Source organism: Peribacillus sp. RS7 (assembly GCF_041956845.1).
In the GTDB taxonomy this organism is placed as follows: domain Bacteria; phylum Bacillota; class Bacilli; order Bacillales; family DSM-1321; genus Peribacillus.
In genome coordinates, this window is sequence record NZ_CP168135.1 from 1,153,429 (window position 1) to 1,210,545 (window position 57,117).

The 57,117-nt window shown below is 34.5% G+C and carries 66 protein-coding genes (1 of these 66 only partly in view); 16 read left to right on the plus strand and 50 right to left on the minus strand.

Translation table 11 applies throughout. From position 1 onward, the window contains the following. Positions 1 to 444: 444 nt before the first annotated feature. The 6 genes from ACDZ29_RS05905 to ACDZ29_RS05930 form a co-directional block, all read right to left on the minus strand. Positions 445 to 576 (minus strand): DUF6254 family protein, encoded by a 132-nt coding sequence (locus tag ACDZ29_RS05905; protein WP_289326514.1) that lies wholly within the window; start codon positions 574 to 576, stop codon positions 445 to 447. 114 nt (positions 577 to 690) lie between these two features. Beyond that, a complete protein-coding gene (locus ACDZ29_RS05910) occupies positions 691 to 873 on the minus strand; it encodes a hypothetical protein (RefSeq protein ID WP_034310968.1) in 183 nt (60 codons plus the stop codon). Between the two features lie 515 nt (positions 874 to 1,388). After that, positions 1,389 to 1,886 (minus strand): SRPBCC domain-containing protein, encoded by a 498-nt coding sequence (locus tag ACDZ29_RS05915; protein ID WP_375090336.1) that lies wholly within the window; start codon positions 1,884 to 1,886, stop codon positions 1,389 to 1,391. Positions 1,887 to 1,899: 13 nt separating this feature from the next. Further along, positions 1,900 to 2,100: a hypothetical protein gene (locus ACDZ29_RS05920; RefSeq protein WP_375090337.1), complete on the minus strand. Its 201-nt coding sequence runs from the start codon at positions 2,098 to 2,100 to the stop codon at positions 1,900 to 1,902. A 25-nt stretch (positions 2,101 to 2,125) separates the two neighbouring features. Then, a complete protein-coding gene (locus tag ACDZ29_RS05925) occupies positions 2,126 to 2,320 on the minus strand; it encodes a DUF6366 family protein (RefSeq protein WP_375090339.1) in 195 nt (64 codons plus the stop codon). Between the two features lie 317 nt (positions 2,321 to 2,637). Then, a complete protein-coding gene (locus tag ACDZ29_RS05930; RefSeq protein ID WP_375090341.1) occupies positions 2,638 to 3,141 on the minus strand; it encodes a hypothetical protein in 504 nt (167 codons plus the stop codon). Between the two features lie 878 nt (positions 3,142 to 4,019). Here ACDZ29_RS05930 and ACDZ29_RS05935 point away from each other — a divergent pair. Next, positions 4,020 to 4,214, plus strand: a complete 195-nt coding sequence (locus tag ACDZ29_RS05935; protein ID WP_375090343.1) for a hypothetical protein — start codon at positions 4,020 to 4,022, stop codon at positions 4,212 to 4,214. A 134-nt stretch (positions 4,215 to 4,348) separates the two neighbouring features. Further along, entirely contained in the window at positions 4,349 to 4,876 is a 528-nt protein-coding gene (locus ACDZ29_RS05940) for an acyl-CoA thioesterase (protein ID WP_144553947.1), read from the plus strand. Positions 4,877 to 5,241: 365 nt separating this feature from the next. On the opposite strand, the gene ACDZ29_RS05945 is transcribed toward ACDZ29_RS05940, so the two are convergent. Together ACDZ29_RS05945 and ACDZ29_RS05950 are read right to left on the minus strand one after the other, a co-directional pair. Further along, positions 5,242 to 5,364, minus strand: a complete 123-nt coding sequence (locus ACDZ29_RS05945) for a hypothetical protein (RefSeq protein ID WP_284702828.1) — start codon at positions 5,362 to 5,364, stop codon at positions 5,242 to 5,244. Positions 5,365 to 5,536: 172 nt separating this feature from the next. Further along, positions 5,537 to 6,490 (minus strand): nucleoside hydrolase, encoded by a 954-nt coding sequence (locus ACDZ29_RS05950; protein ID WP_375090345.1) that lies wholly within the window; start codon positions 6,488 to 6,490, stop codon positions 5,537 to 5,539. A gap of 65 nt (positions 6,491 to 6,555) precedes the next feature. On the opposite strand from ACDZ29_RS05950, the gene ACDZ29_RS05955 reads away from it, so the two are divergent. After that, complete coding sequence (locus ACDZ29_RS05955; protein WP_375090346.1) at positions 6,556 to 7,230, plus strand: Crp/Fnr family transcriptional regulator; 675 nt, start codon at positions 6,556 to 6,558, stop codon at positions 7,228 to 7,230. A 369-nt stretch (positions 7,231 to 7,599) separates the two neighbouring features. Here the strand turns inward: ACDZ29_RS05955 and fosM are convergent, their stop codons facing one another. Both fosM and ACDZ29_RS05965 read right to left on the minus strand, forming a co-directional pair. After that, positions 7,600 to 8,022 (minus strand): FosM family fosfomycin resistance protein, encoded by a 423-nt coding sequence (gene fosM, locus ACDZ29_RS05960; protein ID WP_375090347.1) that lies wholly within the window; start codon positions 8,020 to 8,022, stop codon positions 7,600 to 7,602. A gap of 288 nt (positions 8,023 to 8,310) precedes the next feature. Then, positions 8,311 to 8,679 carry a helix-turn-helix domain-containing protein gene (locus tag ACDZ29_RS05965; RefSeq protein ID WP_289326523.1) on the minus strand — a complete coding sequence of 123 codons (369 nt, stop codon included), beginning with the start codon at positions 8,677 to 8,679 and terminating at the stop codon, positions 8,311 to 8,313. Positions 8,680 to 8,932: 253 nt separating this feature from the next. Here ACDZ29_RS05965 and ACDZ29_RS05970 point away from each other — a divergent pair, with 253 nt between their 5' ends. After that, positions 8,933 to 9,928 carry a zinc-dependent alcohol dehydrogenase family protein gene (locus ACDZ29_RS05970; protein WP_375090348.1) on the plus strand — a complete coding sequence of 332 codons (996 nt, stop codon included), beginning with the start codon at positions 8,933 to 8,935 and terminating at the stop codon, positions 9,926 to 9,928. A 366-nt stretch (positions 9,929 to 10,294) separates the two neighbouring features. Here ACDZ29_RS05970 and ACDZ29_RS05975 read toward each other — a convergent pair whose 3' ends face one another. The 9 genes from ACDZ29_RS05975 to ACDZ29_RS06015 form a co-directional block, all read right to left on the minus strand. After that, positions 10,295 to 10,849, minus strand: a complete 555-nt coding sequence (locus ACDZ29_RS05975; RefSeq protein WP_375090349.1) for a hypothetical protein — start codon at positions 10,847 to 10,849, stop codon at positions 10,295 to 10,297. 479 nt (positions 10,850 to 11,328) lie between these two features. Further along, positions 11,329 to 11,781: a VOC family protein gene (locus ACDZ29_RS05980; protein ID WP_053474663.1), complete on the minus strand. Its 453-nt coding sequence runs from the start codon at positions 11,779 to 11,781 to the stop codon at positions 11,329 to 11,331. Positions 11,782 to 12,581: 800 nt separating this feature from the next. Then, positions 12,582 to 13,094, minus strand: coding sequence for a hypothetical protein (locus ACDZ29_RS05985; RefSeq protein ID WP_375090350.1), 513 nt, complete (start codon positions 13,092 to 13,094; stop codon positions 12,582 to 12,584). Positions 13,095 to 13,404: 310 nt separating this feature from the next. Then, the gene (locus tag ACDZ29_RS05990) at positions 13,405 to 13,902 is read right to left on the minus strand and encodes an LURP-one-related/scramblase family protein (RefSeq protein ID WP_375090351.1); all 498 of its coding nucleotides are present in this window, start codon (positions 13,900 to 13,902) and stop codon (positions 13,405 to 13,407) included. 504 nt (positions 13,903 to 14,406) lie between these two features. Further along, positions 14,407 to 17,022 carry a phosphoenolpyruvate synthase gene (gene ppsA / locus ACDZ29_RS05995; RefSeq protein ID WP_375090352.1) on the minus strand — a complete coding sequence of 872 codons (2,616 nt, stop codon included), beginning with the start codon at positions 17,020 to 17,022 and terminating at the stop codon, positions 14,407 to 14,409. A gap of 523 nt (positions 17,023 to 17,545) precedes the next feature. Continuing rightward, the gene (locus tag ACDZ29_RS06000; RefSeq protein ID WP_375090353.1) at positions 17,546 to 18,319 is read right to left on the minus strand and encodes an SDR family oxidoreductase; all 774 of its coding nucleotides are present in this window, start codon (positions 18,317 to 18,319) and stop codon (positions 17,546 to 17,548) included. A gap of 37 nt (positions 18,320 to 18,356) precedes the next feature. Beyond that, on the minus strand, positions 18,357 to 19,226 hold the full coding sequence (locus ACDZ29_RS06005) for a hypothetical protein (RefSeq protein ID WP_370016454.1): 870 nt from the start codon (positions 19,224 to 19,226) through the stop codon (positions 18,357 to 18,359). Positions 19,227 to 19,379: 153 nt separating this feature from the next. After that, positions 19,380 to 19,790, minus strand: coding sequence for a hypothetical protein (locus ACDZ29_RS06010; protein ID WP_375090355.1), 411 nt, complete (start codon positions 19,788 to 19,790; stop codon positions 19,380 to 19,382). A 116-nt stretch (positions 19,791 to 19,906) separates the two neighbouring features. Beyond that, on the minus strand, positions 19,907 to 20,050 hold the full coding sequence (locus tag ACDZ29_RS06015; protein WP_289326542.1) for a hypothetical protein: 144 nt from the start codon (positions 20,048 to 20,050) through the stop codon (positions 19,907 to 19,909). 206 nt (positions 20,051 to 20,256) lie between these two features. Here ACDZ29_RS06015 and ACDZ29_RS06020 point away from each other — a divergent pair, with 206 nt between their 5' ends. Next, on the plus strand, positions 20,257 to 21,213 hold the full coding sequence (locus ACDZ29_RS06020) for a patatin-like phospholipase family protein (RefSeq protein WP_375090357.1): 957 nt from the start codon (positions 20,257 to 20,259) through the stop codon (positions 21,211 to 21,213). Positions 21,214 to 21,510: 297 nt separating this feature from the next. On the opposite strand, the gene ACDZ29_RS06025 is transcribed toward ACDZ29_RS06020, so the two are convergent. Further along, positions 21,511 to 21,921, minus strand: a complete 411-nt coding sequence (locus ACDZ29_RS06025; RefSeq protein WP_375090359.1) for a hypothetical protein — start codon at positions 21,919 to 21,921, stop codon at positions 21,511 to 21,513. A gap of 512 nt (positions 21,922 to 22,433) precedes the next feature. Further along, a complete protein-coding gene (locus tag ACDZ29_RS06030) occupies positions 22,434 to 23,729 on the minus strand; it encodes an IS110 family transposase (RefSeq protein ID WP_375090361.1) in 1,296 nt (431 codons plus the stop codon). 246 nt (positions 23,730 to 23,975) lie between these two features. Between ACDZ29_RS06030 and ACDZ29_RS06035 the strand changes: the two genes are divergently transcribed. Beyond that, entirely contained in the window at positions 23,976 to 24,473 is a 498-nt protein-coding gene (locus tag ACDZ29_RS06035) for a hypothetical protein (RefSeq protein WP_375090362.1), read from the plus strand. Between the two features lie 112 nt (positions 24,474 to 24,585). On the opposite strand, the gene ACDZ29_RS06040 is transcribed toward ACDZ29_RS06035, so the two are convergent. The 7 genes from ACDZ29_RS06040 to ACDZ29_RS06070 all read right to left on the minus strand — a co-directional run bounded on the left by ACDZ29_RS06040 (position 24,586) and on the right by ACDZ29_RS06070 (position 30,482). Next, on the minus strand, positions 24,586 to 25,377 hold the full coding sequence (locus ACDZ29_RS06040; protein ID WP_375090364.1) for a PhzF family phenazine biosynthesis protein: 792 nt from the start codon (positions 25,375 to 25,377) through the stop codon (positions 24,586 to 24,588). 183 nt (positions 25,378 to 25,560) lie between these two features. Continuing rightward, positions 25,561 to 25,971 carry a GNAT family N-acetyltransferase gene (locus ACDZ29_RS06045; RefSeq protein ID WP_375090365.1) on the minus strand — a complete coding sequence of 137 codons (411 nt, stop codon included), beginning with the start codon at positions 25,969 to 25,971 and terminating at the stop codon, positions 25,561 to 25,563. 444 nt (positions 25,972 to 26,415) lie between these two features. Further along, a complete protein-coding gene (locus ACDZ29_RS06050; protein ID WP_289326551.1) occupies positions 26,416 to 26,955 on the minus strand; it encodes a PadR family transcriptional regulator in 540 nt (179 codons plus the stop codon). Between the two features lie 45 nt (positions 26,956 to 27,000). Continuing rightward, entirely contained in the window at positions 27,001 to 28,194 is a 1,194-nt protein-coding gene (locus ACDZ29_RS06055; protein ID WP_375090366.1) for a YhgE/Pip domain-containing protein, read from the minus strand. Positions 28,195 to 28,593: 399 nt separating this feature from the next. Beyond that, a complete protein-coding gene (locus tag ACDZ29_RS06060; protein WP_375090367.1) occupies positions 28,594 to 29,352 on the minus strand; it encodes a carbon-nitrogen hydrolase family protein in 759 nt (252 codons plus the stop codon). A gap of 215 nt (positions 29,353 to 29,567) precedes the next feature. Next, positions 29,568 to 29,975, minus strand: coding sequence for a hypothetical protein (locus ACDZ29_RS06065; protein ID WP_144553099.1), 408 nt, complete (start codon positions 29,973 to 29,975; stop codon positions 29,568 to 29,570). Between the two features lie 207 nt (positions 29,976 to 30,182). Continuing rightward, positions 30,183 to 30,482, minus strand: a complete 300-nt coding sequence (locus tag ACDZ29_RS06070; RefSeq protein ID WP_375090368.1) for a hypothetical protein — start codon at positions 30,480 to 30,482, stop codon at positions 30,183 to 30,185. A 252-nt stretch (positions 30,483 to 30,734) separates the two neighbouring features. On the opposite strand from ACDZ29_RS06070, the gene ACDZ29_RS06075 reads away from it, so the two are divergent. Genes ACDZ29_RS06075 through ACDZ29_RS06085 form a run of 3 tightly spaced genes read left to right on the plus strand, consistent with a single transcriptional unit; the run spans position 30,735 to position 32,963 of the window. Continuing rightward, on the plus strand, positions 30,735 to 31,277 hold the full coding sequence (locus tag ACDZ29_RS06075) for a sigma-70 family RNA polymerase sigma factor (protein ID WP_290370654.1): 543 nt from the start codon (positions 30,735 to 30,737) through the stop codon (positions 31,275 to 31,277). Further along, a complete protein-coding gene (locus tag ACDZ29_RS06080) occupies positions 31,267 to 31,686 on the plus strand; it encodes a PadR family transcriptional regulator (protein ID WP_375090369.1) in 420 nt (139 codons plus the stop codon). Before ACDZ29_RS06075 ends, ACDZ29_RS06080 begins: the two co-directional genes overlap by 11 nt. After that, complete coding sequence (locus tag ACDZ29_RS06085; RefSeq protein ID WP_375090370.1) at positions 31,683 to 32,963, plus strand: FtsW/RodA/SpoVE family cell cycle protein; 1,281 nt, start codon at positions 31,683 to 31,685, stop codon at positions 32,961 to 32,963. Before ACDZ29_RS06080 ends, ACDZ29_RS06085 begins: the two co-directional genes overlap by 4 nt. 876 nt (positions 32,964 to 33,839) lie before the next feature. Here ACDZ29_RS06085 and ACDZ29_RS06090 read toward each other — a convergent pair. Continuing rightward, positions 33,840 to 33,968: a hypothetical protein gene (locus ACDZ29_RS06090; protein WP_375090372.1), complete on the minus strand. Its 129-nt coding sequence runs from the start codon at positions 33,966 to 33,968 to the stop codon at positions 33,840 to 33,842. A gap of 328 nt (positions 33,969 to 34,296) precedes the next feature. On the opposite strand from ACDZ29_RS06090, the gene ACDZ29_RS06095 reads away from it, so the two are divergent. Then, positions 34,297 to 34,554, plus strand: coding sequence for a hypothetical protein (locus ACDZ29_RS06095; RefSeq protein WP_375090374.1), 258 nt, complete (start codon positions 34,297 to 34,299; stop codon positions 34,552 to 34,554). Positions 34,555 to 34,994: 440 nt separating this feature from the next. Here the strand turns inward: ACDZ29_RS06095 and ACDZ29_RS06100 are convergent, their stop codons facing one another. The 3 genes from ACDZ29_RS06100 to ACDZ29_RS06110 all read right to left on the minus strand — a co-directional run bounded on the left by ACDZ29_RS06100 (position 34,995) and on the right by ACDZ29_RS06110 (position 36,613). Beyond that, positions 34,995 to 35,225, minus strand: coding sequence for a DUF3953 domain-containing protein (locus ACDZ29_RS06100; RefSeq protein WP_214809758.1), 231 nt, complete (start codon positions 35,223 to 35,225; stop codon positions 34,995 to 34,997). Positions 35,226 to 35,717: 492 nt separating this feature from the next. Next, positions 35,718 to 35,951: a DUF3953 domain-containing protein gene (locus tag ACDZ29_RS06105; protein ID WP_375090375.1), complete on the minus strand. Its 234-nt coding sequence runs from the start codon at positions 35,949 to 35,951 to the stop codon at positions 35,718 to 35,720. 185 nt (positions 35,952 to 36,136) lie between these two features. Next, on the minus strand, positions 36,137 to 36,613 hold the full coding sequence (locus tag ACDZ29_RS06110) for a VOC family protein (RefSeq protein WP_375090376.1): 477 nt from the start codon (positions 36,611 to 36,613) through the stop codon (positions 36,137 to 36,139). Between the two features lie 391 nt (positions 36,614 to 37,004). Here ACDZ29_RS06110 and ACDZ29_RS06115 point away from each other — a divergent pair, with 391 nt between their 5' ends. Continuing rightward, positions 37,005 to 37,673, plus strand: a complete 669-nt coding sequence (locus ACDZ29_RS06115) for a hypothetical protein (RefSeq protein ID WP_375090377.1) — start codon at positions 37,005 to 37,007, stop codon at positions 37,671 to 37,673. Between the two features lie 336 nt (positions 37,674 to 38,009). On the opposite strand, the gene ACDZ29_RS06120 is transcribed toward ACDZ29_RS06115, so the two are convergent. Further along, a complete protein-coding gene (locus ACDZ29_RS06120) occupies positions 38,010 to 38,363 on the minus strand; it encodes a DUF4181 domain-containing protein (protein WP_375090378.1) in 354 nt (117 codons plus the stop codon). An 18-nt stretch (positions 38,364 to 38,381) separates the two neighbouring features. Continuing rightward, positions 38,382 to 38,564 (minus strand): hypothetical protein, encoded by a 183-nt coding sequence (locus ACDZ29_RS06125; RefSeq protein ID WP_375090380.1) that lies wholly within the window; start codon positions 38,562 to 38,564, stop codon positions 38,382 to 38,384. Positions 38,565 to 39,514: 950 nt separating this feature from the next. Between ACDZ29_RS06125 and ACDZ29_RS06130 the strand changes: the two genes are divergently transcribed. The 5 genes from ACDZ29_RS06130 (at position 39,515) to ACDZ29_RS06150 (ending at position 43,693) form a co-directional block, all read left to right on the plus strand. Then, positions 39,515 to 41,509: a hypothetical protein gene (locus ACDZ29_RS06130; RefSeq protein WP_056520939.1), complete on the plus strand. Its 1,995-nt coding sequence runs from the start codon at positions 39,515 to 39,517 to the stop codon at positions 41,507 to 41,509. A 1-nt stretch (position 41,510) separates the two neighbouring features. After that, the gene (locus tag ACDZ29_RS06135; RefSeq protein ID WP_056520936.1) at positions 41,511 to 42,146 is read left to right on the plus strand and encodes a putative bacteriocin export ABC transporter; all 636 of its coding nucleotides are present in this window, start codon (positions 41,511 to 41,513) and stop codon (positions 42,144 to 42,146) included. Between the two features lie 429 nt (positions 42,147 to 42,575). After that, entirely contained in the window at positions 42,576 to 42,899 is a 324-nt protein-coding gene (locus tag ACDZ29_RS06140; RefSeq protein ID WP_375090381.1) for a transposase, read from the plus strand. Between the two features lie 27 nt (positions 42,900 to 42,926). Beyond that, a complete protein-coding gene (locus tag ACDZ29_RS06145) occupies positions 42,927 to 43,511 on the plus strand; it encodes a transposase (RefSeq protein WP_375090382.1) in 585 nt (194 codons plus the stop codon). A 5-nt stretch (positions 43,512 to 43,516) separates the two neighbouring features. Beyond that, on the plus strand, positions 43,517 to 43,693 hold the full coding sequence (locus ACDZ29_RS06150) for a hypothetical protein (RefSeq protein WP_375090383.1): 177 nt from the start codon (positions 43,517 to 43,519) through the stop codon (positions 43,691 to 43,693). Positions 43,694 to 43,955: 262 nt separating this feature from the next. On the opposite strand, the gene ACDZ29_RS06155 is transcribed toward ACDZ29_RS06150, so the two are convergent. From ACDZ29_RS06155 to ACDZ29_RS06230, 16 genes are all read right to left on the minus strand, one after another. After that, positions 43,956 to 44,564 carry a transglutaminase family protein gene (locus ACDZ29_RS06155; RefSeq protein ID WP_375090384.1) on the minus strand — a complete coding sequence of 203 codons (609 nt, stop codon included), beginning with the start codon at positions 44,562 to 44,564 and terminating at the stop codon, positions 43,956 to 43,958. Positions 44,565 to 44,707: 143 nt separating this feature from the next. After that, complete coding sequence (locus tag ACDZ29_RS06160) at positions 44,708 to 45,547, minus strand: tyrosine-type recombinase/integrase (RefSeq protein WP_375090386.1); 840 nt, start codon at positions 45,545 to 45,547, stop codon at positions 44,708 to 44,710. Between the two features lie 218 nt (positions 45,548 to 45,765). Beyond that, entirely contained in the window at positions 45,766 to 46,137 is a 372-nt protein-coding gene (locus tag ACDZ29_RS06165) for a DUF4181 domain-containing protein (RefSeq protein ID WP_375090388.1), read from the minus strand. Positions 46,138 to 46,218: 81 nt separating this feature from the next. Next, positions 46,219 to 46,767, minus strand: a complete 549-nt coding sequence (gene lepB / locus ACDZ29_RS06170; protein WP_054399317.1) for a signal peptidase I — start codon at positions 46,765 to 46,767, stop codon at positions 46,219 to 46,221. Positions 46,768 to 47,009: 242 nt separating this feature from the next. Next, positions 47,010 to 47,288 carry a hypothetical protein gene (locus tag ACDZ29_RS06175; protein WP_375090390.1) on the minus strand — a complete coding sequence of 93 codons (279 nt, stop codon included), beginning with the start codon at positions 47,286 to 47,288 and terminating at the stop codon, positions 47,010 to 47,012. A 263-nt stretch (positions 47,289 to 47,551) separates the two neighbouring features. Further along, on the minus strand, positions 47,552 to 47,944 hold the full coding sequence (locus ACDZ29_RS06180; protein WP_375090392.1) for a hypothetical protein: 393 nt from the start codon (positions 47,942 to 47,944) through the stop codon (positions 47,552 to 47,554). After that, complete coding sequence (locus ACDZ29_RS06185; protein ID WP_375090393.1) at positions 47,934 to 48,434, minus strand: helix-turn-helix domain-containing protein; 501 nt, start codon at positions 48,432 to 48,434, stop codon at positions 47,934 to 47,936. Before ACDZ29_RS06185 ends, ACDZ29_RS06180 begins: the two co-directional genes overlap by 11 nt. A gap of 249 nt (positions 48,435 to 48,683) precedes the next feature. Next, positions 48,684 to 48,851 carry a hypothetical protein gene (locus ACDZ29_RS06190; RefSeq protein ID WP_214926281.1) on the minus strand — a complete coding sequence of 56 codons (168 nt, stop codon included), beginning with the start codon at positions 48,849 to 48,851 and terminating at the stop codon, positions 48,684 to 48,686. A gap of 2,214 nt (positions 48,852 to 51,065) precedes the next feature. Further along, the gene (locus tag ACDZ29_RS06195; RefSeq protein ID WP_375090395.1) at positions 51,066 to 51,950 is read right to left on the minus strand and encodes an aminoglycoside phosphotransferase family protein; all 885 of its coding nucleotides are present in this window, start codon (positions 51,948 to 51,950) and stop codon (positions 51,066 to 51,068) included. Positions 51,951 to 52,395: 445 nt separating this feature from the next. Beyond that, positions 52,396 to 52,623 carry a DUF3953 domain-containing protein gene (locus ACDZ29_RS06200; RefSeq protein WP_375090397.1) on the minus strand — a complete coding sequence of 76 codons (228 nt, stop codon included), beginning with the start codon at positions 52,621 to 52,623 and terminating at the stop codon, positions 52,396 to 52,398. 171 nt (positions 52,624 to 52,794) lie between these two features. After that, the gene (locus tag ACDZ29_RS06205) at positions 52,795 to 53,154 is read right to left on the minus strand and encodes a DUF4181 domain-containing protein (RefSeq protein ID WP_201254589.1); all 360 of its coding nucleotides are present in this window, start codon (positions 53,152 to 53,154) and stop codon (positions 52,795 to 52,797) included. A gap of 196 nt (positions 53,155 to 53,350) precedes the next feature. Further along, complete coding sequence (locus tag ACDZ29_RS06210; protein ID WP_289326527.1) at positions 53,351 to 53,929, minus strand: hypothetical protein; 579 nt, start codon at positions 53,927 to 53,929, stop codon at positions 53,351 to 53,353. 146 nt (positions 53,930 to 54,075) lie between these two features. Beyond that, positions 54,076 to 54,324: a hypothetical protein gene (locus ACDZ29_RS06215; RefSeq protein ID WP_214751089.1), complete on the minus strand. Its 249-nt coding sequence runs from the start codon at positions 54,322 to 54,324 to the stop codon at positions 54,076 to 54,078. A gap of 485 nt (positions 54,325 to 54,809) precedes the next feature. Next, a complete protein-coding gene (locus ACDZ29_RS06220) occupies positions 54,810 to 56,105 on the minus strand; it encodes an IS110 family transposase (protein ID WP_375090361.1) in 1,296 nt (431 codons plus the stop codon). Between the two features lie 204 nt (positions 56,106 to 56,309). Further along, positions 56,310 to 56,729 carry a UPF0715 family protein gene (locus tag ACDZ29_RS06225; RefSeq protein WP_375090398.1) on the minus strand — a complete coding sequence of 140 codons (420 nt, stop codon included), beginning with the start codon at positions 56,727 to 56,729 and terminating at the stop codon, positions 56,310 to 56,312. A 225-nt stretch (positions 56,730 to 56,954) separates the two neighbouring features. Beyond that, positions 56,955 to 57,117, minus strand: partial view of a hypothetical protein gene (locus ACDZ29_RS06230; RefSeq protein ID WP_375090399.1) — the 3' end only. 320 nt of this gene lie beyond the right edge of the window; only the last 163 of its 483 coding nucleotides appear in the window; its start codon lies beyond the right edge, outside the window; its stop codon occupies positions 56,955 to 56,957.

Genomic DNA, 57,117 nt, shown 5'->3' on the forward strand with positions numbered 1-57,117 from the left:
ATTAATATGACAAGTCCAAAAATTATATTATATTTCATTCCCGCTCCACTTATCACATTTATGACAGGCTGGCATATTAAACTATCTCCTTTTTTTATCTCTGCCATTATTTTAACATAAAATTACATTTTCTTATGCAACAAACCTGCCACTTTAGTTAAATAAGAAAATGGGCTGGCGCATGACTGGATACCTTATAAACGAAAGGCGTAGCAAACTGATATTTCTTTACGTTTAGCAAATCCAACTCACCGGCAAAACAACCGCCAATATAAAAAATCACCTGAATATTCATCATCGCTATCGGTATCTCTGTATGAATAATTACACTCCAGATAATTATGACCTTTTAGGTAACGACAAAGAGAAGGTACCCCAAGGGAGTGACCTCACTATTATGTGGGGCTCTGACCCTTTGGGATAACCTCTCATTCTTAAACAGTTTTACTTAGTTTCTGATTCATTTTTGCCCATACCATCAGCTAATTGTTCAAATGATTTGACCTTACCATGTGGATTCTGCGATTGTTTACGATCTTTCCATTGACGTTCTTGTTGTTGCTTAGATTGAGTCATCTAAATAAGCTCCTTTACATAAAGTTCAGTAAATAGTTTGAAGCATGATAAGCCTCCACCCTTTGTACTCGGTGCAGGCATCACTTATCAAGAGTCGAGTCTGGTAAGTATTAATTAATGCATGCCTTTCCACTCACCTTGATTTTTAGATGCTTTTTCTTTTTTTGCTTTATTTTTATGTGCTTGATTAGCGTTTGCACTGCCAAATTCTTTAGAGAATTCTGAATCAGTTTTGCTTGAATCAAATCCTTGCTTGTTCTTTTGGTCTGCATCATTTTTCTTTGTTCGTTTTGCCATGGATACCCCTCCTTCTTATCTTTAGTATGAGATCAGAAAGAAGAAATATACCCCGAATTAAAACCGATAATAACATGAATCCGTCAAGTAATTCGGGTAAAAAAACAAAGTGAATAATAAGTTCCAGTTCGGTTATTTTATAAGTTATATACCAACAATGTCGCCGTTTTTACATAAGCTGTTTGAAATTAACTAAACTCCAGAATAATCGGATACATGATGTTCAAGACGTTAGCAGGAGTGGGCATATCAATATAGGAAGCCAAACTCATTTCCACTCACTCCTTGTTATTCCTTTTTGAACTACGCACCCGTTAGTTGCATAAGAAAAAGAGCTGCCAAAGCAACTCCCTTATTGAAGTAAAGCACCTGTTAGTTTAAAAATCTGTTTTAGAAAAGACTTTTCATCTTCTTTAATTCCATGACCAATTATTGAACTGTTATTACCTTTCCTTAAACGAGAACACTGCTATTAACAGTGTTCTCATTGTTCTTTTGTTCGTCATCGACCTATATCAGTTTTCTGAAATATTAGAGAGGTAATCAGCCAGTTGAACGAAGGTTCCTGAAAAGCCCTCCTGAAGCATTTCTTCCGACTCCTCGTATGTTTTCATTTCCTCCTCAGTTGGGGAAACAGGTGTCCCAATCATCGTAAGTATTGTTTTACCTTCATGCTCAGTGAATGTAAAAGTATTGAGAGTTTCCAATGGCCAGTTGTCGTTAAAAGGAGCACGTACGATGTTACCCTTTTCATCAGAAAAGAAAGAGGTGTAAACGAGTTTCTCTGGAGCATTTACTTCATGATAAACAAATTTGACCCACATTACATGACCGTCAGGAGATGTCTGGCTGTAATGGAAGACACCATCCTTGCGAAGATCGAACTTAGAAATATCAAAAGCCCATCCTTTAGGGACCCACCAGTTCTGCAGATGTTCTGATTCGGTAAATGCCTTAAATACAAGCTCACGAGGAGCATTGAAACTACTGGTGATTTCGGTTTTTGGAAACATTTTATTCCTCCAATTATTGTTTTTTATTTTGTAGCTCCTTCAGATAAAGTTCCAAGCTGTCGAGTTTTTCTTCACATATTTCACGATACTGTTCCAACCAAATGTTTAATGCCTTAAAGGGTTCTGGACAAAGCTTATAAATTCGACGATTTGCTTCCGCATAAAATTCCACCACTCCTGATTTATAAAGCACACTTAGATGTTTAGATGCCAATGGCTGGCGAATCTGAAGGCACCCGTTACTTAAAGAAGAGTGATACAAGAATAAAGCCGATTATGATTACAAGAATAAGAATTCCCGTATCTTTCCAACCTAAGCTACCAACTAAATCAGCAAGACCTCCACCGTGAACGCTGCTAGAAGGATATCTTTTTAATTCTTCTTGTCTTAATTTTTCTCTTCTTCTTTCAGGAGTTTCTTTATCTTCACTCATTGGAACACCCCCTGTAAATTAAACAACCATCCCTTTTAAATTTTACCACAAATAACCATTATCCTTATTCAACTATCCTGCTCCGATAGTTCCACAAGAAAAAGAGCTACAGAAGCAACTCCCTTATCGAAGTAAAAAACCTATTAGTTCAATAGCTACTTACAATATTTGATATTGCTTCTTAATATACTGGGTCCCTATTTTTCAGTCTTTGAATTAGAAAGACGCACCTGCGCTCCGATCTTCAGCTAACGCACCCGTTAGTTGATTAACAAAGCTTACCACTATGGTTGATGGGGCGTCTTTTTATTTTGGTTTTATTCTCCCCGTACATATTCAGGATTAAATTCGAATGGCATTATATCTGTTTCTTTGTAGGTCGCGGGTTTTTCATTTGGCATCGTTATAGTTATTTCATTTCTTTCTTTGTTCATCTCTAATGTTAGAAAAGAAGTCTTATTAGAATCCTCACTATAAATTATAGCAGTTAGCTTATTTCCCGTTGATTCCGTTAACTGTAAATGCTTTACAACTTTCTCTTTTCCCTTTTTCGGGATTTTTTGCAGTACATACTTGCCAGCACCTTTAATGTCACTGCTGCCGTGGATCATTATATAAAATTCATCATTTGTCCAACCTCCAGACATATGATACTTTGGTGAATTGAAAGAAGACTCTTTGTTCTGTTGTGTAGAATCTTGAACAACTTTTTGTTTGGGTGCCTCTTCTTTTTCATAATTTACTAGTTCTTGTTCGTTGTCACAAGCAGCAAGACTTCCTAAAGCCAAGAGTCCTACGGTGAATTTTTTAAAATTGAACAAAGGTATGTCCTCCTAAAAGATGAATGTAAATTTCGAACCATTAAATTATCCACCCTAACATTGAGTGTTGAAGACAATAACCTAAATGTAATACCATAATAATCCAATTACTTATATAACTAACCTGTCCCGATAGTTACATAAAGAAAAAGCTGCCTTAAAGACAGCTCTGATCTTAAGCTAACCCACCCGTTAGTTCATTAACTCCCTATGTTATCAACTGTATACGTGAGCTACTCACATGTTAGAATAAGATCTCTTGATTTAGCGTCATAAATCTTATAACTTACTTCAAACTCATGATCCTTTGTGACGGTGACCTCACAATAATAGGGAACTGCCCTTCCATAGTCAGCCCCCTGTTTTCGTCTCCTTTTTATATTACCATAAAAAACCATTACCCTTATTTAACTAACCTGCCGCATAGTTGCATAAGAAAATGCTGCCCAGCAACTCCCTAATTGAAGTAAAGCACCCGCTAGCTGATATAAAAACTAAACTGCAAAATTTATTTAAGTAACTTTATTAAAGTAAATTGGGTGGAATAGACAAAGTTTAATCTTTTTTGTGAAAGTGGCAGATGGGTGCAAAAATATTTTGCAATCGACACATAATAATTATTCATGCAAAAAAATTTGGCAGTCTATAGACGCTTAAACTCTTTTAATTCTGCGAGTTACAAGTTGGCGCGATACTTGCATTGTAGATTGATAAAGATTTATAAACTTAGGAGGTACACAAAATATGTCCTTAATCCTAAAATAATGAACCATTTATAGACTAAGTCATAAAGTCGATGTGCGTATAGCGGCTTATTGTTTGGAATAAGAAAGATCGCTGAATCTTTTCGTTTCCGGTGCTGGTTTTAAAAACATCTAATGGAAAAACAGATTTTAAAAACTTTTTATTGGAGGCCTTTTATGTGGGTAATCACTGTTCATTCAAAGAACAACTTTAAAATTTATGAGTTTGACTCTGAAAAAGAAGCTAAAGATGCTTTCAGGAGGATGCAGGGTTGTAAATTCCTAACAGAAGTCATTTATTTTAATGATCATGAATTAGTTAAAATATAAGAATTCAGAATTTTTCGCTAATTATTACTTTTAGCATTCCCTCTTTTTAACTAGTCAGGAAGAAAGATAGATGTACTAGAACCTTTATAGGGATGAATATAAAGAGGTTTATAAATTAAAGGAGAGATATGTTTATGGAAACTAAATACTGTAAAGAATCAAGAGTTATAAGAACTAGCCGCATTTTCCCAAATGATGTAAATAACCATAATACTTTGTTCGGGGGTCGTTTGATGAGTCACCTGGATCAGGTATCCTCAACTTCTGCAGCGCGTCATAGCCGCAGGGAATGTGTGACTGCCTCGACAGATTCAGTTGATTTTTTACATCCAGTTCGAACAACAGATTCAGTCTCGTTTGAATCTTATGTGACATGGACAGGTACCTCGTCGATGGAGGTTTTTGTGAAAATCATTGCAGAAGACTTAAAAAGCGGTAATCGTAAAATCGCAGCAACGGCACTATTGACTTTTGTAGCACTTGATCAACATAACCGGCCAACACCTGTTCCACAAGTCATTCCAGAAACAGAAGAAGAGCGAAAATTACACGAAACCGCACCTGATCGAGCAAGAATTCGCAAGGAAAGGAAACAAAAAAGTAAGGAATTGGCTGCCTTTTTAACTGCAAATTATCCCTGGGAACAATATAGTTCTTGCTAAGCTTTATGGACGTAGTTGAATGGGATAATTAGATAAGGACCAATAAGTTAGTTTCCTGAGGGGAATGGTAGTCCTAGTGACTCTTACATTCAGGATGCAGCGAGAGGATATTGTGTCAGTACTATAGAGATAAGCGTTTCTACGAAAGATAAAAATGATAGATTCTTGCCTTTACTCCCGTGGAGCAAAGGCTTTTTTTGACGAGTTTCTTCTATTGATAACGATGAACATTATATTCTTTAATAATAAGTTCTAACACAGAGGTATACAAGAGATATAGGTAAGCAAATGTGACGATAATTTTTGTATCCCCCAAAAAACATCAATTCAAATTTTTTGAGGGACAGTTTGAAAGTCAGATATGTTTACTTTTTTTGGCGTTCCTGGTCTTTTAATGCTATTTTTTCAAGTCCATTATGCGCAAATTCTACATCTTTTCTAGGTAAAGCATCATTATTCTTCAATTGCTTATTTTTATTTTTAGACATTTTTCCACCCCCCTGTAGTTTGAGTTAGTGATACAACGTGGATGCCAATAAATACACGATTTAAAGTTACTGTGTAATATTTTTTCTTTTTCGTTATCGGCAACCAGTATTTTTAGTTTGCGTTCTTTTTTGCAGGCTATGCTATTTGAGATTCTTCTTCAACCTCGTGATTTTAACTGACCAATAATTCTAATAACCGATTTTTGAATAACTGATTGTCAATGTTCTTACAGATAGTCGCATTAGGAGGATTGCTGCCAAAACCATCTGAAATAGCGAGTTTACTCCCATCATTTATGATAACTTGGCCATAGGTCGCTTCTTCTGTAGTACACACATAGCAGTAGCAAAACTTGTCTTCAAGAACGATATCATCCCATAATGCGACACCCATTGCGACTGCATCTGGTAAATCAACAAAGTGCCCTCCGCTTGCCTGTAGGTTGTATTCTAGAAGAGAAGAATTACATTGAACGGCAAACATCGCTTCTTCCTTTTGGCTCGCCATTAAAAATTTCATATCTTCTCTATTCCAAGCTGCTTCACCTAAGCAAACATCAAAGCCGATAATACTAATAGGAATTCCTGATTTCATCATGATGCTATATGCTTCTGCATCTACATATACATTAAATTCGGCTACAGGTGTAGTGTTTCCGGCGCCAAATCCAGCAGTGCCCATCGAATAAATACGCTTAACTTTGTTCATCGTTTCTGGTGCTTTTAATATTGCAAGTGCTATATTTGTAACAGGACCTATTGTAACAATTTCTATTTCTCCTGGATTTTTTTCTACCAAGTCCAAGATCACATCAACTGCATGTCCAGGTTCAGGATTAATGGTAGGATGAATTAAGTCATCATCTCCCATACCATCTTCACCATGTACATTAACTGCTGTTACGAGGTCTCTCATTAGTGGCTTGGCTGCGCCTGCATGAATGGGTGGCTGTTGCGAATTTGTTACTTCTACAGTCATTAAAGCATTTTTAGTTGCGAGTTCTAGGGGTACGTTCCCACAAACAGTCGTAATCGCCAGAACTTCCACTTCCGTTGACTTTAGTGCCATCATTAACGCAACTGCATCATCACTTCCCGTATCTGTATCAATAATTAATTTTCTCATTTTCATTCCTCCATAAATAGGTTTGAAATCAGTATAAATTGCGACTTATTATAAAAATAGGTCATTTGACCAAAACCCAAGATCAAAAAGAAATGGTTGGTGAGGAAATGAACCTTGAAATGATTATTAACAAGGCCCCAGATAATATAAAAAAAGAATTTATTTATCGTAAATATCCAAAAGGCAGCTTTATTATTCACCCTTTTGAAGATAACAATTATCTCTATATATTAAATAAAGGCAGTGCTGAAGTCTTTAGGCAAATCTCTGATGGTTCGATGATTTCTCTGTATAAATATCAGTCATATAGTTGTTTTGGAGAAGTTGAGATTTTCAATAAAGACATAAAAACGTTAAGTGTCACGGCGAAAACAAATTGTGAAACAATAGCTATTCATAGGACATTCGTTTACGAATGGATGCGGCAAGATTTTAATTTCACTTCTTATTTGATGGAACACTTAGCGGCAAAATTAATTACAAGCTCAGAAACTGTAGCTAAACTATCGCTTTTAACAGTCAAGGACCGTATTTTGTACAGTATCCATGCTCATTACAAAATTGGTGATCTAGAAACAGTGACCAAAAGCACACTCTCGAGTGAGGTATGTGCTCCAATAAGAAGTCTAAATCGTTCAATATCTGAATGCATAAACGAGAACTACATTGATTTTAAAGAGAAGAGATTCAAGGTGGTTTCATTAGAGAAGCTTGAAAATCATCTTGAAAAAATCTTTTAAAAGGTTCGATAAATTTAGTCAAAAAACATACTAACTCCGAGGGAGGTTTGAATCTTGGCGTCCGTACAAAAACCAGGCGGGACTTCACAGCTTGTTTTGAGTTTTTGAAGGAAAAATCCTTTATAATCGGGGGAATGTACCAACCACATAAAATATACTCTTAGCAAATCATCCTGAATTACCCACTGTCAATGACACTGTTGTAATAAGAAAACTCAAGATCCACGCTCTCTCTATATTAGTCCTCGTTACGTCTACTATTACATTCCTTATGGAACATCTTCCCCGGTAGTTGCATAAAAGAAAAAGCTGTCATAAAGACAGCTCCGAACTTAAGCTAAAGCACCTGTTAGTTAACAAGGAAATCCTTTAATCGAAAAACTCCATATGTGCTTTTTCTTGTTTGTAGTAATCCATTCTATCTTGTAAAGTACCTGTATGAAACTCAAACTTATGGCCATCGGGGTCAGTAAAATAAATAGATTTCTTATCTTTTTCATCTCTTGGACGACCTGACAAGATGTTTACATTCAATTCCATTAGTTTCTCGTACATTTTGACAAAGTCGGCTTCTTCGATTGAAAAAGCTATATGTGTGTATGAATGGCTTATTTCATTACGGGGAATATCTTTTTCTACATTCAGGGCAATCCACATTCCATTCAAATCAAAATAGGCAGTATTTCTTCCCTTAACTAACAATTTTGCATCAAAAACGTTTTGATAAAACTCAATGGAATTCTCTAAATTAGAAACTGAAAATAAAAAGTGGTTCAAACCTTTTATAGGCACCTTATCACCTCAAAATAAGACTTCTTAATTATTATACAAATAGGAAGTATATCTTATTGTACTTCCCTGCCCCGATAGTTACATACAAAAAAGGCTGCCGCAGCAACCTTCCTGATTGAAGTAAAGAACCCGTTAGTTTAAGTACAATATTTCATAATATAATTTCTGAATTTCATTTTTATATTCAATTATCATCCTTTTTTCTTTTTATCTTATTGGTAAAAAAACACAAGTCATGGATATGCTGAAAGCTAACTTTCGGTTTTGTCAGAGAGATCGCTATTGATGCTACACATTTTTTGAGATCTTTCGTTTCATTAAAACCTCACTTTGGTAAATATCTCCCCAATCTCGCATGAGGTAGATGATAGGTTTTAATGTTTCTCCAAAAGCAGTAAGAGAATATTCAACTTTTGGAGGAATCTCCCGATATATTTCACGATGTACAATACCATCCTGTTCCAATTCCCGAAGTTGTAATGTTAACATACGTTGTGTGGTATAGGGCATAAGTCTCCCTAACTCGCTAAAACGTTTAGGGCCGGAAATTAAGTTATATAATATGATCCCTTTCCATTTGCCGCCTATCACATCCACTGTAACTGCAACAGGACAAGCAGTGGTATCAGGACACTTTTCCGTTTTAAAGTCCTTCATATCGACACCCCAATCTTTTTAAGTATCAAATTGTATACTATATTACAAATTTTATCCTATTCAACAGAAATGTGCGTACTTTTAATTTTATATTATATAAAGTATCATTGATTTTGTAAGCTAAGACTAAATATTCATTCTTTTCATACTATTCGTCATTAAAGATGTTACTAATAAAATTCTCCGGTGTATTAATCCTTAACACGAATAGGTGATGAGACATTTTCCCATAAAATAAAAAGGAGTGACTAGAGTGAAATCACAAATCATTCAATCTTTTGGTAAACCATCCGTATTTCAATATAAAGAGATTTCAAAACCTGAACTAAAACCTGGACATGTACTTATTCAAGTAAAGGCTACAAGTGTAAATCCTATTGATACGAAAGTCCGTGCTGGTGCAGTTCCGGCCGTTGCACCCGAGTTTCCAGCAGTATTACATGGGGATGTGGCAGGTTTGGTCTCTGCTGTGGGTGAAGGAGTAACCGAGTTTAATATTGGGGATGAAGTGTTTGGATGCGCGGGTGGATTTAGAGGAACTGGCGGTGCACTTGCAGAGTTTATGCTTGCAGATGTTGATTTACTTGCTCAAAAGCCGAAAAATTTGACGATGGAAGAAGCCGCAGCTTTACCGTTAGTTGCCATTACCGCTTGGGAAGCATTATTTAATCGGGCAAGGCTTACCACAGGACAAGATATACTAATTCATGCAGCCACCGGCGGTGTAGGACACATTGCCATTCAACTAGCCAAATGGAGAGGAGCGACAGTCTATACAACTGCCTCTTCGCAAGAGAAGCTGGAGATTGGCACGCGTCTAGGTGCTGATGTAACCATTAATTATCGAGAAGAAAGCGTTCAGGATTATGTACAAAAATATACAGACGGAAAAGGATTTGACGTTGTATTTGACACAGTTGGGGGTGAAAACCTTGATCGCTCTTTTGAGGCGGCCGCGGTACATGGAACGATAATAGCCATTGCTGCACGTTCGACTCATGACCTCTCCCCAGTGCATTCAAAGGGACTTTCTCTCCATGTTACCTTTATGCTGTTGAAAATTTTAAACAAGGACCTGCATAAACATTATGGAGAAATCTTGAAGAAAGTTGCCAGGGTGGTTGAGGAAGGGAAGCTGCGCCCGCTTTTGGATTCTAATATTTTCACGTTTGATGAAGTCTCAAAAGCCCATGAGTACATGGAGTCAGGCAAGGCGATAGGAAAAATTGTTTTGAAAAATAGCTGGTAATATTACATGCACATTTGAAATGCCTCAGCAACTTTACGTTCATTTAAAAGTAGATGGTCATTAGAATCTTTATAAGATCCTCGATGTACCGTCTGCTTTTATTTTTATTACAGTAAAAACCATCAGGGCATAATAATAGAAATCGGCAACTTTAAGATAATTTGAAACCACTAATACTCTTTAAATAAATGTTTTTGTCAATTTCTTTTCGGTTACTTCCTTTTGTTCTTCATTCAAAAAATCATACTTTAAACCTCAAGAAAAAGCTGCCTTTGAGACAGCTCCGATCTTCAGCTAACGCACCCGTTAGTTTAAGTACATTTCTTCACAAAATAAAAAAGGTTGTCTTTAGAAACCTATCCAATTTTACCTTTTACTCTCTTCGACTATTTCACATAATTGTATAAATGTGTAAGCTTTATCAGATATATTTTTATTATCTGGTAAATGCAACACCCATTTGACTCTTTCTTTTTCCTTATTTAAATAACCCCTAATAAAGGCTGAGCTATTAATTTTAGAACTGTCTAAAGTAACTCCTTTTTCTAAAAATGCATCATCACTTATTCCTTTAGCATCATAAAAAAAAACGGGATACTTTACCTTATTGAAATACTCAACAAACTGATCTTTATCAGCTTCTGAGAAAGCTTCTTTAGTTATAATTAAAGCATCAAAATTTTCTTCCTCGTTTGTTACTAAGTTATCTAATTCACTTTTTTGATAAGAAATACTTGAAAATTTTGGCAACTCACTCTCATTACCTACTACAGCAATTATTAATGAATAACCAGCTGTCACTGTTACTAATTCTTTAGGTTGGTATTTTTCGGATTCTAGCCGATTATAAATAAAAAGTACAATTATAATAATTCCAACTACAACGAATCCAGATAAATCTATCCATTTATTCTTGTCCATACAAACACCCCGCAACAAAACATCTTCTCCACTTTAACTTAATTTCCCTTTTAATACAATATAATCAATCAACATACCCTACTAGTTGCATAAAGAAAAAGCTGCCATAAAGACAGCTCTGATCTACAGCTAACTCACCCGTTAGTTCATTAAGAAAAACGATTCTTATTAAAGAATCGCGCCCTTTTATTGAATAAGAATTTTCTTCAAATCGAGACGGATTGGCATATAACGTTTTCGCATTCACTAACCCTGCGAGACTTAGAACGAAGTTCTTAGGCTCGCAGGGTTTGTCGCCTGAATCTGGCTTCCCTGTTTCTTCTCCTGGCGACCAAGGGGCTCGGAGAGTACCGCAGCGTGAATACTGTGTTATATGGCGTACCCGACTTCTTCGAGATACTTTCACACTGCTTTTCTGTTTCAATTTTTACTTCAGTAATGTATATTTCAGTAAAGGCTTTTTATAAAACGTCACTTACTTATTTGTTACCGAGTTGTTCCGCCAAACCGATTAGAAGTCCTTCGGTTCCACGAATGTAGCAGAGCCGATACGAGTCCTCGTACTGAACCACTTCGCCAACGAGCTGAGCACCATACTTAGTGAGTCTGGATACCATTTCGTCAATGTCTTCAACGGTGAACATGACGCGTAGATAACCGAGGGCATTTACAGGAGCAGTCCGGTGATCTGATATAGTAGGTGGGGTGAGAAATCGCGAAAGTTCAAGTCGGCTGTGGCCATCTGGGGTAACCATCATAGCAATCTCTACGCACTGAGAACCCAATCCGGTTACGCGACCAGCCCATTCACCTTCGACAGTGGCTCGCCCTTCGAGGTTCAAGCCAATCTCCTCAAAGAAAGAGATTGCGTCATCAAGGGATTCTACAACGATGCCGACATTGTCCATTCTTAGTAATTTGTTTTTTTCCATAGTTTTATCTCCTTATGTGTAAAAATTTATTATCTGATCATCTTCATAATTATTCTATTAAAAAGTTACAAATTCCTTCCTAACAAAAAACACCTTGTCACAGTTCATGATAACAAAGAAAAGTCACAGTATAGGAAAATGTGAAATTGGGTTTTCGGGTATTTGTTAAGAACAACACTTCGTAAACCCTCTACTATTGGAATAATCGTGAACCTTATTTCGTGAATGCCATCATGTTCAAATAGTTTCAAAAATTCGATACCGTAGTTGCTATTCGATAAAACAACTTCGACTTCCCCACAAAATATTCCTGCCCTGTACTCCATTAAATGGCCCAATTGTTGAACAACTCCATATGCACTCTTGATCTATCCTGCCCCGTTAGTTCTATAAGACTTATCGCAGAGTTGACACAAACTGTGTTAAAACTGCTTAATCAACATCTCTTTTTCCATAAAAAATCAATGTTACCTTGATAATTAAAATTATGAAAAGGGCAAAAACCATAATAATATCTAGTGTTCCTTCGTCTGTGTTTTTATTAAAAAATCCATTAATTGTAGTAAGAAATAGCAGAATTATATAAATATTGGTTTCATTTTTTTGGAGAAATTTAATTGGGACTACCGCCTTTAGAGTTAAAATTAGTAGTAAACTATCAGCAACTATTTTATCTAAAAAAGGAGAAAATTGTAAGAGGCTCAATGTGTTTTTTAAGAAAGTACAGCACAGTTCGACTACACTACGCATATTGAACTTACCTGCCCCGTTAGTTCAACAACGAAAGTTATGAATAGCTTTCAGGATAGTACAATTTTTTTGACTTGTTCTTTCGTGGATAAATTAGAGTCATTTGTACCAACTAAAAAAGAATGTCCGTGTATAATCACTTCTGTTAGAGTATCGCCTGGACCTAATTCGAATAGAGCGCACTGTGCCGGAATTTTACCCTTTAATGTTTCTCTATCAATTTTCTTAAATCTTATTTCCTTTGACGAATTAGTAATAAAAAAGTCTTCCAAGGTTAATTTCCACCCAACATCGTCTAGTATATGTTTTAGTTCATCTATCGAATGAACCTCGTCAATTTGGTATCTATACACTTTATCATCGTTATCTAAATCATCCATTTCCCTTACAAAGTTATGGATAACCTTAAGTGGAAAACGATTGTAGTTTTTCCAGAATTCAATTAAAGTTGTTTCATATTCACCGTCAACACTATACATATACTCCGGTTCTGTTATACAATCACAAACCCAAAAATCTATGCGGTTATTTTCAAACACCGTTCGGTCATCTATATCAACCATATTACTTTCTCCCCTCTAGTGATGTTACTCAACTTCTTATTTTACTTTTCATTATTCCTTTTTCTTCTTCAACTAACCTGCCCCTATAGTTGCATAAAGAAAAAGCTGCCTTAAAGACAGCTCCGATCTTCAGCCTGATAGTTCTATAAGAAAAGCGAACCTTATTCAAGAATCGCGCTCGATTACTGAAGAACGCATATAAAACCTTGGTACCAAATGGCCTTGTCATTTATTTATGATACGGTTCACCGCACCTATTCAAGCAGTGATTTTTTAAAAACTGTCAGCCTTTTAATTTTACACTTCTACTTTAAATCGACGCTGCTGAGGAAGCAGCTGCTTGATCAGCCTTCACACAATCAATTGCAACAACGAGTGCAATAATAATGGTTTCCATCTCTTCATCTATTATTTGAACCTTGTAGCTATCGCCCCAAGTGAACCACTCCTTGCCCACTTTACCTACGATTTTACCATGCTGTAAAACTTGAAAATCCATATCCCACCAATTACCATGTACTTCAATGCCTGCCGCATCAATTGTATATCGTGCTTTAAATAAGGAAAATTCCTTCTTTATTGTTAATACCTCTCGACCATTCACCTCAACCAAAAACTTTGGTAAAAAGCTGAACACCTTTTTCGTAATGAGTGCTACTTCATCTCTTGCTGTATTCATAATGGAGAAAGTTTTTGGAACTTGCATAAAACTTCCCTCCACGTAATATATATCCTTCTCCTGCTGATCCTTTACTGTAAATTTCCCGCTAAGACTGAATACCTTCTGCTTTATATAAAGCTGCCTCATACTTATGCCTCCCAACCTTAAGTCTTTTACATTACTTACGTTTGAAATGGGCATCGGTTCCAATCTTATGCATTAAATTCCAAATAATAGCTCCCCTCAAAAGCGCCTTCTTTTCGGTTCACCACTATTTATCCTTAACTAATTTACCTTTTGTAAAGTCAGCAATTCTTCCTTCGCAATCTGGCCCAATGGTTGAACAACTCCTTATGTACTCTTGAACTAACTTGCCCCGATAGTTCCATAAGGAAAAAGCTGCCTTAAAGACAGCTTCAATCTTCAGCTAACGCACCCGTCAGTTCTATAAGAAAAGCGATTCTTTTTAAAGAATCGCACTTTAACAGAAGACTAGATTTCAAGATAACCTTAACAGACATTACTATCGATTTTCAGTTACTGCCCCCTTATATGTCCTAGTCAGGGTTCTTACCATAGACCGCAAAGCACCATGATGTCAATGATCCTCCTAATTCGAATGCTCTTCTTTTATGATATAAATGTAATGAATTATAGTATTTCTATATAACCTTCTGTTCCATTTACTCGAATACGTTGCCCATCTTTTATCAGCTTGGTGGCATTTTCAACACCGACAACGGCAGGTAAGCCATATTCACGTGCGATTACTGCTCCATGGGTCATCAGTCCGCCAACTTCGGTGACTAGGCCTTTTATGGATACAAACAATGGTGTCCAGCTAGGGTCGGTAAAGGAGGTGACTAATATATCTCCATCTTCTAGATCAGCATCTTCCATGTTTAAGATGACACGTGCTCGTCCCTCTATAACTCCGGAAGAAACAGGTAGACCTACAATAGCTTCGGCTGGGAGATTTTCTCGGTTGTACTCACCTACAATGATTTCACCATCAGACGTGATAACACGTGGTGGAGTTAGTTTTTCATATAATTTGTACTCGTCTTTTCGTTTGCTGATGATCTGGTAATCTAGTTTATTTGTGCGTACGACTTCGTGAAGTTCTTCAAAAGTGAGATAGTATATATCTTCTTTTTCATGAATAACGTTGGCTTGTACGAGTTGTTCGGCTTCTTTCAGTAGAGCCTGCTTATAAACGAAGTAGCGATTAACCATGCCGTATTTTGGATATTCCCGATAACCGATGAAATTCCGGATTAGGTAGATCATTCGTTTTGTTTCTTTGGCTTTTAGTTCACCATCCGGTAATTGCTTCAATCGAACTAATAACTCTTGTTCTTTTATCAAAGCTTCCTGTCGCCCTTGCTCAAATTTCCGATTGCTAGCATTAGGCTCAAAGTTTTTGATATTACTAAGAATCACGGGGACAAGTGTAGTTGGTTTTTCGCTCCAACGAGTTTTCGTAATATCGATTTCTCCGGTACATCGCATTCCGTATTTGCTGAGATAATCATAGATAGCGTCTTGGGTTTCCTGTCCACCATCAAACTTAACCAGTTCATCCAAAAAGTTATCATCTTTTACATGTTGTAAATAATCAATTACTTCTGGATAAGGACGAATCACATCTGCGACCTCCAATAGCGCAAGACCCATTTCCGAAGTAATATTGTTTGGTACAGATTGAGAAAGGGTGTCGGCTGCGTTTTTTTCACCTAACCACTCGTTCATATTTTCATTGATCCATGATGAAGCATCTATAGCAGCCATAAACACAGCTGAACTTTGTGGGTCAAATAAAATCTTCTTTAATATCTGGATATCTTCCAGAATAAAATCAAATAAATCCGATCCTAATTTCGTTTGGATGTTTTGTTTTAACTCTTCTATCGATGTTTGACTACTCTTAATCAAATCAGAAACGATTGTCACGTCGTTTTCGATTTGTGCCCTAGAATCCGCAGACGACACACTTTTATTGCTTTTACCGGAACTCTGTTCTTGCTTATCATTTGGTAAAGATTTTATGAAATCTCCTCGCTCTATTATGGTCATAAGTGCGTCTTTCATGAGCAGATCGTGTTGTCCCATGGCATCTAATAACATTTTTCTGCTGTCAGGTGAAGCCAGCATATGTGTGACATCAACAAACAACCTTCCACCAGCTTTACGCATGGGTGCATTAGTCGTTAACAGGAAAAAAGACAATCCCAGTGGTTTCATGGAATCGGTCATCATTTGTTGATGACCGACAGATACATAAACGTGATTTTCTTGATCATTCGCTTCAGGGATCGGGTATAAAGTAGTGATTGGCCGACTCTGGACAATATAAAATGTATCGTCAACCAAACACCATTCGATATCTTGTGGGTAACCAAAATAAGCTTCGATCTGTCTTCCTGTGCGTGCTAGTTGTAAAATTTGTTGTTCAGTAAGTGTTTGAGTCTTTTGCTGATCAGGGTCGATCTGTTGTGTCTCTGTTCCGCCTTCTTTTAGTCCATAGATAGCCAATTTTTTGGTTGCTATCATCTTATCGACGATTTCATCTTCCTGTACTTTATAACAATCGGCAGATACCAAGCCAGAGACTAGTGCTTCTCCTAGTCCAAAGCTAGCATCGATCGATAGTAGCTTTCGATTGGAAGTAATCGGATCAGCAGTAAATAAAATTCCTGAAGCCTGTGGGAAAATCATCCGTTGAATGATAACTGATAGGTAAACTTGGCTGTGATCAAATCCGTTTTGGATTCGGTAAATTACTGCGCGATCAGTAAATAGGGAAGCCCAACATTTACTGATATGCTGTAAGATTGCTTCTTTTCCGATGATATTTAAATAGGTATCTTGTTGACCGGCAAAAGAGGCTTGTGGTAAATCTTCAGCCGTCGCACTAGAACGCACTGCATAAGCATGTTCATCGCCAAACTGGGAGAGATAGTGAGCAACTGCTTTCACAACATCGGAAGGAATTTCCATTTCCATAATGATTTGTCGAATCTTCCTGCTGATTTCACCAATTTGACCTCGATCCTCTACTTTTAGCAGTGTTAGTTGATCCAACAATGCGTAGAAGGCTTCGTTTTGTTCGAGGGCTTTTTGATAAGCCTCTGTCGTAACACAAAATCCTTCTGGCACTTGTATTCCATGAATCTTCAATAGTTCCCCTAAATTCGACCCTTTTCCTCCGGCGAGCAAAAGTTGCGTTTTATCGATTTCCCGTAACTCTAGTACATATGGTTTCATTTCTTTCCCTCCCATTTATCGCTCAATACCAAGACGAATCATATGACAAAAATTGTTCATCTGATCAACCAATTACCCCTGTCCACTCGTTCTTGCTCCTGGAGAAATTCCATATTCATATCAAACACTCCTTTTAAAAAATAAAAATAGGGGTTGACTGAAAAGGATTTTATGTTGTATACTTATAGTAGGGATAATTTAAACAAAAATACATATTAGGTGCATCTATATAAATTTACCACAGTTTCTCATTTTTATCAATGTATTTACACGGCCATAATTGTTGCAAATTCAAAAGATTTACAAGACAAATGACTCACACTATAAATGATATCCAATCATTTAGTATATTAAAAAGCCCCATTTCTTAGTATTAATATTAAGAAATGGGGCTTTTTTCGTTACCCCATTAAAGCGCCCGATTACTGAGGATTTCAAAGAGTGATTTTGAATGTTGAAAAGCAACTGTTAGCTTAAGTACTATCCTTCAGACAAAATATCTATGCTTGGAATTCAATTTAATTTACCTTTTAAATCCACCTTCTGCATGAATAATCTGACCTGTAATCCAATCTGCTTCATCGCTCACCAAAAATTTAATAGTTTTTGCAACATCTCTCGGTTTTCCTATTCTACCGAAAGGAAACATCGGTTTTAATTTACTTTTTATTTCCTCTGTCATCCACCCAGTATCAGTTGGACCTGGATTTATTGCATTAACCGTTATTCCTAAAGGGGCCAGTTCAGCTGACAATGTAATAGTTAGAGCATCAACTGCTCCTTTTGTTGTTGCATACGCTAATTCGCCAGGCATTGGTCCTTGAGACTGACCTGAAGTAATGTTGACTATTCTTCCACCTGATTTCTTATCGAACCTTTGAGCGAATTTACTACTTAATAGTGTCGTTGCACGAACATTCACCATGTAATGTTTATCTAATTCTTCGGCAGTTAAATTAGAAAAATCGTTGTTAGTAGAGTATGCTGCGTTATTAATCAAGATATCAGGATAACCAAGTTGTTCAGAAACTTTATTTAAAAGTTGTTCAGGTGCATCATATTGAGTTAAATCCAACTCTAGACATGATACCTTAGCACCTTTTTTTATTAATTCTTCCTTTAATTTCAATGGCTCATCTAATTCAATGCTCCAAGGCATTTTTTCATCATATTCCGTCCAATAAGTAAAAAATATATGATAGCCCGTTTCAGCTAACTCCCTACAAATAGCAGCTCCAATCCCTTTCAGACGGCTTACACCTGTAATAATTGCAATTTTCCCTTTTAATTGGTCCATTATATTATCCCTCCATTATTTAAGTCTGAAATGCTATTTACATAGAAGGAAGGTACACTCTCCATTCTTTCCAAGCTTTAAGATAGCCACTTAAGTCATGCGGGTGAACTCTAATACAAATTCCTATACGTGTGTATAATTGAAAAAGAACTTCATCCAAAAGCCTTTCTTTATTAAAGGGGACATCTTGAGTCAATAATGAGAAAGATGACAATAGTGTCCGTAAATTTAAATTGTCTGGAGAAGAGCAAAATGCATAAGTAAAATCATAAATCTTTGGACCGAATAAAGGTGAAGGATCTATAACCCCATTTAATTTATTGCCCTTATATACAAAATTGTGAACACCAACATCTCCATGTAGGTAATACTTCTCTTCTTGATGTTCGTATGTTTTCAATTTATTAACCAATAACTCTACTTTTTTATGATCCTCTCTTGTTAATAAATCGCCTATATCCTCTTTGGCGAATTCCAAACTACTTAGATTGAAGTCCGCCCATGAATTTCTATGTATTCCATTTACTCTTCCCCAGTTATCTTTGTTTACCTTTTTGTATTTATTTAATAGTTCCTTAATCAAAATAGTCATCCATTCTAATTTAGATCCACGATTAAAATGAGTTTCTCCAGAAATATAAGAGTATATTATAAATCCTTTTTTCTCGTCTGTATAAAGTACATTAGGCAACAAATTTACATCTTTATAAGTAAGGAGAAAATCCGCTGTTGCAGTAATAAGTTTTGGTGTGTCTATTTTTATTACATATTTCGGTATTTCATTATTATTCAGTGTATATAAAATTCCATTGGTAGTACCACTTTTTAATTTTTTTAAGTCTATATCATCATTTTTTAATATGCCTTGGTTTACAAGACTATTAATAATTTCATTTATTTTCTCCATTTACCTAGTCCTCTCGATTAATTTTGACAAGTCTTTATAATATGTAAGTTCGCTCTTCTTAATGAACTAACCTGCCTCTTTTGTTGCATAAAAAAAGGAACTGTTGATCAGCTCCTGGTAATGAACTAAACTCGTTAGTTAAAGAAGAAAAATTCATTTTTCAAATCTAACTAACGTTTTTTCGGGAATTTCAATCTGGTCAATATCAAAGTTATTGATTCGGAGGGTTATCTCACCATCTCGCTTTTCAGCTTCTTCTCCTACCCAACAACTATACAGTTCAAAGAAATCACCTTTTTCAAGGTAACTGTCCATAATTTTACACAATTCTATTAACTTCTTTTTCGATTCGGCACACGTTTTTGGGTTCATATTTTCTGAAATCTCAATTCCCCAATGACTTGATACCTCATAAACGCAAGGAGTAGTAAACTGATATTCCCTTACATTTATCAAGTCAAAATCACCGGCAAAACAACCGCCAATATAAAAAAATTCATCTGAATATTCATCATCATTAATCGGTATTTCTATATTACACCCAATATAGGAAGCCAAACTCATTTCGACTCACTCCTTGTTAATCCTTCTTGAACTAACGCATCCGTTAGTTTAAGTGCAATTCTTCACAATCCTGTTGTTGGAAAAAGCAATCTCCATCTTGAAGGATCGCAAGATATTTAATAATAATAATCATCAATAACCTTTTGTGCACAAGGTTGCAAAATAGCCGTTTGAGGACGGAACAGGCAGCCGTAGCCTACCGCTATGGCTTTTTTATTTTCTTTCAAGTTTTTATTGGTTGTACTTTCTGACTTTCTCATCACCCATTACAAACAAAGTACGTGCATAATAATTCCTGTTCGGCTTGCTCGTACTGCACTCAAACGTAGTCTCCTCTATCCTAGTCGTAGTTTTTTATATACTCGATGAAGTCTTTCCTTGGATGTTTAGCTACATAATCCGGCTCCTGAAAAATAAACATATACTGAATGATACTTGTGACCAGATTAGAAAGGAGAAATCAGCTTTGACAAAATATCGGATCATGTCCTTTGATGGAGGCGGTACCTTAGGTGCTTTAAGTTTACAACTTTTGAACAGACTGGCTCAGCAAAACCCAAAATTAATTAGTCGAACCAATGTTTTTTCGGGAAATTCAATAGGTTCATTCACTGCCATTGCGTTAGCAAGTGGAAGATCGCCGAAGGAGACACTCCAGTTTTTTAAGGATAAAATCCTGCCGGCTTTCAGCGTTTCCCGACCAGGTGGACCTGTTTTTAACCAACAATTGCCATATTCTGGTTTCATTAAAGCGGTACAAACATTTTTCCCATCAGATCTTCTCCTCAAAAACTTAAAAAGACGAATTGTTGTCCCTGCATTTCATTTATTCTCACCGGAGCTGAATCGTTGGACTCCTGTGTTATTCCACAACTTTCCTGGCTCTCCCTATTTAAATGAGAAAGCGAGTGATGTAATACTACGGAGCAGTGGTGCTCCCGCGACGCAACGAGCCTATCAAAACTACGTGGATGGGTATACAGTAACAACTAACCCCAGTACAGCCAGTATCGCGTTTGCAGTGGGGAAAGCCAAACAGCCGTTGGATCAAATTGCAGTATTATCCATTGGAACAGGTGAAGAGCCGACTCAATTAAGAAGAGATACGAAGGGGTGGGGGATGGTAAGTGCAGATAACATACGTCCCGAAAATATGAAGAACCTTCCCCCAAATTGGGGAGTTCTTTTGGATCGATCGCCCAATGAACCCTTACTGCCATTTCTTCAGATTGTCGCTAGTGGATCCGGTTACTATGAATCCATGGTCAGTTCTCAGCTTCTAGGAAATCGTTTTTTTCGGTTAAATCCACGGATCCCTAATTTATCCAAAACGGACCCTTCTGTGGTTCCAGCTGTCATTTCAATTGCTAACAAAACAGATTTACAACCTGCAGTTCAATTTATAGAGAAAAACTGGAATTAATAAAATTATCCCATAAGTCTGATTGAATTTTGGTTTTCATTTCAAGCATTTGGATTTTTCATAAAAAAACAGCCAGAACCTGGCTGTTTTTATTTATTCAGTTCTTCTTCAACTAAACTGCCCGGTAGTGCCATAAGAAAAAGCTGTCTTAAAGACAGCTCAGTTCTTCAGCTAACGCCCCGTTAGTTCCATAATAAAAAGCTGCCTTAAAGACAGCTCCGATCTTCAGCTAACGCACCCGTTAGTTCATTAAGCCTTTTCGCAGAGTTGACACAAACTGCGACATAAAAAATGCAATTAAGGCGAATTAAATTTAATTAATTTATCAAGTTCTTTATCAGAGGCATACCGACTTTTGTAGGAAATAACTCTATAAGGAGTATAGTTTTCCCCAGGTATACGAATAGTCATACGAATTAACTTATAAGGTGGGTTAAGTGGTCCTTCGAATCCAATTACTCGTAATGAAACATCATACGAATCATTTTGAATATCCCTTGAAATTTTTTCAATTCTACTTTCTGTGAATAACTGCTTATCACCGTGTTTTTCCATAATTTCAAAAATTGTTGAACCAAGATATCTTAGAAAAGCTAATTCCATTATGGAAGGTGGTTGGTTTTGAGGGACTATTTCTATTGCCTTTGCTTCAATCACACTATTGTAGGAAAAGAAAATGATAAGAAAGAGTATGGTTGTTTTTCTCATTATTAAGTCTCCTTGTTAATTATTATCTTATTTTTTACAAGAAGACAGGAATTATCCAGTAAAAATCTTTACCGCGTAGTACGACTACACTACGCTTATGCAACTAACCTCCCTCAATAAACTAAACACAATCTCACGATTGCTCTAGAATTCTTAGGATTTCATAGTCATATCATTAACCGTTATCTATGTAAGCTCGGCATTACTCCTCTAGGATAGGGATTTATCGAAAAAAGTGTATGCTAAACTAGCCAATCATAGGAAAAAATTGGTTTAAGTAATGTTATGATCGCACTTTAGGATATCCACATGTCTCATGGAGGTCAACCCTCCCATGTCTCACAGAGTCGATGCTCCTACATTCCTTCGTTCAACCTTTCCATGAGGTGGATGTCGGTCATGCTGCCCCACAGGATCTAAGTCCTCACGTTAGTTGCTTTGCCGACTAATCCGTGCTTCACTTTTAAATAAGTGTTAATTAAATGACCGTGTAACCATAAAAATCCGATGAACTATGCGACTGTTTGATGTGCTACAAATGTTGCCATATGAGGGATATCCTTTAACATCTTGTCTTCTTGAAACGTAAATTGTTTTTTACCGATTGAAAACAGAATTCGAATAAGCTTGTTACACAAAGCTATCAGAGATTGCATTTTCTTTAAGGGGTTGTGAGAACGTGTTGTGTAATATATATGAAGAGCTTTAAAAGCCTTGTTCTTTGCCACCAGTATCATGGCTGCCCGGAATAAGAGAGCCCTTAATTTCTTTCGTCCCCGTTTGGTAATCTTGGTCTGACCTTTGTGCTTTCCGGATGTGTTTTCTTTTAAACTTAAACCTGCTAATTTTACGATTTGGCGAGGATGTTGATAGTCTCTGAGGTCGCCGACCTCTGCGAAAAAACCTGCTACTGTATCTCGACCGATTCCTGACACCTCTAACATCTGTGTGACACCTGGGATATGGTCTAATAACTGATCTAATTGATGATCTATTTCTTCGAATTTCATTTGAATAAAATCATACTTCTCTAGTAAAGCTCTCAACTCTAATTTCGCCATAGCTGCCCCTTGACGAATACCAATCGAACGATTGGCTGCTTCTTTAAGTGCTCGTATCTTCTTTAAGCCTATACTGCGTTTTACCACTTGTCTTAAGGAAAGTAAGAGCTCTTCATCCGTATAATTTACAAGTTCATGTGGCAAAGCTTCTAGCTTTAGAAAATGAATAGCTGCCTTGCCTTCCCAACTTTTGAACACCGTCAAAAATTCGGGAAAGTAACGATCAAGCCAGTTATGAACTTGTCCCTGAACGACCTGTAAATCAACGTTGAGAAGATCGCGAAGTTTTTTGGCCACTCGGAGTTCTGCATAAATTCCTCGTGGAATTGTTGGTTCGGCGTATCTTCCGTCTTTGACTAACTGTGCGATGACTTTTGCATCTTTCACGTCATTCTTTGTAGGTGAATTATCGTCTAATTCTTTACTTCGTTTAACATGTAGTGGATTGACAGATACGAACTTAATATTATTCTCTTTTAGAAAATGAGCTAGATTTAACCAGTAGTGACCGGTTGGCTCCATGCCTACAATCACTTGATTTAACTTACACCCTTTAACAAGTTGGGTAATCCAATCTAGAAACGAATGAAATCCTGCTTTCGTATTTTCAAAGAAACACGTTTTACCTAGTTCCAATCCTCTAAAATCTTGTGCTCTCGCGACATGATTGTGCTTGGCTATATCTACTCCGACAATTAAGGTTTCAGAAGTAATTTGAGAGATTTTATGATTTTGGTTATAATTCATTGTGAGACCTCCAAATAGATGTATTGTCCTTTTTAGCTGGGCAGCTCAGGACACATTCATCTTATCAAGAGGTCTTTTTTCGTTCAAACCTCATTTTCAGTTATTACAGGAATGCTGCCCCTTTAGTTCAGTAAGAAAAAAGTTTTCCGCAGCAACCTTCCTTATTGATATTAAGCACCTGTTAGTTCAAAACATATTCCATTCCATTTTGGGCAAAGTAACTGTAACTAATACAAGGAGGTAATTATGTTTAGGAAAACGATACTTGCTATATGTACATTATTTCTTTTGAACATAGTCGCACCAACTCTAGAGGCAAAAGCTTTAACCTTTGATGAATTGCCAACCAAACAAACATCAAAACAATGGTCAGTTCAAGTAGGCGAAGCTGAACAAGGTAAGGGGTTAGCAAAGCCCGAAAAGGGAAAATTTCATACTTACTCTTTAGAGGTTCATAACATTGGTAAGGATGTATTATCTGCCAAAGTTTATATGTTTAGAAATGAACCTAATTCTACAACGAAGTTTGCACTTTTTGGTTGTCCTGGTGAGGTGGATTGCAATAAGAACAGCTTTGATAAAGCAATTTCTTTAGCAAAATCAATGAATGATGGGTATCCTTATAAATTTAGCAATTTCGTTTTGGCTGAAAAAGCAACGGAAATGGAAGTGGAAATCGTTTGGACTGAAAAGGGTAGCGAAGGTAGACCTTTAAAAGAAACATTTACATTCACTGCTGAATAACAAGAAAAACAAAAAGGCCGAAATAATCGGTCTTTTTGTTGAACTAACGCACCCGTTAGTTCTTTAAGAAAAGCGATTCTTATTAAAGAATAGCTCCCATATGGAAGATAAACTAATTATGTAGTTCTCCTTTCAGTAAAGTTACACAGTCTCCAATTAACTCGACTTTTTCTCCTTTTATCTTTATTTTCATTTCACCCCCGCGCTCTGAATCTTGATATGCTGTAAATTCTTTTTTATGTAAGATATCACTCCAATATGAAGCTAATGCGCAGTGTGCAGAGCCAGTTACGTAATCTTCATTAATTCCTATCTTAGGAGCAAAATACCTTGATACAAAGTCGTACTTATCCGATCCACGACTAGTAATAATTATTCCCGGACCCTCTAGTTCTCTTATTGCTTCCAAATTAGGCGTTAAGTTATGAACCATATCCTGATTTTCCAATTCTAAAATGTACCGATCTCCTGCCCAAGCAGCAGCTTTTATAGGAAAGTCAATTGCACTTATTAACTTCTCAGTCACTTCATTCTGAGTTGTTTCTTTTAAATTAAATCTTATAATTATTTGTTTTTCTAATAACTCAGTTCGAAGGAGTCCTGATTGAGTATGAAAATTAATTGTCGACTCTGATGAAATAAAACCCTCACTCCACAGAATATGAGCAGCTCCTAATGTACCATGCCCGCATAAATCAATCTCTTCAGTGGGTGTAAACCATCTAAGTTGATAGCTATTTGCATCTTTTATTGTAATAAAAGTTGTGATAGGTTGATTGAGTTCTTTTGCAAAAAATTTCATCCACTCTTCTGTTCTTTTCTCTCTCAAGAAAACTATTGCTGCAGGATTTCCCTTGAATTCTTCTTTAGAAAAAGCATTAATAAAATAAAATTCGCTATTCATATATGCACCCACCCCTAAATTCTAATTCCCTTTATAAACCTTACTTTCTGTAACAGTTTTTATGCAACTATCCTGCCCCGTTAGTGCCATAAGAAAAAGCTGCCTTAAAGACAGCTCTGATCTTCAGCTACCGCACCTAAAAAAGTTGTTTAATTCGAGTGGCGAATAGCTAATAATCGTCCCCTAATCAAGTTTAGCGAAAGCTACTAGGGTACCTTTATCACAAGATTGAAAACCGTTCTTTTCGTAGAAGTGACGTACATCAGGTGCTTCTTCTGTTAAAAGGACTTTTTGACGTACATCCTTATATTTTTCAAGGACATGCTGTATCATGATTGTTGCAATGCCTTGATTTTGATATGCATTTAAAACTAAAATATCTTGAACATAGACAATTGTCAGTCCATCTCCAACGATCCGAGTTAAACCGATTAATTTCCTGTGTTCCCATGCTGTTACAACATTTAAAGATTGAATTAAAGCTTGTTGTAATTGATTTAAATCTTTTGTATAAGCATACCACTCAACATCTTCATAAAGGCTTCTTAAATCATCTTGCTCTATGTGTTTTTGTTCTATAATAATGATTGACATTATATTTTCCTCCTCAAAATTTTATTTTGAAGAGTATAAACGTAATTTCACCACTGTCTTATACCTCCTTTCAAACATAGTGCCTTTTCATGAATAAAATAACGAAATATTCCTTCTTTTAATTATACAAGAAATGAAAAAAGATGGTATTAACTTCCATCACACCATCAATGTTTTTAAACAACTATTGTAATTTTTAAACGATTTTTTTTTTAAAACAACTTTATTATCCGTAAACAATTTACACATTATTCCTCATTTCCTTAATGAACTAACTGCCCCATTTGTTGCATAAAAAAAGGAGCTGTCGATCAGCTCCTGGTAATAAAGTAAAGCACCTGTTAGTTTAAGTAGACTTCTTTACAACTATCAGTTTTAACAAAGAAAAAAGCCAGTTTTCCCTTTAGTAATGAAAACTGACTTTCTTTATTTAGACCAATACCATTATATTTCCCCTTGATTAATTCGATTAATTAACTCTTCAAGCCAATAAATTGTGTGCTCTGTTCTAGTTGAAACATAGCCACTCATAAATTCAATAAACTTCTCGTGACCTTCGTCAATCTGAATCTGCTGTTCAAAATCCTTAATTTGCTCCCAACGATCCCTGATATTTTTTGATTTTCTTTTCAGTATTACTAGTACTTCATCCCGATCAACATACTTTAGGTTTGCTAAACCAACCACCATATCCTTAATTTCATCCGCATTTTCAAACAACTTGTAGATTAATTTTGGTAGTTCTTCACGACCTTTAGCTGTAATTGCAAATACTTGCTTATCAGGTCGATGCTCTTCTTTTATGATTTCGACTGCCTCAACTAACCCTTTTTTTGCTAATGAATCAAAATGGTAGTACAGTTTACTTTCTGTTAACCCGCCTAGTCGATCCATTGGAATGGGTTCTGATAGCTGTTTTTTCAATTTATAAGGATAATTGTTATCCTCCATCAATTTACTCAATATAAAAATTTGAATAGGCATTCTCTTTGCTCCTTCAAGAAGAATTATCTCCTTATTATAGCAAAACTAAGCTGTGACTTCCGTTGCATTCTTTACACTTTCCGTTTCAACCTTTGTTTCCGGATCTTCTATTGGCATTGGTTTATGGATAAAGGCGACAATAGCAATATTAATTAACAGTGCACCTGCACCAACTGCAACCATTGACCAAATATATGGACTTGGACTTATGCTGCCATATAGGTTTGCGTAGTATGCCTGTACCGAATAATACATTGGTGAAATGTGGCTCATCCATTCATATGGCAAGTACATCATATCACGTGTAATTGTGGCACCATTTGCTAATGTTTGTATTAATAAAATTGGTAAGTTTAAAATCATACCGCCTTCACCAATTAAGAAGATAATAATCGCTGTAAAGTTGAAACATACCATATAGTTTAAAATTTGTTGTCCTACTAAACTGAAGAACAGGTCACCACTTGGCTCATTGATTAAATATGTTACACCTAAAGCAACTAAAGATGATACAACCGCAACCAATAACGCAGTTAATTGTACATAGCTGAATAAACGTGTTTTACTTGCTTTTCCACGACTTTCTTTAAATGCACCTACTAATTGCATCGCTCCGATCATCGCACCCGTATATCCAGCCATCGTTAAGAACATTGGCAGCATATTATTATTCATACCGTCTGGTACTTCGTTGATTGTCACTACATTTCCTACGTAAGCTGTTTCAATCTTTTTTGCTAATTCAGCAGCTTGCTCTTCTGGTACATTAAAGTTCATTAATACGCCTTGGGCTGTTTGTTCTGAGAATTGTGTACTTAATTGATTGTTAATTTCGTTAACAACTGAATTCATAGTAGAAGAAACAGTTGTTGCCCCTGCTTCATTAATTGTAAAGTCGATACCTGATGATGCTTCACCTTTTTGCATATCCGCAGAGAATGTTTCAGGAATGTGTACGACTAATGATAAATCATTGTGCTCTAAATCGTTTAAGGCTTGTTTATTTGTTAAATCCCTATCGATTTCTTTAAACGGTAAATTTTCTTGTAACTGGTCGGCAATCTTTGCCCCATATTCACCGGCATCATCATTGACAATAGCAATCGGTAATTTATCGATATTCCCTGGAATTGATGTATAACCAGGTAAAAAGATGCCTAGCATTGCAATGGCATAGAAAATCCCCATGAAGATTGTCGCAGTTGCACCTTTTGTTTTTAAGAACTGAGTAAATTTCATATGTTGTATCCTTCCTTAAGTAAGAATTTATTTAAATCAAATCACACAACTTCAATAAAAGTACTTTTATTGAACTACTCTAATTAAAGTACTTTTATAGTTTATTTTATTCCTTTTGCAAAGTCAATTAAAAAAACGCTCCATTTTTTACGGAATACTTATCCAACAGGACAAAAAATAAAAATACTCCCAATATAGCAGCCCAAAGGAAATGTGCTGCTATGGGGAGTATTTTTATGGTTTTCATTCTTTGACGGACCTTAAAAATTAGGTAGTTGTAAGTTCCTTAATTCAACCAAACTGACCCTTTCGTTCCATAAGAAAAGGAGCTGCTGATCAGCTCCTGGTTATGAAGTAAAGCACCCTTTAGTTCAAGTTATATAGTAAATGAAGTTCTCATTATATGTAATGGATGTCGAAATGAGGGGATATTAATTCCATGCTTTGTAAATCCCATTCAAAGGTAAGTATAGCTGATTGTTTCGATTTATGTGTTAGGAGGCGTACACCATCTTTTATGATCATGCTTTCTGCATCCCAAAAACGGACAGTTTCGTCTTCACCAGTACGATTACAGACAATTACGGGCAGTCCTGTTTCTAATGACCTTTGTTCCCATTCTCCCTCTGGACCATGTAATCCGGGACCCCAGGAGGACGGTGCAATTAATATTTCTGCTCCTTTATCAAATAAGTTGTATGCAATACCTTTGGTATATGCGTCTGCACAAATCATGATACCAACCTCAACATTGTCTGTCTTTATAGGCTCTATTACATCACCTGAAGTTGACCAATCATCAATAACACTTATTTTTCTCTGTTTACCTAATAAATGACCTTTTTTATCTATGACAAACACAGAATTATACAACTCTCCGTTACTGCCTTTTTCAGGGCAACCCAAAAATACAGTGCTTTTCAAATTCTTTAGTTTACGGCTCAAATTACTCATCCAAGCATCAGGTTGCCTGTTAATCCATCCAGTCCCAATCTTATGATTGAATTGAAGCCCGCTGACACATAGTTCGGGTGTTATAATCCATTTGGCATTATTATTTGATGCTATATGAATGGCTTGTTCAATTAGTTTTTGGTTATACTCCACATCACCAGCGATAGGCAATAGGTGTAATAAAGCTATTTTTATTCTTCTCATAGTGATCTCCCAAACATCAACTTATATTAATGGCTATGCTTTTAATAATTGTAGCATAGACATTGATTTGCTTGTTCAACTATCCTGCCCCGTTAGTGCCATAAGAAAAAGGCCGCCTCAGCAACCTCTCTTATTGAAGTAAAGCACCCGTTAGTTAACACACACAGGATATAAGAATATTGTAGAGTTGACCAATATTTCGTAATAGATTCTGTTTAAGGTTTGCTATATTTTTTTTTCAAAAAAAACAATATATGAAAATAGGTATGCACTGCTATTCCTACAATTAAATAAGCCCAATAATTATCAGTGAATAATATGTAGGTAAGAGTGATTGCAGAAATAGAATATAAAGAAAATTGTAAAAGATATACTTTTAAATCTGTACGTAAACCTACTAAATAAGTTATGGCATCAATAATTAGAGTGACAGGAATACCAATAATGCAATATATTGCTAATTCATATAATGTGCCAATAATTACTCCATTTAAAAAAGGAAAATATTCGTCTTTTGGAAGTTCTTCATTTAAAGATATTAAACTATCAATTGAAGCACTAAGAAACGATGACAATGGAGCTGCAATAAGTATAGAAATAGGGATCAGATATAATTTTTTCATAAACACCTCAGCACTAAATATTACCATTTCATACAGAGTAGTGCAAATTGTATTGCATTTAATTCACAGTACGAATTTAATACGCTTCTTGAACTATCCTGCCCCTTTAGTTCATTAAGAAAAAGCTGCCTTAATGACAGCTCTGCTCTTCAGTTAACGCACCCTTTACTTTAAGTATAATTCCTCACAATATTTATTTACTTAATTTCACTTATTTTGTTTAACTCTAAAAATACTAATACCAGATACTACACACAGTAATAACAGTAATAATAATCTTAACCAATCCATCGTAAGCCAAAGGTCTCCACCATTAACAATATCAGGGCTTAAACCGTATTCATCAACAAAAATACCTAAATTCCAAAATAATTTAAGCGAAATAAGTAATGAAAAAAGACTTAATAAAAATACTGTAATTGATAATTTCCTTTTTCCCATTGTAAAACCCCTTTTTTGAACAAAATCTTTTATTAAATCCCCTCTAACTTTACCACAAATAACCATTGTCCTTCTTGAACTATCCTGCCCCTTTAGTTCTATAAGAAAAAACCAAAAGGTTTATCATGTTTATAAACGGTTAAACGTTACTGATTGGATGTTGTCAGGCAAGGATTTTCTACTATTGCTGTACTGATTCTTAAAATATTTTCTATATTTTTAGCTGTACTTCAAAATAACAAAGGGATAATTTTAAAAAACAGAAAACCTTCTTATAAGTAGAATCGTCTATAACTAGGGAAGGAAGTGTGAACTGTTTTGGAGGAGTTTGTGTTGAAATGGTCTCAAATGAAAGATGACAAATCCTTACTGGATGAAATCATGTCCCTTTATGGCCAGGATATTCTACAATTGGTCTATTCCTATGTAAAAGATGCAGTTGTTGCAGAGGACCTGACACAGGAGATTTTCATCAAATGCTATAAGGCGCTACCCACGTATAACCAACAATCAAATATAAGGACGTGGCTTTGGAGAATTGCTATTAACCATTGTAAGGATTATAGGAAAAGCTGGTACTTCCGAAATGTTTCGACTGCGGAAGAGGAGCAGGAATGGACTTCTACCGATAATGTGGAAGAAGAGGTCATTCAGCAGGATGAAGACATGCAACTTGCTGGTGCAGTCATGGAGCTGCCAATCCAGTATCGCGAGCTCATTTATCTCCATTATTTTCAGGAAATGAAGCTCAAGGAGATTTCTGAAATTACCGGGGTCAAACTTGGAACGGTGAAGACCCGGATGCGCCAGGCGAAAAGAAGGTTAAAAACCTATTGGGAGGAATCCACCGATGGAAGATAAATTAACACGCTTAAAATCGGCTATGAAAAAGCATACATTTCTTGATTTGAAATTCACAGAAAACCATAGAAACTCCATCCATACTGCCATCGAAAAGCAGGATGTAAGTAAGGAAGACATCTTGATTGGTATTTTCAGATCTTTGGATAAGGAAAAAAGTGGTTATCAAATTAATGAATCTCTGTACCAGAAAGGCATCCGGAAATTTGAAAATAACGAAGGCTCCTTGTATGCTGCCTTGCATGAGCTTGAAAAGGAAGGCTGGCTCCAGTCTTTTTGGGAAACTGAAGAAAGGAAGCTCTATTCCTCGGATGAACGTGCGAAAAAGTGGCTAAAGAAAAAGGAATCTAAAAGTGGTTCCGCCTCTACTCGTTGGCGGACAGCGTTTGAAGGAGGAAGAACCGATTGAGAAGCAATCATTTTTTAGATGAGGTATCGTCGTATATCCGTTCAAAAGAAGCAAAAAAATATATAGAAGCTGAATTAAAAGCCCATTTGCATCAAGCTAAAACTGAACTGGTCAAAAAAGGATATACAGAGGATGAAGCAGAGGAACTGGCTGTCCGGAATATGGGAAGCCCCTCTGACATTGGGAAGAAGATGGACAAGCTGCACAGGCCGAAGATTGATTGGAAGCTAATGAGCATGTTTCTGTTCATGTCAGCTACGGGCCTGTTTTTGTTTTGGTTCTTATTTAAGGATGGTAATTCATTTTCAGTGCTGAAGCAGGTATATTCTGTCACAGGAAGTGTAATTTTGGCCTGTGTCATTCTTTTTTTCGATTATCGGAAATTTCAGAGATGGGGCTGGGTTTTCTTTACGATGGGATGTCTGATTCTTTTTCAGTTCCAATTTTCCAATGTATTAGTGAACGGCAGTCCTCGAATAAATATTATGGGTTTATTGTCGGTCGATTCGATTGTGGTTCTGCCAATTTTTCTGCTTGCCTGGGCCGGAATGCTGCAATCAAAAAAGATGAATGTTTATTTGGCTGCCATTTTATACGTTTGTTCTGCCTTTTTGTTTATGTTTACAACCAACTTGCAGGCGGTGGCGCTTTATTCATTGATGGTTGCTGTAATGGTCTGGAGGAGCAGCCTAAATAAAAGGAAAATCCTTATCACAGCAACGATCCTGCTTACTACATGTGTTTCACTTCTGCTTATAGAGTTAGAGTTGAAAGATATAAAGGCCTATCAATTTGAAAGACTTTTTGCGTTCGTTACGCCTGAAAAATTCAGTGAGACATCGGGGTATATGTATTTGAAACTGGAAAAGCTAATTGAGGATGCCGGATGGTTTGGACATTTTGGTTCCCTCGGGAAGATTGATTTTTCAAATGAAATGATGACAGATTTTATCTTTTTAACGATTACCTATACGCTTGGCTGGGCCGGGGCCTTGTTCATTGGTCTGCTGTTTTTATGGATGATCTGGCGAATTTCTCGTATATTCCAAACTGTGAAAGACCCATTTGGGAAAATGCTTGTTTCCGGCAGTTTTGCCATATTCACTGCACAGGTAACTGTCAGCATCGGAATGTCTCTCGGCTTATTACCAATAACAAGCGTATCCCTGCCATTTATGAGTTATGGTGCTTTATCAGCAATGATTAACGCCTGCTTGTTTGGTTTGGTTTTAAGTGTGCATCACAAAAAAAATATTATACTGATGAAGAAAATATAAGAGTATGGTACTGTAGCTCATACTCTCTTTTCTGAAGAAACTAGGAATGGGTAAAGGCATGAAGCTTTGAAAGATGTAATGAATCATGAGGATAATTATCAGGTGGAAAATTTCCTGAAAGTTGGAAATAGGAACTGATGTCAAGATTGATCAAAATCCCCTCCTGCCCCCCCATATTAGCGTAAATAAAAAGAATCCATTTTGAAAAAAGATTGATCGAAATGGATTCTTTTCTTGTGATTCAGTATACAGTTATTATAAAATAGTTGATTTTTTTTTAGTAATCCTTTTAGAACTAACGCACCCTTTAGTTTAAGTACATTTTTTCACAATCTGAATAGTGTAGAGCCTTTTTAGACACAATCCAATCACCTACAAAATAGAGTTCATAATGTCCATATGACTTGTATCAGAATGCCTATCGTTGTAAATACGCATTATCCTGATGCTACCCCGGTAATGAAGGTAGGTTGCTACTTATATCTAACTGATACAGCTGATACAGATAAGCTATTGATATGTATAGAGGTCCTGGGTGGTGCTCAGAGGTACAGGGAGGGTGAATCATATGTTCTATCAGTATGCTTCAATGAGTGAACCAGCAGTGACAGTGAGGTGCAGTCTGTTTTGTATCCCTACCCATGATAGATGATATGTCTAATGGGTTATGTCGTTATGCTTATGATGGTTGATGTATTATGCTATGAATAAGCAAGGAGCATGACGTTATGATGATAGGTAGCCTGATGTATACTCATCATTGAACAAAATCCTGTAAATGAAAGAAAAACTCGTGAAATGCTCCATAGAAGCAGGGGGAAATTTAAAAAAGCAAAAATAAAAGCCTAACCAAGATTTTTAGTCTCGATTAGGCTTTTATTTTTTGGCTTTTGTTTGATTCATTTCTGCCAGAATTTCTTTAGCACGCTGCTCAGCACGTTCATAATTTCTTTCTTCAACTTCGATGAGCTTTCCATCAATTATAAAATTATAATGGTATTTCATTGAACAATTCCTCCTTCTTTGTTGTTCCATAATATAACATATTTTTATATGTTTTTTCCTTTGAAAATGTAAAGATTAGATTTTTAAAGTTCACGGTCAAACCGCGTTTTGGGTCCTGTAGTGTGAACGACACTTCACATGTTATTATAGGTAAAAAAGTGATTTTTTATGAAAGTGGTAGGGCGTACCTTAAAGTCTGTCCTCGAACTCATTTGGATCCCTGCGGATTTGTAACTGAATCTTCTATCAATGGAGGGTAAACATTGTTTACCTTGACCTGCTTGATATGCTTCTCTTCTTGTGCTCTCTATGTTGTATCCATCATCGATTGAATGTTACTGTTGCTACCTTAAAATTAGGTAATCATTATTCTGTTGGTGATTATGGGTTGAAAATGAGATATTGTGATGTAGGAGGAACAAAAGGTACTGTTTGGACAAGTGTAGATGCTTCATGTGAAGTTTATGATTCAAAAGCTGAAAAAGTAGGTTATGATATGAATGCTGTAGGAACTTATAAAATAAATGGTAAACTTAATAATGGCTATATAGTTCTTACTAGTTATCTCCAACTTACTTCTTTATAGAAAACTAGTAAAGTTGCTCGTGTTTATCAAAGATACACATATAGAGATTAAAATTTTTAATGGGGTTGAATTAAAATGAATGTATCGTCTTCTTATTTTATATTTGGTTTAATAAACATGATTTTAATGATTGGAGCTATACCAGCTATCATATACGCTTTATATTTATTACGAAAAATTTCAAAAAAATAAAGTAAAAAAATGAAGAGGGACTTTTGTAGTTCCTCTTCCTTTTTTGTGCCTTTGTTTCTTCAGCAAATTACATTAAGAAAAATTTCAAAAACACTTCCTATTATAAAATAGTAATTTTATTACCGTAATATCCCAACCCACAAGGTGTTAAAGGTACATTCGTAAAACGTATCAATGACGGTAAATTGAGAGCTGGGCTACCTTCAGGTAGCTCTCTTTTTATTTTTCTTAATCAACTAACGCACCCGTTAGTTCATTAAGAAACCCTGTATTGAAACAAAGAAAAGAAATAATGAGACAACTACGCATCCCAAAAATCCTCCTTTTCTATCTTTTTGAAGTTCAGCTAATCCTCTCACCAACATAATTGCCCCCGAGATCAACATTAAATACGGCATAAACTCAAAGTTTTCAGTAATTAGCAGATAAGCTGATAAAGCAAGAACAATTATTGCTAAGATAATTCTAACTATTTTCAAGAATATATTTCCCCCTAAAAAATTAAGTTCTGTACGATTTTTTATTTAATCATACCATTTAACACCTTTTCATTTGTGTGAAAATGGAAACTCCTTCTTTCACTAACCTGCCCCGATAGTTGCATAAAGAAAAAAACTGCCTTTAAGACAGTCCCGATCTTAAGCTAATGCACGTGATATTTCACAAGGTCTAAATAGTGTTTTATCCATTAAGGGTTGAAACAGCAACAATGAATGAAAAGATTATTGCTAATATTGCATCTTGTCTCGTAGTTGTTCTTATCAGTGGCATCCAGCTAATCTTACCCATTAGGCTAACAAGTCTTGCTATAATAAAAAAGATAATAAAAAAACTAAAAAACGTTCCAATCATAATATCACCTTGCTTCATTTTTCTTTTATTGTAACATTCATCTTCAACTATCCTGCCCCGTTAGTTCCATAAGAATAGGGCTGCCTTAAAGACAGCTCCGATTTTCAGCTAAGCACCCGTTAATTCATTAAGAAATACTGTATGGAAGCCAAGAAAACAAATAAAGAGATAGCAATATTCATATACCCCCAAAATCCTTTTCTGTCTTTTTGAATTTCGGCTAATCCTGTCACCAATATTAGTGCTCCAAGGAAAAACATATAATAAGGCATTAACTCCAAGGTTTGAGTTATTAGACTATAACCTGATAGAACAATAACCACTATTACTAAGCTAACTCTAACTATTTTCAAGAAAATATTTCCCCCTAAAGTTCTGTACAGTTTCTTTTTCAATCATACCATTTGACACCTTTTCATTTGTGTGAAAAATGGGAATTCCTTCTTTCACTATCCTGCCCAGTTAGTTGCATAAAGAAAGAGCTGCCATAAAGACAGCTCCGATTTTCAGCTAACGCACCCGTTAGCAAAATAAATAATTATGTCTCTTTTTTTAATGTACTTTTAGCTAATTCCTCCCAATCTTCAAAGGACAGTTTATCGGTAATATGTTTTAAAGCATTAGGAACTTCAACATAACACATCATTTCTAAACTGTTACCATCAGGGTCTTCAAAGTAAACGGAAGCATTTTCTGAATATGGTCTAATAAATGGCTCAATAGATTTTCTACTACCAAATGGCACGACTTTAACTTGAATAGAATCTAACCATTTTAAAGATTCTTTTAAATTTTCATATGAAACTCGAAAAGCAATATGTCGTAAGGAGGGATGGTATGGCGTTTGATACTCATTTCCCTCCCACAAACCTAACCAACTTTTTCCTTTTTCAATCCAAAAAAAAGCAGTTTCTTCATCACGCCATGCAAATTCTAAACCCAACTTTTTATAAAACTCCAATGAAACATCTAAATTTTTAACAGGCAAATGTGCTTCAAATATTCCTTCTATCAAGTTCCCAACCCCTCTACCATTATGAATATATTACCAATTATAGATTAAAAGTTGTTTTATACAACTAACCTGCTCCGTTAAGTGCCATTAAAAAAGGCTGCCTTAAAGGCATCTCTGATCTAGTAAAGCCATAGTGAGACTTATTATTGTTAATGCAGAAACTAATTTTTCCAAGAGACACACCTAACCTTTTTCATATACTCCATTCTTTATTTTTCATTATTTGATGACAGTATATACGCTAAAGATGTGCTTCCGATGCAACTCCCTTATTGAAGTAAAGCACCCATTAATGTCGAACATAAAACCGACTCCTGAATTAGGCTTTGTGTTATTATCATCTACGTAAAGAATCAATTAAAATTAATTACTACTAGAAAGGATAAGATAAATGAACTACGCAATATTATTAGTAGTATTCTGTCTGTTAACTATATTAATTTATTTTACAGATAAAAAGAGAGATTTTCGTTCCTGGGTTAAAATTACTTTATTATATCTTTTAGTTTTTGTATCATATAATACTGAACATTTACATATTCCTATTGGCATTATTATTGGTTATTTTATTGTTCTGAAGTGGTCCAAAGATGCATCTATAATGAAGGTAACTCTCCTATTTGCTTTAATAGGATATATTTTCTCTATGTATATATTACCTCCTGTTGAACTTAAACATATTCCATATTCAAAAGAGCTTTATGAACAAATAAATAGGTTTAATGAAGTAGACTCAATTAAACTCTTTTCAAAAGAAGAGCAATTACAAGAAAAATTAAGAGTGTATACTGATAATCAAGTAGATATAGACCGCGTAATGTTTCTAACTTATATATTATCTGATAAAGCAGTTAAGATTAAAGATCGGCACTGGTTAATATATTCAGCTTCTCATGATTTAGGAATAATCGGATCAAAAAAATCAAAAGGAAGTAATGAGGTTTTATTTTATATGACTTTTAGTGGTTCAGATTATATAGGTATGTTTGAGCATGACAATAATAAGTCTTATTTGAAATATGTGATAAAAGGAGATATAAAAAAAAGTAAAAAACCCTAAATCTTTTTTTCTGTATATTTTTTGGTACAAAGATCACCCTTTCAAAAAGCAACTATTCTTGCTCAGGATAGTTACTTTTTGAAAGGGTTTATACGGACTGTGACACAATATTATATCTGAAACTGATAACTCTGGTACTAATGTATTTAGTCTAATCAATCTCCACTTCCAATTTTGCTAATAAATGTACCCTTCATTCTATATCAATCCTTACCCGATAGCTCTATAAGAAAAGAACTGATCGTCACAGCTCTTTATGGAACTAACGCACCCGTTAGTTCATTAAGAACACAGTAAAAAAAGTCCCTTATTGGGGCTGTTTTTATTTAGATAATATTAAATTAAATAAAAGCCTATGACCAAAACAAAAAGGTAAATAAACATAGAGTATAGAGTTAAGATGTATTCCTTTTTTTCTCTTTTATATTTCCATTCCATGAAAGCACGAAAACTTAATGAAATAAGGAAGTAGCCAATAAGAAAGGGGATAGTATTATCAACAAACCATATTAAGATAAGAAATGCTATTAGCATAGACATTTCAATCCACTTCTGATATTTATTAACACCTTTGTAAAAACGCCCCTCACTTTTACCGATCTTTAATTTCTTCTTCAACCAACGTTCAAACACTATTGCAATAATAAGAATAGCTATAATAAAAATGATGTAATTTAACAAAAAACTCACCTGCCATGACTACCAATTTTAAAGATGTGAATTATTTACCATGTTCCTTTTTCCGAGCGAAAACCCAGCAGCTAATAAAGATACTGTCGCTAAACCAACTCCAATAATCATAGAATAGTCGAAATAATTTTTAAGTGCCATACCACTAGAAATAGCTACAATAAACAAAAGTAAAAAGAAAACCGTATAATTCTTTTTCATATTTCCTCACCACCCTTTATCGATATTACCAAAAAAATCAAATGAATTGTTGATCTAACCTGCCCCGTTAGTTGCATAAAGAAAAAGCTACCTTAAAGACAGCTCCGATTGATCTTCATAACGCACCCGATAGTGAACATTAATTATAGACTCATTAAATTCCCAGTAACGATTATTGCTAATGAAGCCCATACAAGAAAAAGGATTGCAGTAAGATGCGGGGATACTTCCTCTTGGATAGCTTTTATTAATGAAAATATAAAACTATATCCAAAAATGAAAAATAAAATTACATATAAGAAAACCAATATATACATTCCTTTCTAAAAATAGGCTACTGAACTTTATCTTACGACCCAGAATATTTTACCATATATTTTTCAACTCTTTCCCACAAGTGATTTTCATATAAAATTCTACATCTGTTTATAACATCCTTGTTCAAGTAAATTGCCCCCGTTAGTGTACGAAGACACAAAGATAAGTACATTGGGGACATGAATTTGAGTACATAGAGTTATTAATCCACTCAAAACCGCACCTATTCAATCTCTAACTGTTTTGAGATACAAAATCGAGTACATTATAAACAATACAGTCATATAAATTTATCTGTAAACAAAAAGGGGAAGGCAATATCTATACCCTCCCCTTTTTTAAACACAACTTATTTTTTTAATCTTCTTGATTTTTTTATAAAAAAGATTGATCATATTTGTGATCCTTAATCAACTAACGCACCCGTTAGCTTAAGTAACTTTGTTCACAATCTCTTGTATATACTATTTTTTACATTTAAAATATATACTAGTGTTTTGCGGTAATGAACTATACATATTAACTAGATTCTTGCAAAAATAGGCCCTTTTTAGGGCTTTTGGTAAAAATGCAAGAGTCAAGTAATTAAGCTAATGATATATATATATTATAAGAAGATGGAAGGAATATATATGAAAAAAATATATATAATTTATTTGACTGGTTTAATGATTATATTCTCCTATATCTACACTAACTCTATTTATGAAATCTATGGGCTTAATAATATAGGAGATTCCTCATTAAATGAATATAAAGTAGATTATGAAACAGGTCAAGATTTATTAAAAGTCTATAAAGGACTTATTGAAGAGAACGTAGATTTTCAGATAGTAAAAAATCCAATGTCAGAAGATGGAAAAACCTATTATGATATTTACCATACAGATATAAACTCAGTAAAACAATATGTTGGGATTTCCAATAATGTTTATCGGTATTTTAAAATGACAGAAGATGAGTTTATAGATAGTTCTGGATATTTTAGTGCAAATTTATCCGATAACCAAATGGTAGAACTTTCACTAAGGACTGCAGTAGACATTAAACCAGTAAGTAAGAATAGGTTGTCTTACAATCAAATTTTTAATAACAATCTATTACAATTTTTAGTATTAGGTATCACTACCTTTACAATTTTATACATATATACAATATTTAGATTTAAAACAAATGCAGTGAAAAAGTTAAGTGGTTTTTCTCCTACTAAAATAGTTATAACGAATATAAAGGAAACTTTACAAATTCAAGGAATCCTTATAACAATCTTGGTTGTGGGACATTCAGTATTTTATTTAATAACTGATAAATTTTCTTGGACTTATACAATTTTCTTATTTTTATTTTTATCAGTCGTTAGTATGATAATCATTTTGTTATTATTACTATTACAACATTTTGTAAGGAAAACCAATATCGTTGCAGCATTAAAGAATAAAATTTTTTCTAACAGGCTATATATGATTATTAATTTGATTAAGATTATATTAATTCTTTCTGTAACCATTCTAATGAATCTTGTTATTAATTATTACAAAGAGCTAGATGAAGTCTATAAAAAATATGATGACTATAAAATGTTAAATTCCTTGTATTCTTCGCATGGTAGAAATTCAGATGAATATGATAAATTACTCAACAATCCCCAAAGGTTAGAAGAAGTTGCAGACAATGTAAAGAAGATGTACGTCAAAAATATAGATCAAGCGTATGTTATGTTTGATCCAGTTCGTGATAATTTGGATCCAAATTTCCTAGCAAGTCGTGGAATATCGCGAGAAGAAGTAATGAATACTTATGAAAGAAACAATTTAATTTTAAATAAAAATTATATAGAAAACTATACTGACATTAAAATGGATTGGGATTTTAATGAGGATACCCCTACAATTCTTGTTCCTGAAAAATATAGAGATAGTGAAGAGGATATAAAAAAATATTTTATAGAAAGGTATAATACCACATTAAACTATAATACAAGATATGATATTAAAGGTAAGGAAGTTAGTATTGATGATTTACAAATTATTTATATTAACAATGGATATAAATATAAAATATTAAGTTCAATTCCCTATGAAGATGAGGTAGATATCGAACTTACTGATTCTATTATCATGCTTGATAATGGAAGTTTTGGAAGTGGTTTTTATTTCGATATGCTAGGATCTTCCCAGCTGGCTTTTAAGTTAAATGATAGGGAAGAATTTAAAAGTATGTTGATTCAGTATGATTTAGATAATCTATATATGGCACATAACTTGTTGACCCCGTTTGAATCTATTTTCAGTAGTTATGAATTTCTATTTGACCAAGCAAAGCTTTTTGTATTCTTATTTATCATTGTATTAATTTTTATCATTTATATATCAAATTATATAGATATGATTGTAAATGGTAGAAGTTATGCTGCAAGATATATGCAAGGGTATCATTTACTAAAGAATTTAAGGGCTAATTTAGTAATGATTATTTTTATGATCGGTGTTTCGAGTGTTTGGTATATTTTAAATGTAAATATTTTCATTTATTTGTTGTTTATCTTATATGATTTGGCATCTATGCTTTATTTGTATAATAAGCTAATAGTTAAAGACGTATATAAAGTAATGAATGGTGGGAATTAACTTGGAGATAGTAAGATTAGAAAACATATGTCAGGAGTTTAATGGAAATACGGTAATTGAAAACATTAACTTTTCTATAAATGATGGTGAAATGGTAGCAATCATGGGTAAGAGTGGTAAGGGCAAAACTACACTATTAAATATAATGGGATTAATCTCAAAACCATCTGAGGGAGATTTATATTTATTTAATAAAAAGAATGTTGATATCCACTCGAAAGAGGCAATGTTATTAAGACGTAATAAGATTGGTTATTTATTTCAAAATTATGGTTTGGTAGAAGATGAGACAGTAAAATGGAATTTAAATATTGCATTAGAGTACAAAAAGTTGTCTAAAAATGAAAGAGTACAAAAAATTAAAGAAGCACTAAAAATGCTCCATTTAGAGAAACTTATGGATAAACATGTATATAAGCTAAGTGGAGGGGAACAACAGAGAATAGCAATGCTAAAACTATATTTACAAGAAAGCCAACTCATACTAGCAGATGAGCCTACAGGCTCCTTAGATATAGAAAATCGGGATGTCATTATTCAAATGTTAAAGGATTTTAATAACGAGGGTAACACAATTGTTATTGTTACCCATGATAATCATATTGCTCAAACTTGTAGTAGAGTCATTAATATATAAAGAGGGGCACCAACATTTCGCGGAAAACATTTTCTGCGTTTTGTTGGTGGTATCCCTAAAATCATTGTACCATATTGGAAATATGTTCCTGTGTATCTTATCCCTTGTACTATTCAACTAACCTGCCCCGATAGTTCCATAAGAAACTCCTATGGCGGCGCTCCTCGCCGCCACCATCTACTACGAAAATCTACACTCAAAAATAGAGTCTAACCCATTAACCCCTTGACGATAATGGATGATAACAATACAACCAGGCTGAGCTTTTTTTGGTGGATCTTAAGGAAGATACCCTGTATAAGAAACTGGTTGTGACAGGATTGAAGAACCATTTAGTGTACTACTAGTACGTATACAAAAATTTTTGTAACAAATCTCCTGTCATATGTATTGTTAATCTTTTTTGAGGTGATTCTCCTAATGGAAGCAATGATTGAACGGTGTGCTGGCCTAGATGTACACCAAGAAACAGTAGTAGCCTGTGTGTTATTTGGTTCATTAGATAAAAAGCCAAAAACCTCTATTGAAACTTTTTCAACTACAACAACGGGACTCTTGGCTTTAAGTGATTGGCTCGCTACCCTTCAGGTATCCGATGTTGTGATGGAAAGTACTGGAGTCTACTGGAAACCAATATGGAATATACTCGAAGATTCTTTTCACCTTGTTCTGGCCAATGCCAGACATGTCAAAAATGTTCCAGGGCGTAAAACTGATGTGAAAGATGCCGAATGGCTTGCCAAGCTTGAGTAAGATCTCGTAAATCACGAATATTCTCTGGTGACAAAATTGCTTTCAATAAGTCCGCATCTTAATTATCGAAAAAAATTGATTCATCATCGCACCTCAGAGCAGAATCGCATTCACAAAATTCTTCAAGATGCTAATATCAAGCTAACATCCGTTCTATCAGACATTTTCGGTGTATCGGGCCGCCGTATCCTTGAAGCGATTCTAAACGGTGAAAAAATAGAGACCGATGGTCTCCGAAAAATGGTGGATTGGCGAGCAAAAGCAAGTATTACTGACATTGCCCATGCAATTAATGGCCGTATTCGCCGTCATCATCGTGATATGTTGAGTTACCATTGGGAGCATATGAGTTATTTAGAACAAACCATAGAAGAATTGGAAAAACAAATCGATCAACTCCTGTCTCCTTATCGTAAGGAAGTAGAGTTATTGGATGGTATACCTGGTGTGAACAAAGCTGCCGCAGCTACTTTTATTGCGGAGATGGCTGTAGATATGTCCGTATTTAAATCAGCTAAACATCTTGCCTCTTGGGCTGGTGTGAGTCCTGGAAATTACGAAAGTGCTGGTAAAAAAAAACGAGTAAAACCACACAAGGAAATAAAGCTTTAAAAACGATGGCCGTAGAATGTGTATTAGCGACATCAAGGCAAAATAATCGAATTGCTTCACATCGAAAAAGGATTACCAAACGGCAAGGAAAAATGAAGGGACGAATCGCTTCTGCCCATTTACTATTAACTATTGCTTACAACATCTTAAAAACAGGAGAACCTTATCATGAACTAGGCTAAATTACCTTGAAGATAAACAAAATAACAAAGAATTAAAAATGATCGAATACCTAAAAAAGAAAGGCTATACAATCGCTCCATCTGAACAACAAACTGCATAACCAGTTAAAATAACGAAATAGTACATTTACCCCCATCAAAAAAAAAATGAGAATATGGAGGGTTTATTTTAGCATGGCTTTTTTACTAATGTGTTTTCATACAAAAAAGCTGCCTTAAAGACAGCCCCGATCTTCAGCTAACGCACCTGTTAGTGAAATAACTATAAACTCTCAGGTAAATGATGTTTATACATTTCTATTGCATCATTATGTTCCTCTAATACAGCTATCGTTTTGGGATGTGGCTTTGTATAGATAACTGGATAGTCCTTTTCATCCAATTCCTCATGAGTGGGAAATGCTAATTTTTCTTCATCAATTGAAAATTGAGCATCAATACCCTTTTTATTTCCACGAGCATCTAATCTTACCCATTTATTAATTGATTTTAAGAAAACAGCATTTAAAGCGTGAATACAATACCCCTTTTCCGGTGTATCAAACAACATCAATCTTTGATAGCAGAAACCTGTTGGTATGCCTTGCAACCGTAATAAGGATGCGAATAGATTTGATTTTGCATAGCAAATCCCCTCTTTATAGGCTAATACATCTGATGCATTACAAGTAACACGATTCCCTTGAATATCCCAAGAATGAGAAATTTCGTCACGAACAAATTCAAAAGCTACTTTTGCTTTTTCAATTTCTGTTTGAGAAGGGTCGAAAAGGTCATCCACCTTTGCTCTAATTATAGGGTTAGAATAATTAACTTCACTTAATTCAAGTAGATAATCATCCAATTTTTCTGACTCACAAACCATATTCACTAACTCCACCCACCCCTATTTTGTATAAAAATGTATATATTAAAATTATTTTATATTAAGGAGGACTGAATTTATAGGTGTACTGTTTAACTATTCTGCCCCGATTGTTTATTAAGAACAAAATAAAAAGGACCCTTGGTCCCTTAAAAATACTTTCTATACAAGTCTCTCCGCATTGCACCACTTAGATATGCATAAATTTTTGTGGTTTCACTTTTTTCATGACCCATTAAATTTTGTATCACTTCTAGAGGAGCTCCATTATTCAATAAATTTGTGGCATAACTATGTCTAAGCTGGTGGGGATGAATGCTCTTTTTAATGTCCGTTCTCTTTGCTACCAGTTTTAAAATGTTCCTCGCTTGAGAAATACTCATTCGATGGGGTGCGCGTGTTGTCACAAATAGTGCTTCCTCATGATCTTTTCGCTCACTTAAATATCGCTTCAACCATATTTCACAACGAGTATTGAAATATACTTCTCGTTCTTTACGCCCTTTACCTAAAACGATTGCTGATTGATTAGAGAAATTGATTGAGGCCTTATCTAGAGTTATTGCTTCACCAATTCTGCATCCTGTTGAATACATAAACTCAAATAAAGCATTTTCGAATGTTGTATGACAAGCTTCCCGCAAATGTTCAATTTCCTCTTCAGACAAGTATTTTGGTACCCTTAATTCTAATTTTGGTTCCTTGATTTTGGAAGCAGGATTTCCATTAATTAAATTTTCATCCTGAGCCCATCTAAATAAAGATTTAATAAATCGAATTCTGTGACCCAGACTGGATGGCTTAAGCTTTTCAGCTGCTTTTCCCAGATAAACTTTAAGAGAATTAGTTGACAGTTCTTGAATGGATATATTTCCAAAACTATTCACCAACAAGTTAAATTGGACGTAATAGGCCTTTAATGTTTGTTGAGAATAACCTTGGATTTGCTTATCTGCCTTATATAAACCCCATACATCAGTTAAGATCATACCTGTTTCTCTCCAATCTATACCATATTAATAGACAGTATAGTCAAAAGAAGATCTATTATACTAGATTAGTAGAGTTTTCATTAAACAATAACACTGTTTGTTAAAGAAGAAAAAGCTGCCTTAAGACAGCTCTGATCTTCAGCTAACGCACCCGTTAGTTCATAAGGACACAGTAAAAAAAGTCCCTTATTGGGGCTGTTTTTATTTAGATAATATTAAATTAAGTAAAAGCCTGTGACCAAAACAAAAAGGTAAATAAACATAGAGTATAGAGTTAAAATGTATTCCTTTTTTTCTCTTTTATATTTCCATTCCATGAAAGTACGAAAACTTAATGAAATAAGGAAGTAGCCAATAAGCAAGGGGATAGTATTATCAACAAACCATATTAAGATAAGAAACGCTATTAGCATAGACATTTCAATCCACTTCTGAAATTTATTAACACTTTTGTAAAAATGACCCTTACTTTTGCCAATCTTTAATTTCTTCTTCAACCAACGTTCAAACACTATTGCAATAATTAAAAACGCTATAATAAAAATGATGTAATTTAACAAAAAACTCACCTGCCCCTTTAGTTGCATAAAGAAAAGGCTGCCTTAAAGACAGCTCTAATCTTAAGCTAACGCACCCGTTAGTTCATTAAGAAAAGAATGCCTTGGCAACTATTTAGGTATACCGATTTCTTGTAATGGATAAAATCGAAATTTCACTTCTCCAACAATCGAGTCGTAGGAAATAAATCCGAAAATCCTGCTATCCTTACTATTTAAACGATTATCCCCCATCACAAATAACATGTTTTTAGGCACTTTGGACTCTCCAGTTTTTTCTTGCAATGAAAAGTCCTCTGTCAGTTTATTAAATGGATTATCTTCTTTATTTGCATTTAAATACGGTTCCTCTACGGCTTTTCCATTAATATAGAGCACATCATCTTTCATATCAATACTATCTCCAGGAAGACCTATTACCCTCTTAATATAGTCTTTACCATCAACATCTGGTGCATCGAATACAATCACATCAGACCGTTGAATTTCAGTCGTTTTACTTACAACTACTCTATCTTGATCTTGAAAGGTAGGCGACATTGATGCTCCCAATACAGTTGTAGGTGTAAAAAGAAGCTGTCTACAAATAAAAACGATGATGAATGCAAAGACAATTGATTTTACCCAAGAATAAATTTCTTTTTTTGTACTTTCTTTCATGGTTTCCCTCCAAATATAATCTTGTTTTAATATATTAATTCTATCCTATATCAAGGGATATTAACAAAATTTGGTTCATAGTTCTTATACAACTATTCTGCCCCATTAGTTGCATAAAGAAAAGGCTGCCTTAAAGACAGCTCTGTTCTAAAGCTAAGCACCCATTAGTTGAAAAACTATGCTTTTTTATTTTGGGTATTTTCGTATAGATTGATGCTATAAGGGGGCATAAAACACTCCTTTTAAAAACAAGCAATCAAGAATACAAGAAGGATTAACGCACCTATTAACGACATAAAAAACGTTGTGATTAGCAAGGTATGGCGTAATGGTGACTTTATTTTGAAGGCATTATAGCAAAACAAAATTCCTAACACCAATGCAATTAGAGAGCATATTTGTCCAAACCTTGTATCCAATTTATCTGTCATAAAAACCAACGCATACAAAACAAGCATATGAATAGTAACAAGAAGTATACAGATTGTATTTAATATTTTAGCGTTTTTTAAAATTTCCATACTTCACCTCCAAACTCTACTCTTATCCAAATCACACCATTTCTATCTTCAGCTATCCTGCCCCTTTAGTTCCATAAGAAAAACGGTTAAACTTTTTTCAAATCGGTACGACTAGAATAAAGAAAGCCTACGATCCTTGCTATTTAAGGAAGTAGGCTTTTTTTACTTTTTCTTTTTATGTAGGCTATGATATTGAATATTGTTGATATTTATTAAAGAAATGAGTAACTTCTAGTTCAAAGAAATTACTCTTCTTAATCAAATTAATCTTTAACTTTATTTTTGTGTCTATTTGCTAACTTCATAGCGAAGAACTGAGGAATCAAATTCAAAAAACTAACCAAGATTAATAATTGATTTGGAGTTAGTGGCTTAAAATAGCCACCCCATCGTTCGTTCCCTGTCATCTCGTTTATGAAATTAAATGAAATTATTACAGATAATATATTACCAATAATAAGAGAGATTGAATTATTAAAGAGTTTGCCGAAGAAAGCAAGAAGTGAAGTCACTACAATCATAATCAAATAGCCAAGCATTGAACGGTTAGCAAAATCTTGGTGCATTGAAAAATAAACAAAAGGAAAACAGTATAAACAGACTATTAGAATACCAATTACTATTTTTCTTAGAACAAGCAAAATCTTATTCTTCATATATCCCCATCCCTATACCTTTGTCTATCTCCATAGTCCCCACCGCCTGTAATTCATTTAAACGACTTAAACTCTCTTCTTTATTAAAAGAACTATGCCAACGATAATCATATTGATCCAATATACGGTAATGGTTACTAATCAAATTTTGTTGCAAACGAAAATCCCCTCTATACTCGATTTCTTTCCACCATATCTTACCACCCATTGTTTTTTCTTTAGGCGTACCACCATTTTTGCTAGTTATTAACTGAACAAAATCAATTGGATTGTCACCAATTGATGATATCAGCAATTGGCTATGATTAAACAAAGCACAAAATGCAACAACGGTGGTCCAATTGGCTTCTGTTCTTCTTTTTTCAATTTGAACTAGTGTTTTTTTTGAAATTCCTAGAATTTCAGACATCTTATCTTGAGAAAAACCTTGTTCTGTTCGGACAAGTTTCATTTTTTCTGATATTAAATTGATGAATTCTTCTTTTTCCATATATACTAAATACTCCTTTTTAGTGTAATTTTACACTAAAAGTATTATTTTTCAATAAAAAATACCTCTTTTGAATAAAAAAAACTTTAAAACACAAAGAAAAAAGCAAGAAATAACCTTGCTCTAAATAAGTTTAAAATGGAAATATTTCTTAATTTAAACTGCCCCATTAGTTCCATAATAAAAAGCTGCCTTAAAGACAGCTCCGATCTTCAGCTAACGCACCCGTTAGTTCATTAAAGCTAGTTTTTATTTGTGATTTTTTAATATTTGAACCTCTTCTTCTAGTTTATCGATTTTTTGTTGAAGTTCTTTCTTAGGTTCTGAAATTCTTCGACCTAATATAACGAGGAAGCCGGTAATAGCAATAACTCCCCCAGCAGAAGCTATAATCAAAATCAAGGCAATGTCAAACATAAAAACAACTCCTAATTTATTTTCTATATTGCAGGTAGACTCCTTAATGAAGATAATTAAGTTAACTTTACCATAAAAAACCACTTCCTTATGCAGCCCCGTTAGTTGCATAAGAAAAGGCAAAATTATACAGTGGATTTATTTATGGTTTTTAAGTGTGATATTCATAAGATTGTTGCTAATGTTATAATTTCTAAATAGATATATCATCTAGTTATTATATAATATAGGTAAAAATCGTAGGAGCGCTTTTATGTTCATCATAATTTCATATTGTCTAATTTGTGCCATAGTAAGTTTGGTTATGGTTTATTTATTTGCTTTTGCAAAAAAAAATTGGTTACTATTCATTCCTTCCCTATTTTCCTTGCTATTAGGTGGATATTTATACTTTTTAAGTCAGTTCCAACGAATTAAAGAAGATAAATTATCTGCTAATTATTATAGTCACCCTTTTTCAGAACCTAGCGTAAATACTAATTTCATTCTCTTACTTCTAACGCCCCTGATTATTTGTACTTTAATATGGACTATTATCTTATATAAATTAAAAGTAAAACGCGATACAAAAGAGAAAATCACAAAATAAATGTCTTTGATTTATTAAGTTAACGTGGCGTTGGACACCCCTTTAGTTCCATAATAAAAAAGCTGCCATAAAGACAGCTCTGATCTACAGCTAACGCACCCGTTAGTTTATTAAGAAAGTAATCTAATGCTACTCTATTAGTACCAGATCAAATCAAGTGACAATTAAGAATAGGTCAGCATTTGCTATCCTATGTAAAATACCCTTTATCTTTTTTTATATCTACCATAAAGGCTCATCATTATCACTCAATTTGATGAAAAATGGAAAAAACACAATAAATACAAGACTTAAATAACCTAAAGTAAATATTCGTTGAGTCTTGGATGAAATATATTGTTTATTTCCGCAGTTAGGACAGTTTTTCCCCTTCTTTGAAAATCCGAGCGACCAAATTTCTTTAGTTTTCCACTTGTAGTTGCAGTTAGTACAATGTGCCATCTGTATCCCTCCTTTTACGTCTAATATTGTTACGTTGTAATCACTTTTTAGTTTCATCGAATGATAGAACCTTTTCATTTGTGTAGAAAATGGAAATTCCTTGTTGAACTATCCTGCCCCGTTAGTGCCATAAGAAAAAGGCTGCCTCAGCAACCTTCCTAAAGCACCCTTTAGTTCAATAAAGGCTATTAAATTTTTTCTAAATTTTTAGTGAGTCTGATAATCCAATACAATACTATCCACGGAAGTATGAACTTTGTAGCCCATTCAATTACATTAGGAATTAAATATGATGAGTTTATATTAAATAACGGAAGTATTAGCCAAAGTACCAATAAAACTATGATACCAATAATTAAATTTTTCATTTAGATAGCCCCCCTATAATCTCATATTACCATAATAACCCATTATTCTTCTTCAACTAAACTGCCCCGATAGTTCCATAAGAAAAAGCTGCCTTAAAGACAACTCCGATCTTAAGCTAACGCACCCGTTAGTTCAATAAAAATAGGTTTTCATTGTCAGTCCTTTATAAACAGTAACCATCTGAAGGAATTGAATTTGAATTCCTTACATGAATAGAAATTCGGTCATTTGTAAAAGGCTTCATTCTTTTCTTTAAATCGTTTAACAAAAAAGCTAAATAAAATGCTCGTAAATAAATAATATAACCCTAAAATCGATAAAGAATCTGTTAAAACCATCCATAGATCATTACCTTGAATAACAAATCTCCATAAAAAAAAGCTAATCATAAAAATTATTGGAAATAATAGAAAATACCCCAAAAAGTATAAAGTTCCCTTTACCATTGTAATCACCCTTATTCAGACATTTAATTAAAAAAGACTGTATTTATGCTCATTTGATTTTAAAAATCCTCATTTGTGGTTCTTCTTAACTTTATTAGTTTCTCAAGACGAAGATAAATAAAACCAACCGAAAAACCAACAATGAAACCACCTGCAACTGCAACAACACTCTATTCAACAATACCTCTTTTCGGATTTATTTATCTTAAAATAGGTAGTTATTAAGAGCATAAGAATATATTGTTATTTATTTCCTGCTTATTCCACTAACCTGCCCCTTTAGTTCCATAAGAAAAGGAGCTGATGATCAGCTACTGGTAATGAAGTAAAGCACCTGTTAGTGCAATAAAAAATTCTATTTTAATGCCTTTATCTTTCAGTTTCATAATCATTAATGATTACTTTTATAATATTACATTGTTCATCTGCGACTGCTTTGTTAGATTGTTTATTATAGTTGTAGGTTATTAAAGCCTTCCATAAAGCCCAACCTCTTGCTCTATTCCAAGTTTCTGCATCAAAATTCAATGCATTCTTAAATGTCTTTCTGCTACTATCATCAAAAAAAGTCCAAGCCATTGCAGCATCGCAAGAAGGGTCTCCTACTCCCAATATCCCAAAATCAATAACCGCACACAATTTACCATTGTCAACTAATATATTTCCTGGGGCTATGTCACCGTGGACCCAAACTGGGTCACCAGCCCACTTTGAATTTAATGCCAATTCCCAAATTTCTTTCAATAGGTGTTTATTAAAAGTATTTACATTATTATTAATGGCATCTCTACACTCATCATCGTATACAACAATATCTCCGCCTCTATAAAAATTATGTTCTCCAGCTAAGGGACCTCCACTGGCGTCAATAGATTGTAATTCAACTAAAAATCCCCCCAAATCATTTGCAAATTGATTTGAATCATCTATATTTTCTAAAGTTAACGTCTCTCCATCCAACCATTTGTTGACTGACCAAGGATGTGGGTAATCCTCACTTGGTTCTCCTTTAGCTAATGGTTCAGGTATTAGTGTTGAAAGATGCTTGGCTAAAATGGGTAACCATTTTTGTTCTTTTTCAACTTGAGGTACATAGGCTTCATCACTTGGTAACCTAACGCTCATACTGTTGCCTAAGTGAAAAGTTTTATTATCATTTCCACTTTTTTTAACAGGCTTAATTTCCAAATTAGACCAATTTGGAAATTGGCTATTTATTAACTTCGAAACTAAATCTACGTCGATTTTTATCATTTAATTTCTCCTTCTAATTTTATTTATTCATCTCCAAAACCCAGTTACAGTCACAAATTTATTTGACCCTTTAATTTGATTACATTTAATGTACCATATACTTACTACTACAAAGACTTCTTATTCCACTATCCTGCCCCGTTAGTTGAACAAGGAAAACTCCACACTAGAGTCATTGAATTAATAACACAATTGTACGAAGACACAAAGATAAGTACATTGGGGACATGAATTTGAGTACATAGAGTTATTAATCCACTCAAAACCGCACCAATTCAATCTCTATCAATTTTGAGATACAAAATCGAGTACATTATATACAGTCATTAATTTATCTGTAAATACAAAGGGGAAGGCAATATCTATACCCTCCCCTTTTTCGAACACAACCTATTTTTTTAATCTTCTTGATTATTTTTTGATCCTTAATGAACTAACGCACCCGTTAGTTCATTAAAAAACCCAGTATGGAAACAAAGAAAAGAAATGAAGAGCATACAATGCTCATATAAAATCCTTTTCTATCTTTTTGAAGTTCGGCTATTCCTGTTACTAACATAATTGCCCCTAAGAACAACATAGAATACGGCATCAACTCAAAATTTTGAGTAATTATCTGATAGGCTGATAAAGCAAGAACAATTATTGCTAAGATAATTCTAACTATCTTCAAGAATATATTTCCCCCTAAAAATTATGTTGGTACAATTTTTTAATCATACCATTTAACACCTGTTCATTTGTGCGGAAAATGGAAATTCCTTCTTTAACTATCCTGCCCCGTTAGTTCAATTAGAAAAAGGTTGCCGCAGCAACCCCCTATTTCACAAAAACTAGCAATTCGTTAAATAAAATAATCTACATTATACATGATACCTAAAGCTAACAATAGGTAAGTAAGTGTAATGACTGTAATGACATATTCTTTTGAGTTTTTCAGGTACTTCCACTCCATAAACAACTGAAAACCCATTGATACAATTAAAAAGCATATCCAATACCACTTTATAACATTTCTGTCCTCTACTGCAAAGGGAAGAGTACATAAAAAAATGAATAGAATTATACCTCTTCCCCAACGGTCAATGTTCTTACCAGAAGTTTCTGATATCTTTTTCTTTTCTACACCGAGCCATTTCCTTAAAAATTTATCTATAAAGAGAGAAAAAATAATAAGAATGATAAAGAACACTAAGAATTTCATTAAACATCCCCCTTTTATAGCCACTTGATCTATATTTTACCACAAAATTATTTATATCTTATTCAAACTATCCTACCCCGTTAGCTCCATGAGAAAAGAGCTGATCGTTACAGCTCACTAATGAACTAACGCACCCGTTAGTTTAAGTGTACTTATTCACAATAATAGCAACTACCTTTAGAAATGATATTTGTATTTATATTTTACCGATTATATTTCCAACATTATCTAAGAAGTCTATATTTATGTTAGAGAAGTTCTTTTGATTATTATTGTTCATCAATATCCAAATTCTAGTTTTATCATTGAGCATAACAATATCTGCATCTATTCCATTAACTTTTATGGTCTTCGTTTCAGTAACTATATCTTTTGGTATGACACCGTGTAAAAGAATATCTTCATTTAACTCATCAACAACACTTGAATATGAATAACCTCTATCTTCATCTTGAGAATAATATGTTTGTTTCCAACCAAATTTCCCTTTTTCAAACTGTACTAATGAAACATTATTACCAACTTCAAATGGCACAAATGTATAATTACCAATTCGGTAAAATTCTTTATCGCCAATTTCATTTTGAGCAACTTCAGTCTTAAATTCGCTATTTATGAATTTTTCAAAGGCTTCATCGACAGTTTTAGAACTTAGATTTACAGTTTCTATACTTGCAAATATTGCATATATAAAAATCATTGATATGACAAAAATTGAGATTGTTTTTGTACGTCTCCCCAAATTATCTCTTCCCCCATTATTTTTTATTTTCACTCTTAAATTTCTTGAATTAACTTATTGTTATTTTATCAGTTGTTCTTGTTAAACTAAACTGCCCCTTTAGTTCCATAAGCAAAGAGCTGCCTTAAAGAAAGCTCTGATCTTCAGCTACGCACCTGTTAGTTGATTAAGGATGGTCTTTACACCATTAGACTATCAAATAAAATTCCTGAAAAAATTAACACCATCCCAATAATGATATGGACTTTTTTTTCATTCACTTTTGAATTTTCTAAAATAGTAAAGATGATTCCAATTAGGCCAATATATACAACACTTCTTATAAAATAAGATGTATTTACAAGAAAAAGGTTAGGAAACTTTTGATAAAGACCAGATGTAACACCCATAACAAACAAAAAAAGAGGAATTCTTAATTTCCAATACATTTCTTTACCCCATTTAATCAAGGAAATTATTCCATTATTTTATCATTAATCAATTCATAAATGAGTTATTAATGAACTAAACTCCCTCAATAAACTAAACACAATCTCACGATTGCTCTAGAATTCTTAGGATTTCATAGTCATATCATTAACCGTTATCTATGTAAGCTCGGCATTACTCCTCTAGGATAGGGATTTATCGAAAAAAGTGTATGCTAAACTAGCCAATCATAGGAAAAAATTGGTTTAAGTAATGTTATGATCGCACTTTAGGATATCCACATGTCTCATGGAGGTCAACCCTCCCATGTCTCACAGAGTCGATGCTCCTACATTCCTTCGTTCAACCTTTCCATGAGGTGGATGTCGGTCATGCTGCCCCACAGGATCTAAGTCCTCACGTTAGTTGCTTTGCCGACTAATCCGTGCTTCACTTTTAAATAAGTGTTAATTAAATGACCGTGTAACCATAAAAATCCGATGAACTATGCGACTGTTTGATGTGCTACAAATGTTGCCATATGAGGGATATCCTTTAACATCTTGTCTTCTTGAAACGTAAATTGTTTTTTACCGATTGAAAACAGAATTCGAATAAGCTTGTTACACAAAGCTATCAGAGATTGCATTTTCTTTAAGGGGTTGTGAGAACGTGTTGTGTAATATATATGAAGAGCTTTAAAAGCCTTGTTCTTTGCCACCAGTATCATGGCTGCCCGGAATAAGAGAGCCCTTAATTTCTTTCGTCCCCGTTTGGTAATCTTGGTCTGACCTTTGTGCTTTCCGGATGTGTTTTCTTTTAAACTTAAACCTGCTAATTTTACGATTTGGCGAGGATGTTGATAGTCTCTGAGGTCGCCGACCTCTGCGAAAAAACCTGCTACTGTATCTCGACCGATTCCTGACACCTCTAACATCTGTGTGACACCTGGGATATGGTCTAATAACTGATCTAATTGATGATCTATTTCTTCGAATTTCATTTGAATAAAATCATACTTCTCTAGTAAAGCTCTCAACTCTAATTTCGCCATAGCTGCCCCTTGACGAATACCAATCGAACGATTGGCTGCTTCTTTAAGTGCTCGTATCTTCTTTAAGCCTATACTGCGTTTTACCACTTGTCTTAAGGAAAGTAAGAGCTCTTCATCCGTATAATTTACAAGTTCATGTGGCAAAGCTTCTAGCTTTAGAAAATGAATAGCTGCCTTGCCTTCCCAACTTTTGAACACCGTCAAAAATTCGGGAAAGTAACGATCAAGCCAGTTATGAACTTGTCCCTGAACGACCTGTAAATCAACGTTGAGAAGATCGCGAAGTTTTTTGGCCACTCGGAGTTCTGCATAAATTCCTCGTGGAATTGTTGGTTCGGCGTATCTTCCGTCTTTGACTAACTGTGCGATGACTTTTGCATCTTTCACGTCATTCTTTGTAGGTGAATTATCGTCTAATTCTTTACTTCGTTTAACATGTAGTGGATTGACAGATACGAACTTAATATTATTCTCTTTTAGAAAATGAGCTAGATTTAACCAGTAGTGACCGGTTGGCTCCATGCCTACAATCACTTGATTTAACTTACACCCTTTAACAAGTTGGGTAATCCAATCTAGAAACGAATGAAATCCTGCTTTCGTATTTTCAAAGAAACACGTTTTACCTAGTTCCAATCCTCTAAAATCTTGTGCTCTCGCGACATGATTGTGCTTGGCTATATCTACTCCGACAATTAAGGTTTCAGAAGTAATTTGAGAGATTTTATGATTTTGGTTATAATTCATTGTGAGACCTCCAAATAGATGTATTGTCCTTTTTAGCTGGGCAGCTCAGGACACATTCATCTTATCAAGAGGTCTTTTTTCGTTCAAACCTCATTTTCAGTTATTACAGGAATGCTGCCCCTTTAGTTCTATAAGAAAAAGCTGCCTTAAAAACAGCTCTGAGCTTCAGCTAACGCACCCTGTTAGCTGAAGAACTAGGATATTTCAGTTTTTCTTTTGTAAGAAGACAGAATCCCAAAACCAATAAATAGCAGCTGCTGCAAAACTAAAACCGTAATATATTTGGGTTTTAACTAAATATGTAGGTTCAACTCTAAATAACATTACATTAAATAAAAATACTGCTACAAAAGAAAGTACCGTGTAAATTAAAAGATAAAACACATTAAATTTTCTCGGGCGTTTATTAAATATAATTTGCAAGGGTACTGCAAAAAGTAAATAAGGTATAACAACATAAAAAGAATAAATAATAACAGGCATTAACTGCAACCAAGAGGGTTCTCCACTAACTACAATTATAAAAACAGAAAAAGAGATACAAGACAAGAATAGACTACCAAAATAATAAGGTATTACATCGCTAATTTTCGATACTTTTTCACTTAATTTCCAAACCTCCAATTTTTCTCAACCTTTCCAAATGTCATGTTACTTTTTTCCATAATAATATCATTTCTTCAACTATTCTGCCCCTTTAGTTCCATTAGAAAAGCTGCCTTAAAGACAGCTCCGTTCTTCAGCTAACGCACCCGTTAGTTTAAGTAGATTTTTTCACAAACTTTTTAGTATTTCAGTTAATACAGGAATGCTGCCCCTTTAGTTCAGTACCATTTTCCGCATAATTTTTCACCACTCAAATTCAGGATTAAACTCTTCCGGATCCATCATTGCTTTTGTGTAGGTGACCGGTTTTTCGTTCGGCATAGTGATAGTTAATTCTGTTCTATCCTTGTTTAACTCTAAAGTTATAAATGAAGTCCGATTGGTCTTTTCTTTGCTGTATGATACC

Excerpts from the sequence above, each read along its gene's own strand:
- ACDZ29_RS06055 (WP_375090366.1), bottom strand. The coding sequence starts at position 28,194 with ATGAAATTTACTCAGTTCTTAAAAACAAAAGGTGCAACTGCGACAATC.
- ACDZ29_RS06005 (WP_370016454.1), bottom strand. The coding sequence starts at position 19,226 with ATGGAGAAAATAAATGAAATTATTAATAGTCTTGTAAACCAAGGCATA.
- ACDZ29_RS06040 (WP_375090364.1), bottom strand. The coding sequence starts at position 25,377 with ATGAATAGCGAATTTTATTTTATTAATGCTTTTTCTAAAGAAGAATTC.
- ACDZ29_RS05925 (WP_375090339.1), bottom strand. The coding sequence starts at position 2,320 with ATGAGTGAAGATAAAGAAACTCCTGAAAGAAGAAGAGAAAAATTAAGA.
- ACDZ29_RS06165 (WP_375090388.1), bottom strand. The coding sequence starts at position 46,137 with ATGCAACTAAAGGGGCAGGTGAGTTTTTTGTTAAATTACATCATTTTT.
- ACDZ29_RS05915 (WP_375090336.1), bottom strand. The coding sequence starts at position 1,886 with ATGTTTCCAAAAACCGAAATCACCAGTAGTTTCAATGCTCCTCGTGAG.
- ACDZ29_RS06175 (WP_375090390.1), bottom strand. The coding sequence starts at position 47,288 with ATGGAAATTTTAAAAAACGCTAAAATATTAAATACAATCTGTATACTT.
- ACDZ29_RS05980 (WP_053474663.1), bottom strand. The coding sequence starts at position 11,781 with ATGGAAAAAAACAAATTACTAAGAATGGACAATGTCGGCATCGTTGTA.
- ACDZ29_RS05985 (WP_375090350.1), bottom strand. The coding sequence starts at position 13,094 with ATGGTTGATATAGATGACCGAACGGTGTTTGAAAATAACCGCATAGAT.
- ACDZ29_RS06220 (WP_375090361.1), bottom strand. The coding sequence starts at position 56,105 with ATGAATTATAACCAAAATCATAAAATCTCTCAAATTACTTCTGAAACC.
- ACDZ29_RS06015 (WP_289326542.1), bottom strand. The coding sequence starts at position 20,050 with ATGAGAAAGTCAGAAAGTACAACCAATAAAAACTTGAAAGAAAATAAA.
- ACDZ29_RS06065 (WP_144553099.1), bottom strand. The coding sequence starts at position 29,975 with ATGAAAAAATTATATCTGATCCCTATTTCTATACTTATTGCAGCTCCA.
- ACDZ29_RS05975 (WP_375090349.1), bottom strand. The coding sequence starts at position 10,849 with ATGGACAAGAATAAATGGATAGATTTATCTGGATTCGTTGTAGTTGGA.
- ACDZ29_RS06000 (WP_375090353.1), bottom strand. The coding sequence starts at position 18,319 with ATGGACCAATTAAAAGGGAAAATTGCAATTATTACAGGTGTAAGCCGT.
- ACDZ29_RS05950 (WP_375090345.1), bottom strand. The coding sequence starts at position 6,490 with ATGAGAAAATTAATTATTGATACAGATACGGGAAGTGATGATGCAGTT.
- ACDZ29_RS06050 (WP_289326551.1), bottom strand. The coding sequence starts at position 26,955 with ATGCCTATTCAAATTTTTATATTGAGTAAATTGATGGAGGATAACAAT.
- ACDZ29_RS06180 (WP_375090392.1), bottom strand. The coding sequence starts at position 47,944 with ATGAAGAATAAGATTTTGCTTGTTCTAAGAAAAATAGTAATTGGTATT.
- lepB (WP_054399317.1), bottom strand. The coding sequence starts at position 46,767 with ATGAAAGAAAGTACAAAAAAAGAAATTTATTCTTGGGTAAAATCAATT.
- ACDZ29_RS05935 (WP_375090343.1), top strand. The coding sequence starts at position 4,020 with ATGGAAAAACAGATTTTAAAAACTTTTTATTGGAGGCCTTTTATGTGG.
- ACDZ29_RS05905 (WP_289326514.1), bottom strand. The coding sequence starts at position 576 with ATGACTCAATCTAAGCAACAACAAGAACGTCAATGGAAAGATCGTAAA.
- ACDZ29_RS05965 (WP_289326523.1), bottom strand. The coding sequence starts at position 8,679 with ATGAAGGACTTTAAAACGGAAAAGTGTCCTGATACCACTGCTTGTCCT.
- ACDZ29_RS06080 (WP_375090369.1), top strand. The coding sequence starts at position 31,267 with ATGGAAGATAAATTAACACGCTTAAAATCGGCTATGAAAAAGCATACA.
- ACDZ29_RS06185 (WP_375090393.1), bottom strand. The coding sequence starts at position 48,434 with ATGGAAAAAGAAGAATTCATCAATTTAATATCAGAAAAAATGAAACTT.
- ACDZ29_RS06070 (WP_375090368.1), bottom strand. The coding sequence starts at position 30,482 with ATGGTTATTTGTGGTAAAGTTAGAGGGGATTTAATAAAAGATTTTGTT.
- ACDZ29_RS06130 (WP_056520939.1), top strand. The coding sequence starts at position 39,515 with ATGAAAAAAATATATATAATTTATTTGACTGGTTTAATGATTATATTC.
- ACDZ29_RS05910 (WP_034310968.1), bottom strand. The coding sequence starts at position 873 with ATGGCAAAACGAACAAAGAAAAATGATGCAGACCAAAAGAACAAGCAA.
- ACDZ29_RS06215 (WP_214751089.1), bottom strand. The coding sequence starts at position 54,324 with ATGTATTGGAAATTAAGAATTCCTCTTTTTTTGTTTGTTATGGGTGTT.
- ACDZ29_RS06115 (WP_375090377.1), top strand. The coding sequence starts at position 37,005 with ATGAACTACGCAATATTATTAGTAGTATTCTGTCTGTTAACTATATTA.
- ACDZ29_RS05945 (WP_284702828.1), bottom strand. The coding sequence starts at position 5,364 with ATGTCTAAAAATAAAAATAAGCAATTGAAGAATAATGATGCTTTACCT.
- ACDZ29_RS06190 (WP_214926281.1), bottom strand. The coding sequence starts at position 48,851 with ATGTTTGACATTGCCTTGATTTTGATTATAGCTTCTGCTGGGGGAGTT.
- ACDZ29_RS06140 (WP_375090381.1), top strand. The coding sequence starts at position 42,576 with ATGATTGAACGGTGTGCTGGCCTAGATGTACACCAAGAAACAGTAGTA.
- ACDZ29_RS06125 (WP_375090380.1), bottom strand. The coding sequence starts at position 38,564 with ATGAAAAAGAATTATACGGTTTTCTTTTTACTTTTGTTTATTGTAGCT.
- ACDZ29_RS06010 (WP_375090355.1), bottom strand. The coding sequence starts at position 19,790 with ATGAGTTTGGCTTCCTATATTGGGTGTAATATAGAAATACCGATTAAT.
- ACDZ29_RS06060 (WP_375090367.1), bottom strand. The coding sequence starts at position 29,352 with ATGAGAAGAATAAAAATAGCTTTATTACACCTATTGCCTATCGCTGGT.
- ACDZ29_RS06090 (WP_375090372.1), bottom strand. The coding sequence starts at position 33,968 with ATGAAATACCATTATAATTTTATAATTGATGGAAAGCTCATCGAAGTT.
- ACDZ29_RS06160 (WP_375090386.1), bottom strand. The coding sequence starts at position 45,547 with ATGATCTTAACTGATGTATGGGGTTTATATAAGGCAGATAAGCAAATC.
- ACDZ29_RS05990 (WP_375090351.1), bottom strand. The coding sequence starts at position 13,902 with ATGAGGCAGCTTTATATAAAGCAGAAGGTATTCAGTCTTAGCGGGAAA.
- ACDZ29_RS06150 (WP_375090383.1), top strand. The coding sequence starts at position 43,517 with ATGGCCGTAGAATGTGTATTAGCGACATCAAGGCAAAATAATCGAATT.
- ACDZ29_RS05940 (WP_144553947.1), top strand. The coding sequence starts at position 4,349 with ATGGAAACTAAATACTGTAAAGAATCAAGAGTTATAAGAACTAGCCGC.
- ACDZ29_RS06030 (WP_375090361.1), bottom strand. The coding sequence starts at position 23,729 with ATGAATTATAACCAAAATCATAAAATCTCTCAAATTACTTCTGAAACC.
- ACDZ29_RS06195 (WP_375090395.1), bottom strand. The coding sequence starts at position 51,950 with ATGATAAAAATCGACGTAGATTTAGTTTCGAAGTTAATAAATAGCCAA.
- ACDZ29_RS06205 (WP_201254589.1), bottom strand. The coding sequence starts at position 53,154 with ATGAAATTCTTAGTGTTCTTTATCATTCTTATTATTTTTTCTCTCTTT.
- ACDZ29_RS06035 (WP_375090362.1), top strand. The coding sequence starts at position 23,976 with ATGTTTAGGAAAACGATACTTGCTATATGTACATTATTTCTTTTGAAC.
- ppsA (WP_375090352.1), bottom strand. The coding sequence starts at position 17,022 with ATGAAACCATATGTACTAGAGTTACGGGAAATCGATAAAACGCAACTT.
- ACDZ29_RS06025 (WP_375090359.1), bottom strand. The coding sequence starts at position 21,921 with ATGAGAAAAACAACCATACTCTTTCTTATCATTTTCTTTTCCTACAAT.
- ACDZ29_RS06045 (WP_375090365.1), bottom strand. The coding sequence starts at position 25,971 with ATGTCAATCATTATTATAGAACAAAAACACATAGAGCAAGATGATTTA.